General features: G+C 74.8%; 44 protein-coding genes (1 of these 44 cut by a window edge). 24 read left to right on the plus strand and 20 right to left on the minus strand.

Annotated elements, in window-relative coordinates; translation table 11 throughout:
* The first annotated feature begins 302 nt into the window (after positions 1–302).
* Positions 303–1,304 (plus strand): BadF/BadG/BcrA/BcrD ATPase family protein, encoded by a 1,002-nt coding sequence (locus ACFVVU_RS02560; protein WP_387787985.1) that lies wholly within the window; start codon positions 303–305, stop codon positions 1,302–1,304.
* Positions 1,305–1,383: 79 nt separating this feature from the next.
* On the plus strand, positions 1,384–2,202 hold the full coding sequence (locus tag ACFVVU_RS02565; protein WP_380689110.1) for a class I SAM-dependent methyltransferase: 819 nt from the start codon (positions 1,384–1,386) through the stop codon (positions 2,200–2,202).
* A gap of 15 nt (positions 2,203–2,217) precedes the next feature.
* On the opposite strand, the gene ACFVVU_RS02570 is transcribed toward ACFVVU_RS02565, so the two are convergent.
* Positions 2,218–3,033 carry an SAM-dependent methyltransferase gene (locus ACFVVU_RS02570; protein ID WP_380689112.1) on the minus strand — a complete coding sequence of 272 codons (816 nt, stop codon included), beginning with the start codon at positions 3,031–3,033 and terminating at the stop codon, positions 2,218–2,220.
* Positions 3,034–3,344: 311 nt separating this feature from the next.
* Here ACFVVU_RS02570 and ACFVVU_RS02575 point away from each other — a divergent pair, with 311 nt between their 5' ends.
* The 7 genes from ACFVVU_RS02575 to ACFVVU_RS02605 all read left to right on the plus strand — a co-directional run bounded on the left by ACFVVU_RS02575 (position 3,345) and on the right by ACFVVU_RS02605 (position 10,304).
* Positions 3,345–3,731 carry a PRC-barrel domain-containing protein gene (locus ACFVVU_RS02575; RefSeq protein WP_380689114.1) on the plus strand — a complete coding sequence of 129 codons (387 nt, stop codon included), beginning with the start codon at positions 3,345–3,347 and terminating at the stop codon, positions 3,729–3,731.
* Between the two features lie 107 nt (positions 3,732–3,838).
* Positions 3,839–4,105, plus strand: a complete 267-nt coding sequence (locus ACFVVU_RS02580; protein WP_355376282.1) for a metal-sensitive transcriptional regulator — start codon at positions 3,839–3,841, stop codon at positions 4,103–4,105.
* A 115-nt stretch (positions 4,106–4,220) separates the two neighbouring features.
* Complete coding sequence (locus ACFVVU_RS02585) at positions 4,221–5,561, plus strand: cryptochrome/photolyase family protein (RefSeq protein WP_387787987.1); 1,341 nt, start codon at positions 4,221–4,223, stop codon at positions 5,559–5,561.
* Positions 5,562–5,787: 226 nt separating this feature from the next.
* Positions 5,788–7,257, plus strand: coding sequence for an endonuclease/exonuclease/phosphatase family protein (locus tag ACFVVU_RS02590; RefSeq protein ID WP_387787989.1), 1,470 nt, complete (start codon positions 5,788–5,790; stop codon positions 7,255–7,257).
* Between the two features lie 14 nt (positions 7,258–7,271).
* Positions 7,272–9,272 carry a phosphocholine-specific phospholipase C gene (locus ACFVVU_RS02595; RefSeq protein ID WP_387787991.1) on the plus strand — a complete coding sequence of 667 codons (2,001 nt, stop codon included), beginning with the start codon at positions 7,272–7,274 and terminating at the stop codon, positions 9,270–9,272.
* 104 nt (positions 9,273–9,376) lie between these two features.
* Positions 9,377–9,850 carry a VOC family protein gene (locus tag ACFVVU_RS02600; RefSeq protein ID WP_387787993.1) on the plus strand — a complete coding sequence of 158 codons (474 nt, stop codon included), beginning with the start codon at positions 9,377–9,379 and terminating at the stop codon, positions 9,848–9,850.
* 4 nt (positions 9,851–9,854) lie between these two features.
* Positions 9,855–10,304 (plus strand): SRPBCC family protein, encoded by a 450-nt coding sequence (locus tag ACFVVU_RS02605; RefSeq protein ID WP_387787995.1) that lies wholly within the window; start codon positions 9,855–9,857, stop codon positions 10,302–10,304.
* A 30-nt stretch (positions 10,305–10,334) separates the two neighbouring features.
* On the opposite strand, the gene ACFVVU_RS02610 is transcribed toward ACFVVU_RS02605, so the two are convergent.
* The 7 genes from ACFVVU_RS02610 to ACFVVU_RS02640 form a co-directional block, all read right to left on the minus strand.
* Positions 10,335–11,591 (minus strand): aromatic acid exporter family protein, encoded by a 1,257-nt coding sequence (locus tag ACFVVU_RS02610; RefSeq protein WP_380683326.1) that lies wholly within the window; start codon positions 11,589–11,591, stop codon positions 10,335–10,337.
* A gap of 14 nt (positions 11,592–11,605) precedes the next feature.
* Positions 11,606–12,349, minus strand: coding sequence for a polyprenol monophosphomannose synthase (locus ACFVVU_RS02615; protein ID WP_380683327.1), 744 nt, complete (start codon positions 12,347–12,349; stop codon positions 11,606–11,608).
* A gap of 97 nt (positions 12,350–12,446) precedes the next feature.
* The gene (locus ACFVVU_RS02620; protein WP_380683328.1) at positions 12,447–12,713 is read right to left on the minus strand and encodes a GlsB/YeaQ/YmgE family stress response membrane protein; all 267 of its coding nucleotides are present in this window, start codon (positions 12,711–12,713) and stop codon (positions 12,447–12,449) included.
* Between the two features lie 113 nt (positions 12,714–12,826).
* Positions 12,827–14,026, minus strand: coding sequence for an ABC transporter ATP-binding protein (locus ACFVVU_RS02625; protein ID WP_380683329.1), 1,200 nt, complete (start codon positions 14,024–14,026; stop codon positions 12,827–12,829).
* A gap of 9 nt (positions 14,027–14,035) precedes the next feature.
* Positions 14,036–14,869: a carbohydrate ABC transporter permease gene (locus tag ACFVVU_RS02630; RefSeq protein ID WP_380683330.1), complete on the minus strand. Its 834-nt coding sequence runs from the start codon at positions 14,867–14,869 to the stop codon at positions 14,036–14,038.
* A complete protein-coding gene (locus ACFVVU_RS02635; RefSeq protein WP_380683331.1) occupies positions 14,866–15,786 on the minus strand; it encodes a carbohydrate ABC transporter permease in 921 nt (306 codons plus the stop codon). Before ACFVVU_RS02635 ends, ACFVVU_RS02630 begins: the two co-directional genes overlap by 4 nt.
* Positions 15,783–17,054 (minus strand): ABC transporter substrate-binding protein, encoded by a 1,272-nt coding sequence (locus ACFVVU_RS02640; RefSeq protein ID WP_387787997.1) that lies wholly within the window; start codon positions 17,052–17,054, stop codon positions 15,783–15,785. The genes ACFVVU_RS02635 and ACFVVU_RS02640 overlap by 4 nt, the downstream gene beginning before the upstream one ends.
* Positions 17,055–17,369: 315 nt before the next feature.
* Here ACFVVU_RS02640 and ACFVVU_RS02645 point away from each other — a divergent pair, with 315 nt between their 5' ends.
* Entirely contained in the window at positions 17,370–20,408 is a 3,039-nt protein-coding gene (locus ACFVVU_RS02645) for an AMP-binding protein (protein ID WP_387788292.1), read from the plus strand.
* 24 nt (positions 20,409–20,432) lie between these two features.
* Here ACFVVU_RS02645 and ACFVVU_RS02650 read toward each other — a convergent pair whose 3' ends face one another.
* Positions 20,433–21,344 (minus strand): NmrA family NAD(P)-binding protein, encoded by a 912-nt coding sequence (locus ACFVVU_RS02650; protein ID WP_387787998.1) that lies wholly within the window; start codon positions 21,342–21,344, stop codon positions 20,433–20,435.
* A gap of 108 nt (positions 21,345–21,452) precedes the next feature.
* On the opposite strand from ACFVVU_RS02650, the gene ACFVVU_RS02655 reads away from it, so the two are divergent.
* The 3 genes from ACFVVU_RS02655 to ACFVVU_RS02665 all read left to right on the plus strand — a co-directional run bounded on the left by ACFVVU_RS02655 (position 21,453) and on the right by ACFVVU_RS02665 (position 24,067).
* On the plus strand, positions 21,453–22,193 hold the full coding sequence (locus ACFVVU_RS02655; RefSeq protein ID WP_387788000.1) for a TetR/AcrR family transcriptional regulator: 741 nt from the start codon (positions 21,453–21,455) through the stop codon (positions 22,191–22,193).
* Between the two features lie 73 nt (positions 22,194–22,266).
* Positions 22,267–22,710: a DUF4259 domain-containing protein gene (locus ACFVVU_RS02660; protein ID WP_387788002.1), complete on the plus strand. Its 444-nt coding sequence runs from the start codon at positions 22,267–22,269 to the stop codon at positions 22,708–22,710.
* Positions 22,711–23,164: 454 nt separating this feature from the next.
* Positions 23,165–24,067: a zinc-binding dehydrogenase gene (locus ACFVVU_RS02665; RefSeq protein WP_387788004.1), complete on the plus strand. Its 903-nt coding sequence runs from the start codon at positions 23,165–23,167 to the stop codon at positions 24,065–24,067.
* Between the two features lie 9 nt (positions 24,068–24,076).
* On the opposite strand, the gene ACFVVU_RS02670 is transcribed toward ACFVVU_RS02665, so the two are convergent.
* Together ACFVVU_RS02670 and ACFVVU_RS02675 are read right to left on the minus strand one after the other, a co-directional pair.
* Positions 24,077–24,616 (minus strand): GNAT family N-acetyltransferase, encoded by a 540-nt coding sequence (locus ACFVVU_RS02670; protein WP_387788293.1) that lies wholly within the window; start codon positions 24,614–24,616, stop codon positions 24,077–24,079.
* Between the two features lie 101 nt (positions 24,617–24,717).
* On the minus strand, positions 24,718–25,365 hold the full coding sequence (locus ACFVVU_RS02675; RefSeq protein ID WP_387788005.1) for a TetR/AcrR family transcriptional regulator: 648 nt from the start codon (positions 25,363–25,365) through the stop codon (positions 24,718–24,720).
* A gap of 94 nt (positions 25,366–25,459) precedes the next feature.
* Here ACFVVU_RS02675 and ACFVVU_RS02680 point away from each other — a divergent pair, with 94 nt between their 5' ends.
* Complete coding sequence (locus tag ACFVVU_RS02680) at positions 25,460–26,083, plus strand: SRPBCC family protein (RefSeq protein ID WP_387788006.1); 624 nt, start codon at positions 25,460–25,462, stop codon at positions 26,081–26,083.
* Here the strand turns inward: ACFVVU_RS02680 and ACFVVU_RS02685 are convergent, their stop codons facing one another.
* The 3 genes from ACFVVU_RS02685 to ACFVVU_RS02695 all read right to left on the minus strand — a co-directional run bounded on the left by ACFVVU_RS02685 (position 26,084) and on the right by ACFVVU_RS02695 (position 38,160).
* Positions 26,084–29,263, minus strand: a complete 3,180-nt coding sequence (locus ACFVVU_RS02685; protein WP_387788007.1) for an amino acid adenylation domain-containing protein — start codon at positions 29,261–29,263, stop codon at positions 26,084–26,086.
* Positions 29,260–34,887 carry an amino acid adenylation domain-containing protein gene (locus ACFVVU_RS02690; protein WP_387788008.1) on the minus strand — a complete coding sequence of 1,876 codons (5,628 nt, stop codon included), beginning with the start codon at positions 34,885–34,887 and terminating at the stop codon, positions 29,260–29,262. The genes ACFVVU_RS02685 and ACFVVU_RS02690 overlap by 4 nt, the downstream gene beginning before the upstream one ends.
* Positions 34,888–35,046: 159 nt before the next feature.
* Positions 35,047–38,160: an amino acid adenylation domain-containing protein gene (locus tag ACFVVU_RS02695; RefSeq protein WP_387788009.1), complete on the minus strand. Its 3,114-nt coding sequence runs from the start codon at positions 38,158–38,160 to the stop codon at positions 35,047–35,049.
* Between the two features lie 577 nt (positions 38,161–38,737).
* Here ACFVVU_RS02695 and ACFVVU_RS02700 point away from each other — a divergent pair.
* The 5 genes from ACFVVU_RS02700 to ACFVVU_RS02720 all read left to right on the plus strand — a co-directional run bounded on the left by ACFVVU_RS02700 (position 38,738) and on the right by ACFVVU_RS02720 (position 45,924).
* Positions 38,738–41,860 (plus strand): phosphocholine-specific phospholipase C, encoded by a 3,123-nt coding sequence (locus ACFVVU_RS02700; RefSeq protein WP_387788010.1) that lies wholly within the window; start codon positions 38,738–38,740, stop codon positions 41,858–41,860.
* A 271-nt stretch (positions 41,861–42,131) separates the two neighbouring features.
* Positions 42,132–42,506 carry a hypothetical protein gene (locus tag ACFVVU_RS02705; RefSeq protein WP_355359033.1) on the plus strand — a complete coding sequence of 125 codons (375 nt, stop codon included), beginning with the start codon at positions 42,132–42,134 and terminating at the stop codon, positions 42,504–42,506.
* Between the two features lie 153 nt (positions 42,507–42,659).
* Positions 42,660–43,052, plus strand: a complete 393-nt coding sequence (locus ACFVVU_RS02710; RefSeq protein ID WP_380688556.1) for a hypothetical protein — start codon at positions 42,660–42,662, stop codon at positions 43,050–43,052.
* A gap of 60 nt (positions 43,053–43,112) precedes the next feature.
* On the plus strand, positions 43,113–45,335 hold the full coding sequence (locus ACFVVU_RS02715) for an MMPL family transporter (RefSeq protein ID WP_387788011.1): 2,223 nt from the start codon (positions 43,113–43,115) through the stop codon (positions 45,333–45,335).
* Between the two features lie 64 nt (positions 45,336–45,399).
* Positions 45,400–45,924 carry a MarR family winged helix-turn-helix transcriptional regulator gene (locus ACFVVU_RS02720; RefSeq protein WP_380688552.1) on the plus strand — a complete coding sequence of 175 codons (525 nt, stop codon included), beginning with the start codon at positions 45,400–45,402 and terminating at the stop codon, positions 45,922–45,924.
* Here the strand turns inward: ACFVVU_RS02720 and ACFVVU_RS02725 are convergent.
* Complete coding sequence (locus ACFVVU_RS02725; RefSeq protein ID WP_387788013.1) at positions 45,916–47,484, minus strand: SDR family oxidoreductase; 1,569 nt, start codon at positions 47,482–47,484, stop codon at positions 45,916–45,918. The two genes, ACFVVU_RS02720 and ACFVVU_RS02725, sit on opposite strands and share 9 nt — an antisense overlap.
* 589 nt (positions 47,485–48,073) lie before the next feature.
* Here ACFVVU_RS02725 and ACFVVU_RS02730 point away from each other — a divergent pair.
* From ACFVVU_RS02730 to ACFVVU_RS02740, 3 genes are all read left to right on the plus strand, one after another.
* Entirely contained in the window at positions 48,074–48,916 is an 843-nt protein-coding gene (locus ACFVVU_RS02730) for an alpha/beta fold hydrolase (RefSeq protein ID WP_387788014.1), read from the plus strand.
* Between the two features lie 328 nt (positions 48,917–49,244).
* Entirely contained in the window at positions 49,245–49,991 is a 747-nt protein-coding gene (locus tag ACFVVU_RS02735) for a CBS domain-containing protein (RefSeq protein WP_387788015.1), read from the plus strand.
* A gap of 161 nt (positions 49,992–50,152) precedes the next feature.
* Positions 50,153–50,842 carry a beta-glucanase gene (locus ACFVVU_RS02740; protein ID WP_387788017.1) on the plus strand — a complete coding sequence of 230 codons (690 nt, stop codon included), beginning with the start codon at positions 50,153–50,155 and terminating at the stop codon, positions 50,840–50,842.
* Between the two features lie 126 nt (positions 50,843–50,968).
* On the opposite strand, the gene ACFVVU_RS02745 is transcribed toward ACFVVU_RS02740, so the two are convergent.
* Positions 50,969–51,340, minus strand: a complete 372-nt coding sequence (locus ACFVVU_RS02745) for a hypothetical protein (RefSeq protein ID WP_380689017.1) — start codon at positions 51,338–51,340, stop codon at positions 50,969–50,971.
* 253 nt (positions 51,341–51,593) lie between these two features.
* Between ACFVVU_RS02745 and ACFVVU_RS02750 the strand changes: the two genes are divergently transcribed.
* Entirely contained in the window at positions 51,594–51,995 is a 402-nt protein-coding gene (locus ACFVVU_RS02750) for an SHOCT domain-containing protein (protein WP_387788019.1), read from the plus strand.
* Between the two features lie 123 nt (positions 51,996–52,118).
* Here ACFVVU_RS02750 and ACFVVU_RS02755 read toward each other — a convergent pair whose 3' ends face one another.
* Complete coding sequence (locus ACFVVU_RS02755) at positions 52,119–52,529, minus strand: organic hydroperoxide resistance protein (RefSeq protein WP_355359061.1); 411 nt, start codon at positions 52,527–52,529, stop codon at positions 52,119–52,121.
* Positions 52,530–52,663: 134 nt separating this feature from the next.
* On the opposite strand from ACFVVU_RS02755, the gene ACFVVU_RS02760 reads away from it, so the two are divergent.
* On the plus strand, positions 52,664–53,200 hold the full coding sequence (locus tag ACFVVU_RS02760) for a MarR family winged helix-turn-helix transcriptional regulator (RefSeq protein WP_387788021.1): 537 nt from the start codon (positions 52,664–52,666) through the stop codon (positions 53,198–53,200).
* Positions 53,201–53,239: 39 nt separating this feature from the next.
* On the opposite strand, the gene ACFVVU_RS02765 is transcribed toward ACFVVU_RS02760, so the two are convergent.
* From ACFVVU_RS02765 to ACFVVU_RS02775, 3 genes are all read right to left on the minus strand, one after another.
* Positions 53,240–55,282: a PIG-L family deacetylase gene (locus ACFVVU_RS02765; RefSeq protein ID WP_387788023.1), complete on the minus strand. Its 2,043-nt coding sequence runs from the start codon at positions 55,280–55,282 to the stop codon at positions 53,240–53,242.
* A 379-nt stretch (positions 55,283–55,661) separates the two neighbouring features.
* Positions 55,662–56,045 carry a VOC family protein gene (locus ACFVVU_RS02770; protein ID WP_387788024.1) on the minus strand — a complete coding sequence of 128 codons (384 nt, stop codon included), beginning with the start codon at positions 56,043–56,045 and terminating at the stop codon, positions 55,662–55,664.
* A gap of 119 nt (positions 56,046–56,164) precedes the next feature.
* On the minus strand, positions 56,165–57,347 hold the 3' portion of the coding sequence (locus ACFVVU_RS02775) for a methyltransferase (protein ID WP_387788026.1). Its footprint extends 11 nt past the window's final position; the window shows 1,183 of its 1,194 coding nt (coding positions 12–1,194); its start codon lies off the right edge, out of view; it ends in the stop codon at positions 56,165–56,167.

Genomic DNA, 57,347 nt, shown 5'->3' on the forward strand with positions numbered 1-57,347 from the left:
ACCGCGCCCGCCCCCCCACACCCCCCCCCCCCCCGCCCAACACCTCGCCCTCCCCGCCCCACCCGTCAAACCAACCCCGCCCGCGCCCCCCGCCAACCCCCCGCCAACGGCCCGCCCGGGGACGGGGACGGGGCGGGCGGGGGCCACGAACGGCCTCGCCCGCGACGAACTCCGGATGACGAACTCTGGGACGATGAGGTCCGTCGTCGACCTCGCGGCACGCGCGGCCGCGGGGTCCGGCCTGCTCCGGCGGAGTCCGCGGGACAGGCCCCGGCCGGACCGACCCGCCCTGGAGGCACATCGTGGAGCGGACACCGGGGGAGCGCTGGGTCGCCGGGGTCGACGTCGGCGGCTCCGGGATCCGGCTCGCGCTGGCGCCCGCCCGGTGGCCGGACGGGCTCGCGGGGGCACGGACGGCCGAGCTGGCCGCGCCCGCCCGGGTGTCGGCCGCGGCCGGCGGCCAGGACGCGCGGGCGCTGCTCGACCACCTGCTCCCCGCCCTCCGGGGCCTCGCCGGCGGGCTGCCGGACGGCGCCTGGATCGGGGCCGTCGCGGTGGGTGCCACCGGCATGGCCCTGCTCGGCCGTGACCTCGCCGCCCGCCTGCCCGGTCCGCTCGCCCGCGTCACCGGGGCCCGGCAGCTGGTGCTCGCCGGGGACGCGATCACCGCCCACGTGGGCGCGCTGGGCGCGGACGCCGGAGTGACGGTGGCCGGCGGCACGGGGCTGGTCGCCATCGGCTTCCACCCCGGATCCGGCTGGCGGCGCGCCGACGGCTGGGGCCAGCTGCTCGGCGACTGCGGCAGCGGCGGCTGGCTCGGCCGCGCCGGGCTGGAAGCCGCGCTGCGGGCGTACGACGGCCGCCCCGGCGGCTCGGCCCCGCTGCTGGCCGCCGCCGAACGCCGCTACGGCCCGGTGACCGACCTCCCGGCCGCCCTGCAACCGCGCCCCGACCGCGCCGCCCTGCTCGCCGCCTTCGCCCCGGACGTCGCCGCCGCGGCCGAGCAGGGCTGCCCGGTGGCCGCCGGACTGCTCCGCCGCGCCGGCGAGGAGATCGCGGCCACCGCGACCGCCGCCGCCGCGTCGGCCGGTCTCCCCGCCCCCGACCTCGCCCTGACCGGCGGCCTCTTCCGCCTCACCGCCCTGCACCGCGCCACCCTCGACGCCCTCGCCGCCCGCCTGCCCGCCGCCCGCCTCCGCACCCCCGACGGCCCGCCCCTGCTCGGCGCCCTCCGCCTCGCCGTCACCGCCCCCGACCTCCCCTGGCCCCTCCACCCACCGCTGCTCACCCTCCTTGCCACCTGAGGACACCACCCGACGGTCACCACCCGACGTCGGAAAAACGGCTTGAGCAGCGAGCCGGAGCCTGTCTAGCGTGGCGGGCATGGAGAAGATCACCGCCCCCGCCGACTGGCTCGCGGCCAACCGTGCCAGCTGGGACGGGCGCGTCCCGGTCCATGTCGCCAGCAACTTCTACGACGTGCCCGGCTTCGTCGCGGGCCGGGAAGCGCTGCGGGACTTCGAGCTCACCGAGGTCGGCGATGTGCGCGGGAAGTCCCTGCTGCACCTCCAGTGCCACTTCGGGCAGGACACGCTGTCCTGGGCCCGGCACGGGGCGACCGTCACCGGGCTGGACTTCTCCCGGCCGGCCGTGGAGGCCGCCACCGAGTTGGCCGCGCGGATCGGCGCCGACACCGCCCGCTTCGTCGTCTCCGACGTGCACGACGCCGTGGACGCACTCGACGGGCAGCGCTTCGACGTCGTCTACACCGGCCTGGGCGCGTTGAACTGGCTCCCGGACATCGAGCGCTGGGCACGGACGGCGGCGGCCCTGGTCGCCCCGGGGGGCTTCCTCTACCTCGTGGAGTTCCACCCCTTCGCCGACACCCTGGCCGAGGACGGCCGGACGGTGGAGCACGACTACTTCCACCGCGAGGCCATGGTCTGGGACGAGGCCAGTACCTACACCGACGGCGAGCTGCCGCCCACGGCGGCGAGTCTGACCGTCGAGTGGCAGCACGGCGTGGGCGAGGTCGTGAGCGCGCTCGCGGCGGAGGGCCTGCGGATCGAGTTCCTCCACGAGCACGACTTCACGCTGTACGCCCGCTTCCCGGTCCTGGAGCACGACCGGGTCTTCCGCTACCCGGACGGGCAGCCCGGCGTCCCGCTGATGTACTCGATCCGCGCGAGCAAGCCGGCGTAGCCCGCTCCACCGGTGTCACGGCTTGCGGGCCACCGCGCCGTACATGCTCACGCGGTCGGCGCCCTCGGGCAGGGCGCCGTCGGGGCGCCAGAGGGGGACGGTGACGACCCCGGGGTCGAGGACCTCCAGGCCGTCGAGGAAGGCGCGCACCTGGTCCCGGGTGCGGCCGACCAGGGGGGCGGTGGCCTTGCTGTAGACCCCCGTCACCCGGTCGCGGACCTCGGCGGGCAGGAAGTCCGCGGTTCCGTGCGACAGGATCAGGTGGCTGCCGGGCGCGAGCGCGTCCAGCAGGGTGCGCACCAGCTCGTAGGGTTCCTCCTCGTCCCGCACGAAGTGCAGGACGGCGGCGAGCACGAGGCCCGTCGGGCGGTCGAGGTCGAGCAGCTTCTCGGCCCGGGCGTCGGCCAGCAGCTCGACGGGCGAACGGAGGTCGGCCTGGATGACGGTGGTGCGGCCGACGGCGCTGCCGCCCATCAGGGCGCGGGCGTGGGCGAGCACGATCGGGTCGTTGTCCACGTAGAGGACCCGGACGCCGGGATCGACCGCCTGGGCGATCTCATGGGTGTTGCCCGCGGTGGGGATGCCGGTTCCGATGTCGAGGAACTGGTCGATGCCGAGGCCGGCCACACAGCGCACCGCCCGGGTGAGGAAGCCCCGGTTGGCGCGCGCGGTGGACCGGAACTCGGGGTTGGCCGACAGGGCGCGCTCGGCGGCCTCGCGGTCGGCCGGGAAGTTGTCCTTCCCGCCCAGGTAGTAGTCGTACATCCGGGCGGGGTGCGGGATCTCCGGACGGAGATCGGCGGGGACGCCCGGCTCGCCCTGCTCCCACATCTCTTCGTAACTCACCACTGCCGCCCCGTCTCCGCTTCGGTGATCCGATGGTCCGTCGGCGGACAGCGTAGGTGTTCGAGTGGACTCCCGTGCGCCGTTGGCCGGTTCACCCCCGGTTGTGCGGAATGGGACGGTTGCCGCCGCTCGCCCGTCACGGCGGGGCCCGGGGACGGCCGCGTGCCCGCGCGTTCACCCGATCGGGCGAGCGGCGGCCCGGCGGGCGGTCTCGGCGCTCCCGGCGGACGATGGGAGTGTCCGGGGCTCTGCCCAACCGAGGTGCCGCCGCCGTGGGGCGGCTACGGGAGGTCGCCATGGCCGTCGCCGAGATCGTTCCGGCCGACATCAGGGAGTGGCGGGGTCAGGCCGTCCTCGACCAGAAGGGGCACAAGATCGGCAAGCTGGAGTCCGTCTACGTCGAGACCGCCAGCGACGAGCCGTACTTCGCGACCGTGACGGTGGGGCCGGCCGTCTCGGTCGGGCTGAACGTCAACAGCAAGCTGGTCTTCGTGCCGCTGGACGGGGCCGTGCTGGGCCCGGGGTACGTCAAGGTGGCGTTCGCGCGGGCGCTGGTCAAGGCGGCGCCGTCGATCGGCGTCGACGACGTGCTGCCCGCCGAGGCCGAGCCGGAGGTGTTCGCGCACTACGGCCTCGACTACGCCACCGGTACGGGCGGGGAACGGCGGCTGGCCCGCCGCTGAGCGCCCCGCCCGCCCGGTCGCCCGCCCCCGCCGTCGACCACCGGGGCAGTGATACCCCACGGGGTACACTGGACAGCCGGTAGTCGACAGCGGAAGGCGGTCCTGAGATGCAGGTGGACGAGGAAGCCGTCGGTGCGGTCCTGAACCGGCTCCGGCGTGCCCAGGGGCAGCTGGCCGGCGTGATCGCCATGATCGAGGCCGGCCGGGACTGCAAGGACGTGGTGACCCAGCTGGCCGCCGTCTCCCGGGCCCTCGACCGGGCCGGCTTCAAGATCGTGGCGAGCGGCATGCGCCAGTGCATGGCGGGCGCCGACGCCGACGCGCCGCCGATGAGCGAGGCCGAGCTGGAGAAGCTCTTCCTGGCCCTGGCCTGAGCCCGGGCTTCGGACCCCGTACCCCCGGCGGGGGCGCGTGCCGCTACGGCGCGCGCCCCCGCCGTTTGCGTGCCGCACCCCGCGCGGGCCCCGGCCGTGCCAGGCTCGTCGCTCCATGACTCTCGCCATCGCCCTGCTCACCCAGGACCTCCGCCTGCACGACAACCCCGTGCTGCACGCCGCCCGCGCCGCCGCCGACGAGGTCGTCCCGCTCTTCGTCCTGGACCCGGAGATCGCCGCCACCGGCTTCGCCGCGCCCAACCGCGCGGCCTTCCTCGCCGGCTGCCTCGCCGACCTGGACGCCTCGCTGCGCCCGCTCGGCGGCCGGCTGGTGCTGCGCCGCGGACCCGCCGCCCCCGCCACCGCCCGGCTCGCGGCCGAACTGCACGCCGCCTCGGTGCACGTCGCCGCCGGCGTGAGCGCCTTCGCCCAGCGCCGCGAACAGGCGCTGCGCGCCGCGCTCGGCGACCGCCTGCACGTCCACGACGGCTCGCTCACCGCCGTCGTCCCCGGCGCGGTGACCCCCGCGGGCAAGGACCACTACGCCGTCTTCACCCCGTACTTCCGCGCCTGGTCGCAGGCGCCCCGCCGGACGGTCCACCGCCCGCCGGGGAGCCTGCGCACGCCGGACGGCATCGTGAGCGAGCCCGTCCCCACCGCGCGGCCGGACTCGCCCGCGCTCCCGCCGGGCGGCGAGCGGGCCGGCCGGCGGCTCTGGCGCGGCTACCAGCGCCACGACCTCGACCGCTACGCCGACCTGCACGACGACCTCGCGGCCGACGCCACCTCGCGCCTCTCGCCGTACCTGCACTTCGGCTGCCTGTCCGCCACCGAGCTGGCGGCCGGGGCGCTGCGGCACGGCGGCGACGGTGCCGAGGCGTTCGTCCGCCAGCTGGTCTGGCGCGACTTCCACCACCAGGTGCTCGCCGCCCGCCCGCAGGCCGCCCGGCACGCCTACCGCGACCGGGGCGACCACTGGCTGCCGGAGGACGACGAGGAGTGCGCCGCCTGGCGCGCCGGGCGCACCGGCATCCCGCTGGTCGACGCCGGGATGCGCCAGCTCGCCCACGAGGGCTGGATGCACAACCGGGCCCGGCTGGTCACCGCCTCCTTCCTCACCAAGACCCTCTACCGGGACTGGCGGATCGGGGCGCGCCACTTCCTGCGGCTGCTGGTGGACGGGGACCTCGCCAACAACCAGCTCAACTGGCAGTGGGTGGCGGGCACCGGGACGGACACCCGGCCGAACCGGGTGCTCAACCCGCTGGCGCAGGCCGACCGGCTCGATCCGGACGGCGCCTACGTCCGGCGCTGGGTCCCGGAGCTGGCGCACGTCCCGGGGCGGGCGGTGCACCGGCCGTGGCTGCTGGACCGGCGCCCGGCCGGCTACCCGGACCCGCTGGTCGACCCGGCGGCGTTCTCCCGACGCCTGCGCGACGCCCGCGGCCTGGACTGATCCACGGCGCCCGGCTGCCCCGGCGCCACAGTTCCCGAACCTCCCGACATTGCGTCACGTTTCGTTCACGTCCCGGTCGCTGACCTTCGGATGAATGGGCCACGCCCCACAGTTGTACAGCCAACTGTCGATGGGGCTCCTCCTCCCAGCCTCCGTCAGCAGCCGCGGACGGCACCGGTCCGGTACCCCCCGACGGCCCGGTGCCCGAGCGGCGGACAGGACATCCGTGGCCACCGGCAGCACCCTGACCATCGCTCCGTCCAACCCGTCCACGCCGTCGAACAACCCCTTCGAGGGCGACCGCCTCACCTTCCACTGGACCACCGACGCCCCCGACCCCAAGAACTGGGTCGGCATCTACGACGGCGCCCGCCGGCCGGGCAACGGCGGCTCGCTGCTCTGGAAGTACACCCCGGGCACCGCCGGCGACGTCCAGCTCGACACCTCCGCGCTCACCGGCGGCCCGTACACCGCCTACCTGCTCGCCAAGGACGGCTACGGCATCCTCGCCAGTACCGAGCCCTTCACCTTCCGCCCCAAGCCCGCCGTGCTCCGCCCGCACGCCGTCGTCGACGCCTTCACCGCCACCCCGGTGGCCCCGGGCGGGGCCGTCACCGTCAAGCTCGGCGGCCTCTGGTCGCGCCCCGCCGGCAACCCGGCCGGCGGCGCGGCCTTCCGCAAGGTCTCCGGCCCGGGCTGGCTGACGGTTGCCGCCGACGGCACCGTCACCGGCACCGCGCCGGCCGGCAAGGCGCCGCGCACCCCGGAGGTGCTGCTCGTCGGGGTCAAGGACACCACCGGCGCCACCGACACCCTCACCGTGCTGCTCCCGGTCGCCGATCCGGCCGCCGCGCCGCGCCTCAAGGTGGCGAGCTGGAACCTCGCCGACGCGGGCTCCGCCTTCACCGACGCGGTCGAGAAGCAGCTGCGCGTCGTGCTGGCCCAGGGCCTGGACGTGCTGGCGCTCCAGGAGACGGCCGGCACGGCCGCGAGGACCCTCGCCGACGCCCTCGGCTGGTACGCCCACCAGAGCGCCGGCAGCGTCGGCATCCTCAGCCGCTACCCGCTGACCGCCGTCACCGCGCCGACGCCCGACCTGCCCGCCGCCGCGGCGAGCGTGCAACTGCCGGGCGGACGCGCCGTGCGCGTCTGGAGCGCGCACCTGGACGAGGCCGACTACGGCCCGTACGCCGCCCAGGACGGGCGCACCGCCGCGCAGATCACCGCCGCCGAGAACGCCTCCGTCCGCCTCCGGCAGGCCAGGGCGCTGGCCGCCGCCGTACAGGCCGACGCCGCCGCCGGCGTGCCGGTGGTCCTGGCCGGCGGGCTGTCCTCGCCGTCCCACCTGGACTGGACGGCCGCCACCGCCGCCGCGCACAGCGGCGTCGGGGCGCTCGACTGGCCGGTCACCGCGGTGCTCCAGGCCGCCGGGCTCACCGACACCTACCGCGAGGAGAACCGGGACCCGGCCAAGGCGCCGGGCACCACCTGGTCACCGGTCCGCAAGCAGCGCGCCGCCGGCAAGGCCGAGCCACAGGACCGGATCGACTACGTGCTCTACCGCGGCCGGCTGAAGCTGGTTGAGGCGCACACCCTGGTCGCCGACTGGCCGGCCACCGCCGCCGACCCGGCCGCCCTCGCCGCCAATCAGTGGCCCTCCGACACCGCCGCCGCGGTCGCCACCTTCCAGCTCTGAAAGGCCAGTTCGCGATGTCCGACCTTTCCCGCCGCACCTTCGTCGGCGCCACCGCGGCCGCCGGCGCCGCCGCCCTGACCGGCCTGCCCGCCGCCCCGGCCCAGGCCGCCCCCGCCTCCGCCCCGGCCCGGCTCACCGGCACCATCAAGGACGTCCGGCACGTCGTGGTGCTGATGCAGGAGAACCGCAGCTTCGACCACTACTTCGGCACCCTCGGCGGTGTGCGCGGCTTCGGCGACAAGCAGGCGTTGCAGTTCCCCGACGGCACCGACGTGTTCCGCCAGCCCGACCCGCGCCGCAGCGACGGCAACGTGATGCTGCCGTACCGGATGGACACCTCGAAGTACAACGCGCAGAACGCCGGCGGCCTGCCGCACGACTGGGCCACCGGCCACCAGGCCATCAACAACGGCGCGATGAACAAGTGGATCGCCGCCAAGGGCGAGCGCACCATGGGCTACTTCACCCGTGAGGACATCCCCTACCAGTACGCGCTGGCCGACGCTTTCACCCTCTGCGACGCCTACTTCACCTCGCTCGCCGGCCCGACCGACCCCAACCGGCTCTACCTGTGGACCGGGACCGCCGGCCCCGGCCGCGACGGTACCACCGGCCCCTGGATCGACAACACGCCGGTCACCGACAACCCCGTCGCCGACTGGACCACCTACGCCGAGCGCCTCCAGCAGGCCGGCGTGAGCTGGCGGGTCTACCACAACCCCAGCAAGGACGACCGCACCGGCGACTACGACGACAACGCGCTCTCCTACTTCAAGCAGTTCCACCACTTCCCCGAGGACGACCCGCGTTACCTCAACGCGATGACGAAGTTCGACCCGGCGGCCTTCGACGCGCACTGCAAGGACGGCACCCTGCCGACCGTCTCGTGGCTGGTCGCCCCCTACCTGTTCTCCGAGCACCCCGAGGCGGGCCCGGCGTACGGCGCGCACTGGGTCAACCAGGCCCTGCAGTCGCTGATGTCCAACCCGGACGTGTGGCGGCACACCGTCTTCCTGGTGATGTACGACGAGAACGACGGCTACTTCGACCACATGGTGCCGCCCACTCCCGAGCCGGGCACGCCCGAGGAGTTCACCCAGGGCCGCGCCATCGGCCTGGGCAACCGGGTGCCGCTCTGGGTCGTCTCGCCCTGGTCGCGCGGCGGCTGGGTCAACTCCCAGGTCTTCGACCACACCTCGGTGCTGCGCTTCATGGAGCAGGTGACCGGCGTCGCCGAGCCCAACATCTCCGCCTGGCGCCGCGCCGTCTGCGGCGACCTCACCAGCTGCTTCGACTTCGCTGCGCCCGACCACTCGATCCCGCAACTCCCCGACACCAACGCCCTGATGGCCAGGGCCGACGCCGGGACGAAGCTGCCGGGCGTGCAACTCCCGGCCGTCGGCGCCCAGTCGATGCCGGTCCAGGAGCGCGGCGAGCGCCCGCACCGCCATCTGCCGTACCAGCCCTGGGCCGAGGCCGAGGTGGACCGGCGCACCGGCCGGGTCACCTGCACGATGAGCAACGACGGCGCCGTCGCCTTCCCGTACACCGTCTACCCGAACATCGCGTTGCCGTTCGCCGGCACGCCCTTCACGGTGGCGCCGGGCGCCTCGGCGACGTACGTCTGGGAGGCCGCGGCGACCAACGGCCGCTACGACTTCACCGTGCACGGCCCGGACGGCTTCGTCCGCCGCTTCGCCGGCACCGTGATCCGCGACGGCGCGGGCAGCGCGAGCGTCCCGGAGGGCCAGAACGACGTCGGCATCCCGATCGTGACCGCCGACCTCGCCAAGTCCGGCCAGCTCACCCTCCAGCTGGTCAACGACGGCATGACCGACGTCTGCTTCTCCGTCGCGCCGAACGACTTCGCGGGCACCGCGCAGACCGTCTGGGTGCGGCCCGGCAAGCAGACGAACCTCACCTGGCCGCTGGACAGGCAGGGCCGCTACGACGTGCTGGTCACCGCCGCCACCGGCCAGCGCTTCACCCGCCGTTACGCGGGCTGGGTGCACTGAGCCACCGGCGCCCCCGGCCCGCGCCGCGGCCCGGGGGCGCCGAACCGGTGACCCCCGGCCGTGGCGCGGCCGCCCGGCCCGGGCCCGCCGCTACCGTCGGCTCCATGCAGCAGATCACCCCATGCCTCTGGTACGACGACCAGGCCGAGGAGGCCGCCCGCTACTACACCTCGGTCGTCCCGAACTCGCGGATCACCGGCGTCACCCACTACACCGAGGCGGGCCCCGGCACGCCCGGCACGGTGGTGACCGTCGCCTTCGAACTCGACGGCCGCCCCTTCGTCGCCCTCAACGGTGGCCCGGTCTTCCCGTTCACCGAGGCCGTCTCGCTCCAGGTGCAGTGCGACGACCAGGCGGAGGTGGACCGGCTCTGGGCGGCGCTGCTGGAGGGCGGCGGCCAGGAGAGCCAGTGCGGCTGGCTCAAGGACCGCTGGGGCCTCTCCTGGCAGATCACCCCGCGCATCCTGATCGACCTGATCGCCGACCCGGACCGGGAGAAGGCCGCCCGGGTGACCCGGGCCATGCTGACCATGCGCAGGATCGACATCCGGCAGCTGCTCGACGCGGCCGAGGGGTGAGCGCATGGCCGTCCCCGCCTACCGCCACGTCTCCTACCTTCTCGCCACCCCGCAACGGGTCTGGCACGCGCTCACCAATCCGGACGAGTCCGGCCTCTACTGGGGCCACCGCAACGTCTCCACCTGGCAGCCGGGCGCCCGCTGGGAGCACCAGCGCGCGGACGGCTCCGGCGTCGCCGACGCCTTCGGCACGGTGGAGGTGGCCGAGCGGCCGAACCGCCTGGTCACCACCTGGTCCGGCCCCGGGCAGGAGCGGGTGAGCGGGCCCTCCCGGGTGACCTTCGAGCTGCGCTCCCACCGGGACCTCACCCGGCTGACCGTCACCCACGACAACCTGGCCGACGAGGCCGAGCGCGCCGACGCCGAGGCGGGCTGGTCGGCGGTGCTGTCCAATCTGAAGACCTACCTGGAGACCGGCCACCCGCTCCCGCAGGACCCCTGGTCGATGCCCTGAGGCCTCGCGCTCCCGCCCGGAGGCCCCGCCTCAGCCCCGCCCGGCCCGCTTGCGCCGGCGCCGCGCCCGGCCGAACCCCGGACGGTCGCCGCGCACCCACCGGCGCAGCCGGCCGAGCCGGGAGAACCGCTCCCGGCTCGCCACCGACGCCCGGTCCAGCTCCTCCATCAGCCGCCGGGAGCGGTGCTCCAGGTCCAGCTCGTCGAGGATCCGGTCGACCTCGGTCAGCAGCGAGCCGAGCAGGTGCCAGGCGTCCGGGTCCGCCCGCACCTGCTCCAGCAGCAGCCGGGCGACGTTCTCCCGGCTCGCCCAGGCGGCGGCCAGTTCGGAGTTGAGCCGCTCCTCGGCCTCCTCGGCGTTCAGGCTGACCTGGGTGGTCACCAGCACGGCGAAGCTCACCAGCGCGCCGCCGACGTGCGCGAACAGCTCCTCCATCGCCACCGCCAGCGCCGGGGAGACCAGCGGCTCGCCGGGCGCGCGGCGCTTGGCGAGGTCGGTCAGCGAGCGCGAGATGACCCGGATCACCACGACGCAGATCTCCAGGGTGTCCAGCCCGGTGCGCAGCACCAGCCGGGAGAGCAGCCCCTCGCTGACCCGCAGGTTGAACCGCAGGCTGTCCTCCGCCTGCCGCAGCGCCGCGTCGACGTCCGCGATCGCCTGGTCGAGCCGGCGGGCCTCGTGCAGCCGCTCGGCGGCGTCCGCGACCGGGGTCGGCCGGCCGAGCTGGTCGGAGAGGTCGAGCAGCAGGTGCCGGGCCCGGCGCGAGAGGTCCTCGATCGACTCGCCCGCGGTGTCCACCCAGACCGGTGGCGCGAAGACCAGGTTGAACAGCAGGCCGACGCCCGCGCCGATCAGCGTCTCCAGCACCCGGTCCCAGGCCCGGGAGGTCACCTGGGTGACGCCGAGGATCAGCATCGCGCTGATCGCGACCTCCTGGACGAACTCGTCCACCCGGACGAACCGGCCGATCACCAGCGAGGCCAGGATGATCAGCCCGAGGCTCCACCAGGAGAGCCCGACCACCGTGCTGAAGCCGATCGCGATCAGCACGCCGACCACCACCGAGTTCACCCGGCGGATGCTGGTGGTGAGCGTGGAGTAGACGGTGACCTGGACGACCAGCAGCGCGGTGAGCGGCGCGGTCAGCGGGGCCGGCTCGCTGCTGAGCCAGGTCGCCACCACGTAGGAGAGCGTGGCGGCGACGGTCGCCCGGGCGGTCTGCACGGCGAAGGGCTCGCGGGCGGCGCGCCGCACCAGTGCGGCGGCCCGGTCGGGCGCCAGGACCACGCGGCCCTCCTTCCCTACGGCTTGTCGCGGCGCCCCTCGCGCAGCAGCTTCCACGGTGCGAGCGCCGACTCCACCTGTACCCCGAGGCTCATCTTGGACGCGCCCTCGACCCGCTCCTCGAAGCGGATCGGCACCTCCTTGATGGTGAGCCCCTGCCGCACCACCCGGTGGTTCAGCTCGACCTGGAAGGAGTACCCGTTGCTCTGCACCGACGGCAGGTCGATCGCCCGCAGGGTCTGCGCGCGCCAGGCCTTGTAGCCGGCGGTGGCGTCCCGCACGCCGAGGCCGAGGATGGTGTTCACGTAGAGGTTGGCCCAGGCGGAGAGCGCCTTGCGGTGCCACGGCCACTCCTCGGCCGTCGATCCGCCCGGCACGTACCGGGAGCCGAGCACCACCGCGGTGTCGTCGGCCAGCAGGGTCGTCACCATCAGCGGCAGCACGGAGGCCGGGTGGGAGAGGTCGGCGTCCATCTGCACGACCACGTCCGCGCCCTCCTCCAGGGCCCTGGTCATGCCGGCCACGTAGGCGCGGCCGAGGCCGTCCTTCTCGGTGCGGTGCAGCACCCGGATCCGGCCGCCGGACTCGGCGGCCAGCTTGTCGGCGACCTCGCCGGTGCCGTCGGGGGAGTTGTCGTCGACCACCAGCAGGTGCAGGTTCGGCAGGTCGAGGTCGGCCAGCAGTCCGGCGAGGACGGGAAGGTTCTCCCGCTCGTTGTAGGTGGGCACGACCACAACGACCTTCGGGGAGGCCTCAACCATCGTCTGTTCCCTCGCGAGTTCGGCGGCACCGCGGCCGGTCCGCGGTACGGCCGTGCGAGTCTAGCCGCGCCGTCGCGGACGCCGTCGCGCCGGACCGTCATCTGGTCCGGCGGGTGCTCCAGGCGGGGGCGACGACCGCGACCAGGGCGACGGCGAAGCCGAGCTGGAGCAGATGGCGGATCCAGTCGATCCCGGACGTGTTCCGCACGCCGATCCATCCGGAGACCGCGTTGCCCAGCCAGGCCCCGGCGGCGCCGAGCAGCATGGTCAGCCACCACGGAATGGCCTGCGGGCCGCGCAGGATGAGCTTGGCGATCACGCCGAGCACGAAGCCGATGAGCAGAATCCACAGGAGCTGGAACATCGCATTCCACCTTTCGAGGCGCGTTCCCCCATGATCGCCCGAACCGTCCGGCACGGCACGTCCAGCGGGGGAGCGGGGTCGGTCGCGCCCCCGCCTGCCCCTTCCCGCGTGGTCTAACCGTCCGTTTCCCGCTCCTCACCCGGCTCGCCGCTGAGCGCCGCCCCGGTGTCCGGATCGAAGACGTGCAACCGCTCGGTGTCGATCCACAGCTCCAGCGGGGCGCCCTCGGCCGCCCGGGTGGTGGTGCCGATCCGGGCGACCACCTCCCGGCCCGGCGCGCCCGCGCCCGCCTCCGCCTGCCGCGCGCCGATCTCCTCCAGACCGCCGCCGGAGACCGCGTCGCCCTCCACGGTGAAGTGCGCGTAGACGTCCGAGCCGACCGATTCGAGCACCTCGACCCCGACCGTGACGGTCGTGCCGCCGACCGGGTGCTCCAGCAGCGCGGCGTCCTCGAAGTGCTCCGGGCGGATGCCGACCACCACCTCGCGCGGCGCGTTCGCGGCCGTCAGCCGCCGGCGCAGCCGGTCACCCAGCGGCAGGTCGCCGAGCGCGGTGCGCAGCGCGCCGTCCTCCAGCCGGCCGTGCAGCAGGTTCATGCCGGGCGAGCCGATGAACCCGGCGACGAACAGGTTGGCCGGCCGGTCGTACAGGCGCTGGGGCGGGCCGACCTGCTGGACCACACCGGCCCGCAGCACCACCACCCGGTCGCCGAGCGTCATCGCCTCCACCTGGTCGTGGGTGACGTAGACGGTGGTGGTGCCCAGGCGCCGCTGCAGCCGGGAGATCTGGGTGCGCATCTGCACCCGCAGCTTGGCGTCCAGGTTGGACAGCGGCTCGTCCATCAGGAACGCCTTGGGGTCGCGGACGATCGCCCGGCCCATCGCGACGCGCTGGCGCTGGCCGCCGGACAGGTTGGCGGGCCGGCGGTCCAGGTGCTCGGTGAGGTCGAGGATCCGGGCGGCCTCCTCCACCTTGGCGGCGACCACCGCCTTGTCGGTCTTCGCCAGACGCAGGGCGAAGCCCATGTTCTGACGGACCGTCATATGCGGGTAGAGCGCGTAGCTCTGGAACACCATCGCGATGTCCCGGTCCTTGGGCGCCCGGTCGTTGACCACCTGCCCGCCGATCCGCAGGGTGCCGCCGGTGATGTCCTCCAGCCCCGCGATCATGTTCAGGGTGGTGGACTTCCCGCAGCCCGAGGGGCCGACCAGGATGACGAACTCGCCGTCGGCGACGGTCAGATCGAGGTCGTGGACGGCCACCGAGCCGTCCGGGTAGCGCTTGCTGATGCCGTCGAGGACGATCTCCGCCATCGGTCCGCGTCATCCCTTCACTGCGCCGGCGGTCAGACCGGCCACGATGCGGCGTTGGAAGAAGAGCACGAACAGCACGATCGGCACCGTGATCACCACGGCCGCGGCGGCGATCGAGCCGGTCGGCTGCTGGAACTGGGAACTGCCGGTGAAGAAGGCGATCGCGGCCGGCACGGTGCGCGCGGCGTCCGTGGAGGTCAGCGAGATCGCGAAGAGGAAGTCGTTCCAGCAGAAGATGAAGACCAGGATGGCGGTGGTGAACACACCCGGAGCCGCCAGCGGCGCGATCACCAGCCGGAACGCCTGGGCGGGCGTGGCGCCGTCCACCTTGGCGGCCTTCTCCAGCTCCCACGGGATCTCCCGGAAGAACGCCGACAGCGTGTAGATCGCCAGCGGCAGCGAGAAGGTCATGTACGGGATGATCAGCCCCACCCAGGTGTCGAAGATCCCCAGCACCCGCTCGATCTCGAACAGCGGCGAGACCAGCGAGATCGGCGGGAACATCGCGATCAGCAGCGACATCCCGATCAGCAGCCGCTTGCCGGGGAAGCGCAGCCGCGCCACCGCGTACGCCGCCATGGTGGCGAGCACCACCGCGATGGTGGTGGAGATCACCGCGATGCCGATCGAGTTGACCAGCGCCCGGGTGAACTCCGAGGTGCGGAAGATGCCGCGGTAGTTCTCCAGCGTCCAGACCCGCGGCACGAAGTTGCCGTCCGTCAGGGTGGACGGGTCCTTGAACGACAGCGCGGCGATCCACCAGACCGGGAACAGCGCGTACAGCACCACCACCAGGTTGACCACACCCCAGCCCGCCGCGGACCGGGCCCGCCGGGCGGTCACCGGTGCTCCGCCGAACCGCCGGGCGCGGCGGCGCCGAACACCTTGACGAAGACCAGGGCGATCGCCGCCACGCAGAGGAACACCAGCACCGAGATCGCCGAGCCGATGCCCAGGTTGAGCGCGGTGAACAGGTTGTCGTAGCCGAGGATCGAGACCGAGCCGGTGTTGTTGGCGCCACCGGTCAGCACGTAGATGTTGTCGAAGATCCGGAACGCGTCCAGGGTGCGGAACAGCAGCGCCACCAGGATGGCCGGCTTCATCAGCGGCAGGATCACCAGCCGCAGCCGCTGCCCGAAGCCGGCACCGTCGACCATCGCCGCCCGCACCGTCTCGGTGGGCACCAGCGCCAGGCCCGCCAGCAGGAGCAGGGCCATGAAGGGGGTGGTCTTCCACACCTCGGCCAGCACGATCAGGCCGATCGCCGGCCAGTGCTCGGTGAGTGGCGCGCTGTCCGCCGGCAGCAGCGCCGCCAGGTACCCGGTGCCGGGCGTCCAGGCGTACTGCCAGGAGTAGGCCGCCACCACGGTGACGATGCCGTACGGCACCAGCACCGCCGTGCGCACCAGGCCCCGCCCGACCATCGCCCGGTGCATCACCAGCGCCAGCGCCAGGCCCAGCACCAGCTCGGCCGCCACCGAGACGACGGTGATCACCACCGTCACCCAGAGCGCCTGCCACCAGTACGTCGAGGTCAGCACGGCGCCGTAGTTGGCGAAGCCGATGAACGCGGAGCGGTCCGGGAAGCGCAGGTCGTAGCGCTGGAAGGAGAGGTAGACGGCGTAACCGACCGGATAGGCCGTCACCAGCAGCATCACCAGCACGGCGGGGGCGCACAGCAGCCAGCCGAGCCGCCGCTCCTGCCGGGAGCCCTCGGAGAGCCGGCCGGCTCCCGCGGTCCTCGTCCTGGTCGCGGTCATGGAATCAACCCCTTCGAGCCGAGCGCGTCCCTGATCTGGCCGGAGAGGTCCGCCACCGTGCGTTCCGGATCCACCGACGACGGCGGCGAGAGGGCGTGCGCGACGGCGATCGAGACGTTCTGGTACGCGGGCGTCTGCGGCCGCACCGACGCGGAGTCGAGGGCCTTCAGCACGTCCGCCGCGAACGGGTAGCTCCGGGTGAGCTCGGCGTCGGTGTACAGGCTGCGCAGCGACGGCGGCAGGCCGCCCTTGAGCGCGTTGGTCAGCTGGTTCTCGCGGTTGCGCAGGCACAGGACGGCCTCCTGCGCGGCATCCGGGTGCCGCGAGTAGCCGCCCACCGCGAGGTCGATGCCGCCGATGGTCACCGTCGCCGGCCGCCCCGGGACGACCGACGGGTAGGGCGCCCAGCGGAAGTGCGGGAACAGCTCGGGCTTGTTCTCCTTCATCGACGGATAGACGAAGGGGTAGTTGAGCTCGAAGGCGGCGGTGCCGGACTCCATCGCCAGCCGGTTCTCGTCCTCCTTCTGGTTGGACAGCGAGGGGTCGGCGGCGGGGGAGACGGCCAGGTCCCGGATCGCCCGCGCGGCGGTGACGGCCGGCTCGCCCAGCGAGGGCGCCATGGCGTCGGGGGTGAGGATCGAGCCGCCGGCGCTGGTCACCAGGGTGTTGAACCAGACCGTCAGGCCCTCGTACTGCGCGCCCTGCACCTCGACGAAGTGCGGCTTGCCCTGCTCCGCCAGCCGCCGTGCGGCGGCGAGCATCTCGTCCCAGGTGGCGGGGGCGGTGGACACCAGGTCGTCGCGGTACCAGAGCAGTTGGGTGTTGGAGTTGTACGGGACGGCGTACAGCCGGTCCTTCCAGGTGGCGGTCCGCAGCGCGGCGGCCAGGGTGTCCGCGCTCGCCCGCTCGCGCAGCGCGCCGGTCCACTCGCGCACCCAGCCGGCCTCCGCGAACTCGGGCGTCCAGGTGACGTCCAGGCCCATGATGTCCACGCCGGTGTCGTGCGCGGCCAGCCGGCGCACCAGCTGCTGGCGCTGGCCGTCGGAGATGCGCGGCAGCTTGTTGTAGCGGATCGAGTAGCGCCCGCCGGAGTCGCGGCCGCAGTTGTCCGCGGCCTGCTGCAACGCGCCCGAGTCGTCGGGGAAGTTGTACCAGTCGAGGACGACCGCCCCGCCGCCCCCGGACCCCCCGCCGCTGCCGCAGCCGGCCAGCGCCCAGGCGAGCAGCAGCACCAGGGCGAGGGCGACCCGGTGGTTCGGTCTGGGCATCGCTACTCCCTCCGGTGGACCGGCCCGCGGCTGGCCCACGGTAGGCCGGGCGACCGCCGCCCGCGGCGACCCGCCGCCACGACACCCCCGGGACCGCCCGGGCGGGCTAGGGCAGCCTCCGTTCGACGAAGATCCGCCGGACCGCCGGACAGCTCTGGCGGGCGACGGCGCCGAGCCGCTACGGTCTGGACCAGCCACCCGTCCTGGCCTCTTCCGGGAGTCGTCATCAGCACCCGAACCACCGTCAGCGCCGCGCCCGCCACCGCCGTTTCGGCCACCGCCGTCCCGGAGCCCGCCGCGCTCACCCTGCCCGACCTGCTCGACGACCGGGCGCGGCGGCACCCCGACCGGCCCGCGCTGCTCGTCCCCGGCCGCCCCCCGCTCGACTACCGGACCTGGCGCGAGCGCGCGGTGCGCGCCGCCCACGGCCTCGCCCGGGCCGGCGTCCGGCCGGGGGAGCGGGTGCTGCTGCTCTTCCCCAACCGGGCCTGGGACGACTACGCGGTGGCCTTCCTGGCCGCGCACTACGCCGGCGCGGCGGGTGTCGTCGTCCGCGAGGACCTGAGCGCCGAGGACACCGCCCGGCTGGCCGGCGACAGCGCGGCGGCCCTCGCCGTCGCCCACTCGGCCGAGGACGAGCGCGCCTCCGCCGCCGGCCTGCGCACGCTGCGGCCGGCCGACCTGGAGACGGACGGCGACGGCGACGGGGAACCGCCGCACCGCCCCGGCCCCGGCGACCTCGCCCAGGTCATCGGCACCTCCGGCACCACCGGCGCGCCCAAGGGCGTGCACGCCGCCCACGCCAGCCTCACCGCCGGCCAGAAGCTCGACCCGCGCCCGCGCCCCTACGCCCACTCCGCGCACGCGCTGCACGCCTTCCCGATCGGCACCAACGCCGCCCAGGTGGTCCTGGTCAACGCCCTGGTCGCCGCGCCCGCGACGATCTGCCTGCCGCGCTTCGACGCCGAGGAGTTCGGCCGGACCGTCGCCGAGCACCGGGTCGGCACCGTCTTCCTGGTCCCGTCGATGGCCGTCGAACTCCTCAACTCGGGCGTCGCCACCCGGCACGACCTCGGCAGCGTCCTGCTGATCAGCTCCTCCGCCGCCGCGCTGCCCGCCCCCGTCGCCACCGCCCTGCGCACGGCCCTGCCGACCGCGACCCTGGTCAACACCTACACCTCCGCCGAGGCGTCCCCCGCCCAGATATCCGCAGTCGTCGACGCCCGCCGCCCCGGCTCGGTCGGCCGCCCCGCCAACCCCGGCGACCTGCGGCTGCTCGGCGAGGACGGCCGGCCCGTCGAGCCGGGCGCCGTCGGCGAGGTCTGGCTGCGCCAGCCCGGCCCGCCGCGCGGCTACACGGCCGGCGCCGCCGCCTCGGCCGCCGTCTTCCGGGACGGCTGGGTGCGGATGGGCGACCTCGGCCGGCTCGACGCCGACGGCTACCTCCACCTGGTCGACCGGGAGAGCGACGTCATCAAGTCCGGTGCCCTCAAGGTCTCCACGCTGCGCATCGAGGACGTCCTGCACGCCCACCCGCGCGTCGCCGACGCCGCCGCGCTCGGCCTGCCGCACCCCGTGATGGGCGCCGTGCCGGTGGCCGCCGTGGTGCCCGCCGCCGACGGCCTGGACCTCGACGAACTGCGGCTCTTCCTCGCCGAACGGCTCGGCCGGGCCGAACTGCCGGTCCGCATCCTGCTCACCGACCGGCTGCCCCGCAACCCCAGCGGCAAGGTCGTCAAGCACGAACTGCGCGCCCGCTTCGAGGAACCGGCCCCGGCCGCCGTCGGCACTCCGCCCGCCACCGAGCACGAACGCGCCCTCGCCGCCGTCTGGCGCCGGATCCTCGGCCGGCCCGTGGACGCCGTGGAGGAGGAGTTCTTCGCCCTCGGCGGCGACTCCTTCCGCGCCGTCCAGCTGGCCGCCGCCGTGTCCGCCGAGTTCGGCGTCACCGCCACTACCGCCCTGGTCTTCGAACGCCCCTCGCTGCGCGCCCAGGCCGCCTGGCTCGCCGCCGCCCCGAAGAACGCCGACGCCCTGCTCCCGGTGGACGACGTCGACCTCTCCCCGTTCCTGCGCGAACTGCGCGCCCAGCCGCACGACATCCCGCTCACCTCCCAGCAGGAGAACTTCCTGCGCTGGATGGCCGAGGCCGAGGGCCGCAACGTCGGCTCGGTCGCCGTCATGTTCCGCGTCACCGAGGCACTGAACCCCGGCCTGCTGACCGAGGCCCTGTACGAGGCGGTGCGTCGCCACCCGGCGCTGCGCACCCGGTTCGTGCCGGTGCCGGGCGCCGTACCGGGGGTCCGGCGCGCCGTCGTCGACGCCGAGCCGGAGGTCGAGGCCATCCTGGTCGACGCCCCCGGCGAGAGCGACGACGAGGTGTCGGCCCGGCTGATCGCGGTGCGCGACCGGCTCACCGACGTCGGCGAGGGCCCGATGACCGGCCTGGCCGTGGTCAGCCGGGCGCCCGACGACCACGCCGTGCTGCTCGCCGTGCACCACATCGTCGGTGACGGCTGGTCGGTCGGCGTCCTGCTGCGCGACCTCGGCGTCATCTACTCGGCGCTGCGCCGCGGCCGTCCCGCGCCCCCGCCGCGCCCGATGCCGACGCTCGGTGAGCTGGTCGCCGGCGCCAACGCCCACTGGCCGGTCTCCCGGGCCCACTTCGCCCGGACCCTGGCCGGCGCGCCCGAGGCCGTGCACCCGTTCCCCGGCCGCGCCGACACCGAGACGGTGCTCAGCGCCGCCCACCGCCTCACCGTCCCTGCCGCCCGGGCCGCCGCACTGCGCGAGCGGGCCGCCGAGGCCGGGGCGACCCCCTTCCAGGCGCTCGCCACCGTCTGGCTCGGCCTGCTGGCGGAGCGCAGCGGCCAGGACGACCTCGTGCTGATGACCCCCGTACCCGGCCGCACCACCCCCGAGGCCGAACAGGCCGTCGGCTGCTTCGTCCAGTCCCTGCTGCTGCGGGTCGACGCCTCCGGTGCCCCCGGCTTCGCCGAACTCCTCGCCCGGGTCCGGGACACCGCCACCGCGGCGCTGGACCACCAGCTCTACCCGTTCGCGGAGTTCAGCCCGCTGGCGCCGTTCGCCGCCTGGCTGCGCTACGAGAGCTGGAACGCCCCCGCCCAGCTCCCCGGCCTCGCCTGCACGGCCTGGGAGGTCCCGCGCAGCGCCACCGTCCCCTACCCCCTGCCCGGCGGCGACCGGCACGTGCCCGAACTCGCCGCCACCGAGCAGCCCGACGGGTCGCTGGTCTGCTGGCTGCGCTACAACGAGCACGCCTTCACCCCGGCCGCGGTCGAGTCGCTGGCCGCCGCGCTGGAGGCCCGCATCACCGACGCCGCCGGCGGCTGAGCGCGCCCGGCCGCGCGCCCGCCGCTACGGGGTACCGAGCAGGCGGGCGCGCAGGGCGGCGGCGCCGGTCTCGGCGAGCCAGTCCGCCAGGGTGCGCAGCCCGGGGTGGATGACGCGCAGTGCCTCGATGTCGGCGTGCCAGCGGTGTCCGGCGGCCCACTGCCGCCGGACCTCCGCGAACTCCGGGTTCAGCGCGGTCGCCTGCTCGTGGGTGGCGTACTCGTAGCGCACCGGGATGCCGGTCGCGGAGCTGATCAAGGCGGCGGCCTCGACCGGGGTGAGGTCGTCGCCGGCCAGCTCCAGGGTCCGTCCGGCGAACCGCTCCGGCTGCTCGAAGGCCAGGGCCGCGAACTCGGCGATGTCCTCCAGGGCGATGACCTGAAGGGGGTCGTGCGGGGTGAACAGGTGCCGGTGGACGCCGTCGACGATCCCGTCGAGGCCGACGCCGGTCCCGAAGTAGTTCGTCATGAACCGCACCGGACGCAGCACGGTCACCAGCGGGAACCGCTCGCGCAGGTACTGCTCGACGCGCCGTTTCCCGGGGGCCGCGAACGCCGCGCCGGAGGTCGAGGCGACGCCGGTGAACACCACCTGCCGGATGCCGGCGGCCACCGCGGCGTCGGCCAGCGCCCGGCCGCGGGTGAACTCCAGTTCCTGGTCGATGCCCTTCGGCCCGTAGGCGACGGGCGGCACGGCGAACAGCGCGGTGGTGCCGGCCAGCGCGGGTTCGAGGCTCGACGGCTCGTCGAAGTCCGCGCGGACCAGCTCGGCCCCGGCGTCCGCGAGCGCCACGGCGGCGGGCGCGGACGGGTCCCGGACCAGCGCGCGCACCGCCCGGCCGCCGGCCAGCAGCCGCCGTGCCGTCGCGGCGCCCTGCTTGCCGGTGGCGCCGGTCACGGCGACGGTGGCCCAGGCGGTGTCGGGTTCGGTGGTCATGTTGTCCTCCGTGTTTCTCGGGGCCCGGTGGGGAACCGGAGCGATCGGCCCGAGGTATCTGGAATACTCCAACCCGGTTGGCTCGGGAGGGGCAAGGGGTTTCGTGACATGACCGCAGTGATCGGCGGTGGCGACCGGGTGGATGCCCGCCGCAACCGGGCCAAGGTGCTGTCCGCCGCCGGCGAGGCGTTCGCCGAACAGGGGCTCGACGTCCCGCTGGGCGAGATCGCCCGCCGGGCGGGTGTCGGCGCCGGCACCGTGTACCGGCACTTCCCGAGCAAGCAGGCGCTGCTGGAGGCGGTGTTCGTCCAGCACCTGAACGACCTGGTCGCCTCCGGCGAGCGGCGGATGGCCCGCTTCGCGCCCACCGAGGCGTTCTTCGGGTTCCTCCTCGACGTCGTGGAGACGTCCCACCGGCGCGGGCCCATGTGCGATGTCGTGGCCTCCGACGCGAGCTGGCCGCGACCGGTGCTCACGGCTTCGGTGCTGAGGTTCCGCCAGGTGCTGGCGGCACTGCTGGAGGCGGCGCAGCGGGTCGGCGGCGTCCGCGCCGACATCGGCCCCGAGGACGTCGTCGCGCTCACCCTCGGGTGCGTCTCGATGCTCACCGCGCGCCGTGATCGAGCGGCCGGCCACAGGCTCGTCCGGCTGACCCTGGACGGGTTGCGGCCTTCCGCTCCTGTCACGGAAGTGCGCGGCTTTCGTGACGGCCTCGGTGGCCACGGGGCCACGGTCGCGTCCTGCGAGGAGTGCGGGGCCGCGATCGCCGTCCGGCCCACCGGCCGCCCGGTGCGCTACTGCGGCGCCACCTGCCGCCAGCGGGCCCGCCGCCGACGCCTCGCGGGCTGACCTGCGTGCATCCCGTGTGCCCGATTGTCAGTGGCCGGTGCGAGGATGCCGTCACCGACTTGAGGAGATCACCATGGGTACCTGGGACATCGGCCACTTCGACAACGACACCGCCGCCGACTTCTCCGGCACGCTGGACGAAACGCCCCTGGCCGAACGAGTGGCCGTGGTCCGCCGCGTCCTGACGCTCGCCGCCGACACCGGGGCCGAGGACTACCTGGACGTCGACGAGGCGGTGGAGGCCGTCGCCGCCGCGGCCCTCGTCGCCTCCCAGTGCCCCGGCGGCGAGCCCGTCACCACCAGCTACGGCCCCGACGAGCCCCTCCCGGTCTTCCCCACCGATCTGCGCCCGCTCGCCGCCGAGGCACTGGACCGCGTACTCGCCGAGGAGTCCGAACTCGCCGAGCTGTGGGACGAGAGCGAGGAGGGCCCCGCCTGGCGCCGCACCGTCAAGGACCTCCGCGCCGTCCTGGCGCCCGAGCCGGAGCCCGCCGGGGAGGCGCTGTTCGACGTCTGACCCCCAGGGGAGCGTTCGCGGCCGATCTCGGGGTGATCACCGATGACCGCCGACGGTTGTGGGCAGCAGAGTCGGTGCCGTCGACCAACCCCGCCCGACCCCGTCGAGGAACACCCTGACGCGTGTCCGTCGCGTCGACCGTCCAGCCGATCCGGCGCGACGCCTGACGACGCGGCGCCTTGGAGCTGGTGGCACCTGATCTGTCGAACCGGATGCCTGAGGGCCTCCCCGATCGCCGTCAGCTCGTCGTCGAAGGTGCGATTCATCGGGGGTCTCGCATGGCTGGGGGAGTGATCGTAGGGCCGGACGCAGCCTTGACCTCAAGTCGGGTTGATCTTGCAGGCTCGCAGTGTTCGCACTGACACACGAGCAGGGGGTAGGCAGCATGCGCGCCGTACAGGTACACCGTTTCGGAGGGCCCGAGGAACTGGTCCTCGGGGAGGTGCCGGATCCGGTGGCGGGACCGGGGCAGGTCGTGGTGGCGGTGGAGGTGGCCGGGCTGACGTTCATCGAGACGCAGATCAGGCGTGGCACCGATCCCTGGCACGAGCCGCCGGCGTTGCCGTACGTGCCGGGCGGCTTGGTCGCCGGCCGTGTGGACGTGGTCGGTCCCGGGGTGGACCAGGCCTGGGCGGGGCGGCGGGTCCTCGCGTGGACCGGGGAGACCGGCGGCTTCGCCGAGCGGGCGGTGGCCTCGGTCGAGGCGCTCTTCCCGGCTCCGGACGGCCTGGGCCTGCCCGAGGCGGTGGCGCTCTACAGCGACGGCAGCACGGCGCAGGGGCTGGTCGAATACGCCCGGATCCGCCCTGGGGACTGGGTCCTGGTGGAAGCCGCGGCGGGCGGGGTGGGCAGCCTCCTCGTTCAACTCGCCCGCGCCGCCGGCGCCCGGGTGATCGGCGCTGCCGGAAGCACGCGGAAGCTCGACGTCGTCCGCGAGCTGGGTGCCGACGCCGCAGTCGACTACCGCGCACCCGACTGGACGGGCGAAGTGCGCGCCCTCACCGCCGGCGCCGGCGCGGACGTGGTGTTCGACGGGGTCGGCGGCGACATCGGCCGGGCGGCGTTCGGGGTGACGGCGCGGGGCGGCCGCTTCTCCGTGCACGGCGCCGCGAGCGGAGCGGCCACCTCCATCGATCCGGCGGTCGCGCGCCGCGCGGGCGTGGAGGTCATCGGCATCGACCAGCTCTTCGGCTTCGGCGCCCACGTCAACCGCTGGGCCCGCGAGATCATGGCTGAAGCGGCGGCAGGTCGGGTCCGGCCCCTCATCGGCCAGACCTTCCCGCTGGACCGCGCCGCCGACGCCCACGCCGCCATCGAGCAACGCACCGCCCTCGGCAAGACCTTGGTGCTGGTGTGAGGACCTGAGCTACCCGGTTACCGCCGAAGGTCCGGTGAACTCCGTGGCGAGGGCGTCCATCACCACCTCGTCACAGACCTGCCCGAGCCAGTACCCGGCCTCCCGCAGCGCCCCGACCGTCCGGAACCCCGCCTTCTCGTAGGTGCGGACGGCCGGCCGGTTGGGCGCCAGCACCTTCAGCCAGACCATCCGCAGATTGGTGATGTGGAACGCGTAGTCCAGCACCAGCCGCGTCGCCGCCGTCCCCAGCCCCCGCCCCCGCGCCTCCGGGGCCATCATCACCACGTACTCGGCCGTCCGGACGGCGGGATCCGGCAACAGCGTGGCGACGCCGACCGGCACGGCGTCGGCGTCGCCCGTGAGCTCGTAGACGGTGAACCGGATGTTGTCACCGCGTAGTTGCCGAGCCATCCCCTCCGTACGGGCCTCCAGCGACTCCGGCTGCTGCCGCCCGTACCCGACCAGTGAGGCCGGATGCTGCTCCCACCGCCAGTACGTCTCGACGAGATCGGCACGATAGGGCCCGAGGCCGCAGCCGCCGTCGCGGATCCAGATGATCGGGTCGGTCTCGGTGGTGATGGCGGCCTCCAGGCATGAGAAGACTGTCCGGCTCACCGGCAGCCGTGCCGTTCTCACTCTGCACCGACCCGTCAGGGGAGCAGGGCGGCGAGTTCGGCGTCGAAGAGGGTCTCGGGGTCGAACTGCAGGCCGGTGAAGTGGCCGGCGAGTTCCAGGGACAGGACGCCGTGGAGGCGGGTCCAGAGGGTGAGGAAGAGGGCGAGCGCCTCGGGTGGCGCGGGGTGGTCGGCGGCCCAGGTGCGGTGGTCGGCGAGGTGGGTGCCGAGGGGGGAGGCGGGGGCGGCCGGGGGGAGGGCGGCGGTGCAGGCGTCCAGGAGGGTGGTGGCGATCTCCCGGGAGATCGCGGTGGTGTCCTCGGGCGCCTGGTAGCCGGGGACCGGGGTGCCGTAGACCAGCAGGTAGCGCTGGGGGTCGGCGAGGGCCCAGGTGCGCAGGGCGTGGGCGAGGCCGGCCAGGTCGGCGCCGTCGGCGGCGGCCGCCGCGAAGGTGTCCGCGAGGCTGCGGTAGGCCTCGCGGACGAGTTCGGTGATCAGCTCGTCGCGGTTGGCGAAGTAGCGGTAGAGGGCGGGGCCGCTCAGGCCCATCTGCTTGGCGATGGCGTTGAGGGAGAGCGCGGAGGCGCCCGCCGTGGCGATCTGTTCCCAGGCGCGTTCCATGACCTCGGCGCGGACCTGGGTGCGGTAGCGCTCGCGGGGGGTGGTGGGGTCGCTCTTCGCCATGGGTTAGAACCTATCACGGAAGCTATTGACTGTCCGGGCAAGAAGAGGTTAGAACTTGTCACGGAAGTGATTGGTTCTAGAGGGAGGACATGTCATGACGGGAATCCGAGCCGCCGCGATCACGGTCCCGCTGGTCGTCGGGATCCTCGCCGGCGCCGCCGTGCCGGCCGGGGCGCAGCCCGCGAAGGGGCTCACCTGCCGGGGCGCGGGCGTCGACCAGGCCGCGCAGGTGCGGTACCGGACGGAGGCGGTGATCGACGCGCCGCTGGAGGTGATCTGGAAGCTCCAGACGGACGTGGACCGCTGGCCGTCCTGGCAGCAGCCCGTCACGAGCGCCGAGCGCCTCGACCACGGCCGCTTCCGGGCCGGGTCGGCGTTCCACTGGACGACGCCGGTGCCGCCCGGGACCGGGATCCCGGCGACCAGCCTGGACATCACGTCGACCGTGCGACAGCTCAAGGAGGGCGCCTGCATCCGCTGGACCGGGCCGGCGGTCGGCGAGGGCGTGCACATCGACGGCGTGCACGTCTGGAACTTCAGCAGGGTCAAGGGCGGTGTGAGGGTCAGCACCGAGGAGACCCACACCGGGCCGCAGGTGGACGCCGACGTGCCGGTGGCGACCGCGATCCTCAAGGCGGGCCTGGACGGCTGGCTGGCCGACCTCAGGGCCGCCGCCGGGGCGCAGGCGTCCGGGTGGACGCCCGCGCCCCGGTCGTGATCAGCCGTCGAGGCGGTCGGCGGCCTCGTCCTCGCTCAGGGCCTCGATCTCCGCGATGAGCAGTTCCTCGACGCGGGCCGCGAGCGCGGCGGCCGTGGACAGCTCGAACGCGTCGCGGATCGGGACGTCCAGGCCGACGCCCGCCCGGATCCGGGCCACCACCCGGGTGACCAGCAGCGAGTCCCCGCCGAGTTCGAAGAAGTCGTCGAGGGCCCCCACCCGCGGCACCCCCAGGACCTCCTGCCACAGCTGGGCGACCAACTGCTCGGCGTCGGTCCGCGGGGCCACGTACGGGCGTGCGGACGCCTGGTCCGGTTCGGGCAGGGCCGCCGTGTCCAGCTTCCCGTTGAGGGTCAGCGGGAGGGTGTCGAGCAGGACGACCGTGTCCGGGACGAGGTAGGCCGGCAGCCGTACGGCGAGGTGCTCGCGCAGGGCGGCCGGGTCGGGCTCGGCGCCGGGCGCCGGGACGGCGTACGCCACCAGGCGGCGCCCGCCGAGCACGACGGCGGCGGCCCGCAGCACGTCCGGACGGCCGGTCAGGGCCGCCTCGATCTCGGCCGGTTCGATCCGGTAGCCGCGCAGCTTGACCTGCTCGTCGGTGCGGCCGAGATAGTCGAGGCTCCCGTCGGTGCGCCAGCGGGCGCGGTCGCCGGTGCGGTACATCGTCCCGCCGGCGAACGGGTCCGCCGTGAACGCCGCCGCAGTGAGGTCGGGGCGCCCCAGGTAGCCGCGGGCCAGGCCGGCTCCGCCGATGTACAGCTCGCCCTCCGAGCCGCGCGGCAGCAGGGCGCCGCGCTCGTCCAGCACGTACAGCCGCACGCCCGGCAGCGGGCGGCCCAGCGGCGGGCGGCGCCCGGCGTCCGGGGCGCCGAGGTCGGCGGCGGTGACGATGACGGTGGCCTCGGTCGGACCGTAGGTGTTGACCAGCCGGACGGTGTCGCCGTGCCGGTCCCGCCAGCGGGTGACGGCGTCGGCGCGGACCTCGGAGCCGCCGAGCACCACCAGCCGCAGGCTGGCGGGCCACGGGGTGCGCTCGTCGTGCGAGACCAACTCCTCCCAGTAGGCGGTCGGCAGGTCGAGCACGGTGACGGCCGGGCCGTGCGGGCCGCGCAGCAGCTCCGGCAGGGTGCGGCCGCCGCCGGGCAGCAGCACCACGCGGGCGCCGGAGGCGAGGGCGGGCCACAGCTCCTCGGCGTGGGTGTCGAAGCCGATCGAGGCGAACTGGACGATCCGGTCGCCGGGCGCGAGGCGGTAGCCGTCCGGGCCGGCCATCCAGTCGACGCGGGCGGCCAGCGCGGCGTGGTCGACGGCCACCGCCTTGGGGGTGCCGGTGGAGCCGGAGGTGTAGAGCACGTAGGCGAGATCCGCCCGGTCCTCGGACTCCACGGGGTCGGCGCCGGGCACGACCCGAAGACCCTCGCCCTCCTCGTCCGTCAGCAGCAGGACGGCGCCGGACTCGCGGACCATCAGGCGCCGCCGCTCCTCCGGGTGGGCCGGGTCGAGCGGCAGGTAGCCGGCGCCGGCCTTCCAGATCGCCAGCAGGGCCGTCACCAGCTCGAACGAGGGCGCCAGCCGGACCGCCACCAGCTGTCCGGCGACCGGGCCGAGCCGTTCGGCCAGTTCGCCGGAGCGGCGGTCGAGTTCGGCGTAGGAGAGCACCTCGCCCTCGCACTCCAGGGCCGGCGCGTCCGGGGTGGCGGCGGCCCGCTCGGCGAAGCGGGCGAGTACGGGGCGGGCGGCGGAAGCGGCCACGGGACCCGCGCCCAGGGCGAGCAGCTCGGCGCGCTCCTCGGCCCCGATCAGCCACTCGCCGTGCAGCGGCACCTCGACGTCCTCCACGGCGGCGGCCAGCAGCGCCCGGCAGCGGGTGCCGAGCGCGGTCACCGTCGCCGGGTCGAGGACCTCCCGGTCGAAGCAGAAGGAGAGCGTCAGACCGCCGTCCGGGGTGCGCCAGCTGTCCAGCAGCAGATCGGTCTTGGCGCGTTCGAAGCCGGAGTCCATGGAGGCCGTCCGTACCCCGGCGGGCAGCGGCGCGCCGCCGTCCTCGCCGGACAGGTCGTACTGGCTCTGGTGGACGAACACCGCCTGGTAGAGCGGCGCCGCGCCGGCCTCGGCGGGCAGGTCCAGGTGGACGGCGAGCCGCTCCAGCGGGACGTCCTGGTGGCTCAGGGCGCCCAGGGTGGCGGTGCGGACGCGGTGCAGCACGGTGCGGAAGCCGGGCTCGCCGGTGAGGTCGGCGCGCAGCACGCCGGTGCGGGCGAAGTAGCCGACCAGCGCCTCCTGCGCCGCCTCCGTGCGGCCGGCGAGCGGGGTGCCGACCACGAAGTCGGTGCTGCCGGTCCAGCGGGCCAGTACGCACTGGTAGGCGGCGAGCAGCACCATGAACGGGGTGCAGCGCTCGCGCCGGGCCAGCGCGTCCAGCGCGGCCGTCAGCTGCGGGTCCAGCGCCACCGTGGCGAAGCCCGCCGGGTGCCGGGGCTCGGCCGGGCGGGGGTGGTCCAGCGGCAGCCGCAGCCGGCCGGTGCCGGCCAGCTTCTCCGCCCAGTAGCGGAAGGCCGCCTCGGCGCCGCCCGCCGCCGCGCGCTCCTGCTCGGCGCGCGCGACGTCGCCGTAGCGCAGGGCGAGCGGCGCCAGCTCGGCCGGCGCCTCGCCGAGCGCCTCACGGTACAGCGCGAGCAGCTCGCGCCAGAGGACCTTGAACGACCAGCCGTCCGAGACGATGTGGTGGACGACCAGCGCGAACGCGTGCTCCTGCGGCCCGGCGGAGACCAGGACGGCGCGCAGCGGCGGGCGTCCGGCGAGGTCGAAGGGCGCGTTGACGGCCGGGCGGCAGGCCTCGGTGAAGTCCTGCTCGGCGGCGCCGGGGGCGAGCGCGAACTGCTCCAGCGGGACGGGCGCGGGCGGTTCGACCAGCTGGACGGGCGCCTCGCCGTCCAGGGCGAAGCGGGTGCGCAGCGGTTCGTGCCGGGCCGTCAGCCGCTCCAGCGCGGTGCGCAGCGCGGCGACGTCCAGCGGGCCGCTCCACCGGCGGCACAGGTACATGTTGAAGCCGGCGTCGGCGGGGTGCAGCTGCTGCAGGAACCAGAGCCGGCGCTGTTCCTCGGTGAGCGGGTGGACGGCCTCGGCGGGGCGGGCGGCGCCGGCGGTCCGGTCGGTGCTGCTGGGGTCGGTGGTGGTCATCGGACGGCGGCCTCGGTTCCGGTACGGCGCGCGGATGCGGCGGGTTCGGCGGGTTCGGCGGAGAGCGTCTCGGCGCGGGTCTCGGACGGGGGGACGGCCCCGGTGCGGGCGGCGAGGGCGGCCAGGCCCACCAGGTCGTCGGGCTCGGCGTCGGGGACGTCGCGGTCGAAGTGGCGCAGCGCCGGGACGGCCAGGCAGACGGCCACCAGCAGCGCCATGGCGAGGCCGAACAGCAGGTAGAGCAGGCCGATGCCGCGGCCCTCACCGGTGCCGATCAGCCGGCCGACGGTGCCGGCCAGCGCGCCGTCCTCGTCGATCAGCGGCTGGACCAGGCGCGGCCCGAGGGGCGCGACGAGCGCGAAACCGACCGGAAGGGTGGACCAGGCGACCATGGTGTTGACCGCGATCACCCGGCCGTGGAAGCGCAGCGGCACCTTGGTCTGCACGATCGTCGCGTAGACGCCGTTGACCAGTCCGAGCCCGTACGCCATGCCGAAGGCGCCGAGCGCCACCGGCCAGACGCTCGGGCGCAGGCCGGTCACCAGGCAGGCGGTAGCCAGACCGAGGGTGGCGAACAGCACGCCGCGCAGCCGCAGCCGGCGCGGACCGCCCCAGACCAGCAGGGTCAGACCGCTCAGCACGGCGCCGAGTCCGGCCGCGACCGAGACCCAGCCCGCGGCCGCGAGCGGGGCGAAGGAGAGCACCAGCGGGGTGGTGAGCAGGAACAGCGGCGACAGGAAGATGTTGAGCACCGCGAAGAACAGCAGCATCGCCCGGAAGTGCCGGCTGCCGAGCGCCCGCCGGAAGCCGGCCCGGATCTCGGCGGTGACGCTCTCGCGCCGCTTGGCGGCCATCACGTCGGGGAAGCGCACCGCCAGCGTGACACCGGTGGCGATCACATAGCTGGCGACGTCCATCACGAGGATGCCGCCGAGGCCGAGCGCGGAGAGCAGACCGACCGCGAACAGCGGGACCAGGAACTGGGCGAGGCCGAAGGCCATCTGGACGACGCCGTTGGCCCGGCCGAGGAAGCGCTTCGGGACGAGCTGGGGCACGGCCGAGTTCCAGGCCAGCCGCTGGAAGGTCAGCGCCGTCGACAGCACCGCGATCAGCACGTAGGCGTGCCAGACCTCCAGTGAGTCGGTGAGGTACAGCAGCAGCATCACCGCCTGGGTCAGGCCCGCCGCGACGTCGCCGTAGAGCATGATCCGGCGCCGGTCGCCGCGGTCCACCAGGGCGCCCGCGAGCGGCGCGGTGAGGATGCCGGGGACGAGGCCGCAGGCGGCCAGCAGGCCGAACTGGGCGAGCGAACCGGTGGTCAGGTAGATCCACACCGGCAGGGCGAACTCGGTGAGCGCCGAGCCGATCATCGAGATCTGCTGGCCGGCCGCGACGCCGAGGAAGCGGCGCATGGTCGGCCGCACCGTCCGGGCCGCCGCCGAAGCGGCCTCGGTGGCGTCCCCGTCCCGGGACCGGGAGAGCCCGGCCAGCCACCAGGTGGCGCCCTCGGTGCGCCCGTGCCGCTCCTCCTCGCCGTCCGCCACCGAGCGGTGCACGGTGGTGAGGATCTCGGCCAGCTCGGCGGCCCGGTACTTGAGGTAGAAGTGGCCCGCCTCGTCGAGCACCACCACGCCGGTGGTGTCGCTGAGCCGGTGCCATTCGCGGTACCGCTCCTCGTAGAACTCGGTGGCCGGGTCCTGGGAGCCGCAGACCGCGTACACCGGGGCGGCGATCCGGCCGTCCTCGCTCTCGAACAGCCGGGTGAAGTACTGCTCGGCCTCCCGGGTGCCGGTCCGCCGGTTGGCGACCATCAGCCGCAGCTGCTCGGTGCCGACCTCGTCGGTCTCCAGGCCCGCCGCCGCCAGGGCGTTGATCATGCCCTGGTCGCTGCGGAGCCTGTCGGCGGTGCGGGCCCACCACTCGCCGACGGCGGCGCCGCGCCCGCGCGGACGGGCGAACGGGAAGATGCCGCCGAGGTGGATCGCGTCGATCTCGCGGCCCGCGGCCTCGACCCGCCGGGCGATCTCGACGGCCAGCCGGACGCCGACGCCGCAGTGGCCGTACAGCACGATCCGGCCCTCGACGTTGTCCAGGATCTCCTGGGCGCAGCCGGCCGCGACCTCGTCGACGTCCATCGCCTCCTCGCCCAGCTCGTGGCCGGGGACGGCGAGCGAGTGCAGGGCCCAGTCGGCGGGCATGGCGTCGGCGAGCGGCTTGTAGATGAGCGCGCTGCCGCCGCCGTACGGGGCGCACACCAGGCTCGCGCCGACCTTGCGGCCGGGCGGGGTGAGCAGGTGCAGCAGGCTGCGCGGGCCCCGGTCGGCGTGCGGGTCGCTGACCAGCGCGGCCAGCCGGCGCACGGTGGGGTACTTGAAGAGGTCCATCACCCCGACGGGGGTGGGGAGTTCGGGGTAGGCGCGGCGCAGCTTGGCGACCACCTGGGTGGCCAGCAGGGAGTGCCCGCCGAGTTCGAAGAAGTCGTCCAGGGCGCCGACCCGGGGCACGCCCAGCAGCTCCGCCCACAGGGTGGCGACGAACTCCTCGGCCTCGCCCTCGGGTTCGACGAACTCGCCGCTCGCGGCGGGCTCCTCGGGCTCGGGCAGGTTGCGCCGGTCGACCTTGCCGTGGGCCAGCAGCGGCAGCCGCTCCAGTACCACGAAGCGGGCCGGGACCATGTAGTCGGGCAGCACTTCGCCGAGGGCCTCGCGCAGCTCGGCCGCGGCCGGGGCGAGGCCGCCGCCGGGGTGCTCCAGGTAGGCGACCAGGGTCTGCCGCAGCCCCTCGCCGCGGGTCATCACGACGGCCTGGGTGATGCCGGGCAGGGCGGTCAGGGCGGCCTCGACCTCGCCGGGCTCGACCCGGTAGCCGCGCACCTTGATCTGGTCGTCGGCCCGGCCCAGGTAGTCGAGCGTGCCGTCGGTGCGCCAGCGGGCCAGGTCGCCGGTGCGGTAGAGCCGGTCGCCGGGCGCGCCGAACGGGTCGTCGAGGAAGCGCTCGGCGGTCAGGTCGGGGCGGCCCAGGTAGCCGCGGGCCAGCCGGTCGCCGCCGAGGTACAGCTCACCGGTGACGCCGGGCGGCACCGGCTGCATCGCCTCGTCGAGGACGTGGCAGCGGGCCCCGGCCAGCGGGGTGCCGATCGGGGTGCTGCCGGGGCCGGCGGCCCCGGCGGTGACCTCGTGCACGGTCACGCCGACGGTGGCCTCGGTGGGGCCGTAGTGGTTGAAGACCGCGCACCGGCCGAGGGCGGCGAGTTCGGCGGCCCACGGCCAGGCCGAGGCCTCGCCGCCGAGCACCAGCGCCCGGCGCGGCAGCAGCCGCTCCATCGGGGCGTCAGAACCGAGCGCGGCCAGGTGCGAGGGCGTCATCTTGAGGTAGTCGAGCTGCAACTCCTCGATGCGATCGGCCAGTTCGGCGCCGGCGATGCGGCGCGGCAGGAGATGGACCCGGCCGCCGGTGCTCAGCGCCAGGTAGAGCATGGTGATGCTGAAGTCGAAGGAGAGCGACTGCAGCAGCCCGTAGCCGGCGCCCGGTTCGATCCGCAGCCGTTCGCGCACCCCGGTCAGGTAGTTGAGGATCTGCCGGTGCTGGACGGCGACGCCCTTGGGCGCGCCGGTGGAGCCGGAGGTGTAGATCACGTAGGCCAGCTGCTCGGGGCCCGAGACCTCCTCCAGCGGCTCGGGGTCGCGCTGCGCAGGGTCGGTGTCCAGCAGCAGCGTGGCGCCCGTGTAGCCGGGGAAGCGCTCGTGCAGCGCCGAGTCGGTGAGCAGTACCCGCACGTCGGCGTCGGCGACCAGGTGGGCGAGGCGGGCGGGCGGCTGCTCCGGGTCCAGCGGCAGGTAGGCGCCGCCCGCCTTCAGCACGCCGACCAGGGCGACGGCCAGTTCGGGCGACTGCTCCAGGCAGACCGCGACCCGGTCGTCCGGCCCGACGCCGAGCGCCCGCAGCCGCCGGGCCAGGCCGGTGGCGCGCTCGTCCAGTTCGCGGTAGTCGACGGTGCGGCCCTCGAACTCCAGGGCGGGGCGGTCCGGGTGGGCGCGCGCGGTGTCGGCGAGCAGGGCGGTGAGGGTGCGCGGGCCGTCGGCCGGGTCGGGCAGCGCCGGTCCGGCGGCCCACCGCTCCAGGACGTCCCGCCGCTCGCCGGGGGTGAGCAGCGGCAGCCGGGAGACCGGCCGCTCCGGGTCGGCCACCGCCGCCGAGACCAGCAGCTCGAAGCGCTCGACCAGCTGCCGCACGGTGGCGGCGTCGAACAGGTCGGTGCGGTAGGTGAGCAGGCCGTACAGGCCGCCGTCGGACTTCTCCCGCAGGTAGAAGGCGAGGTCGGTGCGGGTGGTGGCGGCCTCGTGCCCGAAGCTCTCGGCGGCCGGCGCGCCGGGGGAGCCGTCCGGGCCGGCGGAGGTGGTGGTGCTGCGGTCGCCGTAGTTCTGGAAGGCGAAGCTGACCTGGAAGACGGCGGAGCGGCTGACGTCGCGCTCGATGTCCAGATCGGCGACCATCTGCTCGAACGGCACCTCCTGGTGGGTGTACGCGTCGAGCGTCGTGCCGCGCACCCGGCGCAGCAGCTCGGTGAAGGCGGGGTCGCCCTCCAGCCGGGCCCGGATCGGCAGCATGTTGACGAACAGGCCGACCACGCCCTCCAGTTCGCGGTGCAGGCGGCCGGCGACGGCCGAGCCGATCGCGAAGTCCCGCTGTCCGGCGTGCCGGCCGAGCAGGGTCTGCAGCGCGGCCATCAGCACCATGTACCCGGAGGCGTTCGCGGAGCGCGCCAGGGCGGCGACGCCCCGGCCGAGTTCGGGGCTCCAGTGGAACTCGGTGGCGGCGCCCTCGAAGGTCAGCACCGGCGGCCGGGGGCGGTCGGTGGGCAGTTCCAGGGCGGGGACGTCGCGCAGTTCCTCGCGCCAGTGCGCGCGGGAGGCGGCCAGCGCCTCACCGGCCAGCCGCTCCCGCTGCCAGTGCGCGTAGTCGCCGAACTGCACCGGCAGATCGGGCAGTCGGTCGGGCGTTCCGTGAGCGTGCCGGGCGTACAGCGCGTCGAGCTCGCGGTGCAGCAGGTCGAGCGACCAGCCGTCGCTGACGATGTGGTGCATGACCAGGGCGAGCACGTGCTCGTCGGGGGCGGTGCGCACCAGCAGGGCGCGCAGAAGCGGGCCGTCGGCCAGGTCGAAGGGCTCCGCGACCCGCTCGCCGAGCTCCCGGGCGGCGCGGTCGGCCGGGTCGGGGTCGGCGGAGGCGTCGACGAACTCGGCGGTGCACGGGGCCGGTTCGGCGATCCGGACCAGCGCGGTGCCGTCGGGCGTGGCGGGGAAGGTCATCCGCAGCGCCTCGTGCCGGGCGAGCAGCGCGGTGAGGGCGGCGTCCAGCGCGGTGCGGTCGAGCGGACCGCGCAGCCGGCGGGCCGGGGCGAGCGTCCAGGCGGTGGAGCCGGGGGCGAACTGGTCCATGAACCAGAGCCGTTCCTGGCCGCTGGAGAGCGGTACCCCGGTGCCCGGGGGCCGGGCGGGGACGGTGCTCGCGGGGGCGGGTCCGGTGGCGTCCGCGGAGCCGGCCGCGGCGGCGCGCAGCCGCTGGGCCAGCAGCGCACGCTTGGTCGCGGACAGCCCGGTGGCGGGGTCCTGGAGGTCGGTCATCGGGTGTTCCATTCGGCGCACGTCGGGGCGGTGGGCGTCGGGCCGTCGGGCGGGGTCGCCGCGTGGCCGGGCCACCGCGGGGGGAGGGGAGGCGAGGGCGCAGGGAGGGAGACGGGGAGCGGCTGCCGGGCGGCGCGGGGGGACCGCGCCGCCCGGGGGTCAGCGGAGTTCGCGGACGGCCGCGGCGATGCCGACCGGGGTCGGGGTGGCGAAGAAGACGTCGAAGTCCAGCTCGACGCCGAGCAGGTCGCGGATCCTGGCGGTGATCTGGATGATCGTCAGGGAGTGCCCGCCGAGCTCGAAGAGGTCCTCCTCGGGCCCGAGGTCGGGCAGCCGCAGCACCTCGGACCAGATCCCGAGGACGGCGGTGAGCACCTCGTCCCGGTCCTGGGCGTCGTCCGGCGCGGCGGCGGCCTCGACCGGGATCGGGGGGACGGGCAGCGCGCGCCGGTCCAGCTTGCCGTTGGGCGTCAGCGGCAGCCGGTCGAGCACCAGGAAGCGCTGCGGGACGGCGGCGCCGGGCAGCGAATGCTGGAGGAAGGCCCGCAGCTCGGCGGGGGCGGGGGCGCCGCTCCCGGCGGCCGGGACGAGGTATCCGGCGACGAACGGCTCCTCGCCGTCCTCCTCCCGGTGCACCGCGGCGGCGGCCTCGGCGACGGCCGGGTGGGTCAGCAGCGCGGACTCGATCTCGCCGAGCTCGATCCGGTGGCCGCGGATCTTGACCTGGTCGTCGAGCCGGCCGAGGAACTCCAGTTCGCCCTCGGGGCTCCAGGCGACCAGGTCGCCGGTGCGGTAGAGGCGCTCGCCGGGCGCGCCGAACGGGTCGTCGACGAAGCGTTCGGCGGTCAGCTCGGGCCGGCCCAGGTAGCCCTCGGCGAGCCCGTCGCCGCCCAGGTACAGCTCGCCCGGCACCCCGACAGGCAGCGGGCGGCGCCGGGCGTCCAGGACGTAGGCGCGGGTGTTGGTGATCGGGCGGCCGATCCGGACGGCCTCGGGTGCGGCCGGGAGTTCGGCGCAGGTGGACCAGATGGTGGTCTCGGTCGGCCCGTAGACGTTGAGCAGCCGCTCGGTGCCGGACCGCAGCTGCCGGGCCAGCGGCAGCGGCAGGGCCTCGCCGCCCACCAGGCCGGTCAGCCCGGCGGGCAGCGGCCCGGCACCGAGCAGGACCCGCCAGCCCGAGGGGGTGGCCTGGACGTGGGTGACGCCCTCGCGCTCGACCAGGGCGCGCAGCCCCGGCCCGTCCACGGCCAGGCCGTCCGGGGCCAGCACCAGCCGTCCGCCGGTGGTCAGCGGCAGCAGCAGTTCGAGGGCGGAGATGTCGAAGGAGAGCGAGGTGAGGCCGAGCCAGACGTCGCGGGGGCCGGAGCCCAGCCGCTCGGCGAAGGCGGCGAGCAGGTTGACCAGCGCCCGGTGGCCGATCTCCACGCCCTTGGGGCGGCCGGTGGAGCCGGAGGTGTAGAGCACGTAGGCGAGCCGACCGGGGGCGGCGCCGGTCGGCGCGGGGGTGTCCGCCGGCTCCGGGAGGCGGAGCACCGCCGGGGCGGCGGCGGCCACCTCGGGCGCCGGCTCGCGGTCGGCCAGCAGCAGGGCGGCGCCCGAGTCGGCGAGTACGAAGGCCAGCCGCTCGGCCGGGTAGCCGGGGTCCAGCGGCAGGTAGCCGGCGCCGACGGTGTGTACGGCGAGCAGTGCGGCCGGCAGGTCGGCGGTGCGGGCGAGGTGCAGGCCGACGAGGTCGCCCCGGCCGACGCCGGCCGCGGTGAGCGCGCCGGCCAGCCGCTCGGCGCGCCGCAGCAGTTCGCGGTAGGTCAGCCGCTGCTCGCCGGCGACCACGGCGAGGGCGTCCGGGGCGGTGGCGGCCTGCTCCCGGACCAGGTCGAGCACGGTCCGCTCGGCCGGGTGGGGGCGGGCGGTGTCGTTCCAGGCGGTGGTGACGAGGCGCTGCTCGGCCGCGTCGAGCAGCGGCAGGTCGCCCAGGGCCGTGCCGGGCCCGGCGGTGGCGGCGGCGAGCAGGGTGGCGAGGTGGCCGGCGATCCGCCGGGCGGCGGCCGGGGCGAGGACGGCCGGGTCGTACTGGAGGGAGAAGTCGATCGCGTCCGCGTCCTCGACGGCCTGCAGGTGCAGGGTGTTGCGGGAGGCGTGGTGGAAGACCGTCCAGTCGACGCGGGTGCTGCTGCCCGGGAAGTCCGGGGCGGACGTGGTGCGGCGGCGGTAGCCGAAGGAGACCGGGGCGAGTCCGGCCCGCGGGGTGAGCCCGGGCACGGCGGTGCCGAACGGGACGCCGCGGTGGGCCGCGACCAGCCGGACCTCGGCGCGCACGGCCCGGGCGTACTCGGCGAACGGGGTCCGCTCGTCGGCGCCGTCCGGTGCGTACACGGGCAGCTCGTTGACGAACAGGCCGATCGCCTCGTGCCGGCCGGGGCGGCGGGTGGAGAACGGGACGGCGACCGGTACGGCCTCGCCGCCGTAGCGGCGCAGCAGGCCGTGCAGGGCGGCGAGCAGGAACTCGAAGACGGTGACCCCGGCCTCCCGGGCGGCGTCCGCGAGGGCGTCCCGGCCCGGGCCGTCGAGCCGCCAGTCGACGGCCTCGCCGGGGCCGGCGTCGGTGGTGGCCCGCGGGCCGCCGGGCAGCACCGGGTCGGTGGCGGCGGCCCAGCGGGGGCCGTGGAACGCGGCGGCCGACGCGGCGAGGGCGGCGTCGAGCACCGGCGGGGCGCTGTCGGCGACGGCCGCGGCGGGCGCCGTGCCCGCGAGCGCGGCGGCGTACCCGGCGGCCAGGTCGGCGGCGAGCACGTCCTTGGAGTTCCCGTCGAAGACCGCGTGGTGGGCGACCACCAGCAGGTCGGCGCCGCCGTCCGGCCGCTGGTGCAGGGCGAACCGGGCGAGCGGTCCGGTGGCCAGGTCGAAGGGGAGGGCGAGTTCCTCGGCGAGCCGCTTGGCGAGTGCCTCGCCGCTGTCGGCGGCGGTGTCGAGGACGGTGAGCTCCGGCGTCCGGGCGGCGGGTATCAGGTGGACCACTCCGTCCCGCTCCACCAGGGCCGATCCGAGCGCCGGGTGCCGGGCGGCGGTCGCGGTGACGGCGCGGGCCAGGGCCCCGGTGTCGATCCGGTCGAAGGTGAGGCGCAGCGCGAGGTGGAAGACCTCGGGTACGTGGGTGAGTCTGCTGGTCAGCCAGATCCCGTGCTGGGCGGGGGAGGCGGGCCCGGCGGCGTCCGTGGTTCTCGCCGGTTCCCCGGCGGCGGTGGCGGGGTCGGGCCGGTTGGGGGACTCGGACATGCTGTGCTCGATTCGGGAGTCGGATACGGAGCTGCGGGGCACCCGTCCGAGCGGTGGCCGTGGCGGCGCGGACGCGGCACGGCGCGGTCGGACGGCGCGACTGCCGAAGGGCGGCCGGTCCGCCCCGCGGACCGGTCGGCAGGACGCCGGGGTCCGGCCGGACCCGACTCCCAGGATTTCCCCCCTGATGCGTCAGGCGGTTCGATCTTCTCCCCCGTTCGAAGATCATTGGCCTGGACCTGCCGAGAGATTTCCACAGACCCCATGCCTCGTCAAGGGTTGTCCACGACCTGGCCGGTGACCGCCGACGGTTCGTCAACTACCTTTTGTTTCCGGCATTCCCGGGAATTTGAAGGGGTGCTGTCAAAGGGTCTGCGACAGGCGCTCCGGCGGATGCGGTGGCGGGTGCCGCCGGGGGAGGGCGATGCGGGTCAAGTTGTCTGTACAGCTCTGGGTTCACTGTCCGTCACTGGCGCGCCATCGAACCCGCCGCTCCCGTCCATCTGGGGCCCGTACACATAACGGGTCTGGACCAAAGCGTCCGACCACCCCCGCTTTGTACAAGGAGCCACCCCCGATGAGTCCGAAGCCCGAACTGTCGCGCCGCACCCTGCTCGGCGGCGCGGCGGCGGCCGCCGTGCTGTCCGCCCTGCCGCTCAGCGTGCGCGAGGCGCTCGCCGCCCCGGCCCGCCCCGGCCGGCTGGCGGACATCCAGCACGTCGTGGTGTTCATGCAGGAGAACCGCGCCTTCGACCACTACTTCGGCACCCAGGCCGGCGTCCGCGGCTTCGGCGACCGCACGGCGGTGCGCGGCGTCAACGGGCGGTCGATCTTCCACCAGCCCGACCCCGGCCGCAAGGAGGGCTACCTGCTGCCCTTCGCGATGAACGCCGCCCACACCAACGCCTACCAGCAGGGCGCCCCCGCGTTCGGCTTCGTCGACTCGATGAAGGCCTGGAACGACGGCCTCGCCGACGGCTCGGTCACCCGCCGCTCCGGCGGCTGGCTCGGCCAGGGCTACTACGAGAGCGCCGACATGCCCTTCTACCACGCGCTCGCCTCGGTGTTCACCACCTGTGACGCCTACTACGCGTCGGTGCAGTGCAACACCAACACCAACCGCGACCACCTCATGACGGGCACCAGCGGCGGCACCGTCCGGGACACCCCGGTCACCGACAACACCGAGATCCCCGGCGGCTACGAGTGGACCACCTACGCCGAGCGCCTGGAGAAGGCCGGCGTCAGCTGGCGGACCTACCAGGCGCTGGACAACTTCGACGACAACGCGCTCGCCTGGTTCACCCCCTTCATCAAGGCCAAGCCCGGTGAGCCGCTCCACGAGCGCGGCATGCGCGCCGTCGGCGACCCGGCCAAGAAGGACGACCCCTTCGCCATGGGCGACGCCCTGGTCGAGGCCTTCGCCGCCGACGTCCAGGCCGACACCCTGCCGCAGGTCTCCTGGATCGTCGCCCCCGCCGCGCTCTCCGAGCACGCCAACTACGCGCCGCCGAACGGCGAGCACCTCACCGCCCGGCTGCTGGCGGCGCTCGCGGCCAAGCCCGAGGTGTGGCAGAAGACCGTCTTCATCCTCAACTACGACGAGCACGGCGGTTTCATGGACCACCAGCTGCCGCCCGTCCCGCCGCTGGCCACCGGCCGCGGCAAGTCCACCGTCCCGGTCGACGGCGAGGTCGTCGTCCGGGTGAGCAAGGGCGGCTCCACCTACCACCGGGTGGTCGGCCAGGACGGCAGGTACCGGGTCAGGGCCGCCGACGGCTCGCTCACCTGGTCCGACACCCTGCCCGCCGGCGAGACCCTGGTCTCCGGCCCCTACCCGATGGGTCTGGGCGTGCGGGTGCCGATGGTCGTCGTCTCGCCGTGGACCCGCGGCGGCGTCGTCGACTCCACCGTCTACGACCACACCTCGGTGCTGCGCTTCCTGGAGCAGCGCTTCGGCGTCCAGGAGCCCAACATCAGCCCCTGGCGGCGCTCGGTCTGCGGCGACCTCACCAACGTCTTCGACTTCTCCGGCCGCGACCCGCGCTGGCCCGCGCTGCCGGACACCAGCGGCAACCGGCAGAAGGTCACCGACACCGGCAAGCTGCCCGCGCCGACCGTGCCCAGCCCGCAGGTCTTCCCGCAGCAGGAGCGCGGCACCCGGGCCGCCCGCCCGGCGCCGTACAACCTGATCGTCAAGCCGCGCCTCAAGGGCGACCAGCTGACGATCGACTTCATCAACCAGGGCAAGCAGGGCGCCGTCCTCGCGGTCCACCCGGAGCCCGGCACCCCGCCGCGCCACTACACCGTCGGCGCCAAGTCCCGGCTCTCCGACGTCTGGACGGTCGGCCAGGACGGCTACGACCTGCGGGTGCACGGCCCCAACGGCGCGCTCTGGCACCTGCGCGGCACCGTCGACGCGCCCTACGAGATCTCGCTCTCCGAGGAGCACGACGGCAAGGTGCTGGAGGTGGACGTGATCAACCGCTCGCGCACCGCCCAGACCTTCCTGGTCGGCGACCTCGCCTACGGCGACGGCCTGCGCGAGGTCCGGGTCGCGGCCGGCGACGACCGGACCGTCAACGTCAAGGTCGGCCCCGAGGGCTGGTACGACGTCGCCGTGGGCGTGCGCGGCGAGCTGGGCTTCCGCCGCCGGATCGCCGGCCGCTTCCCCTGGGACGGCGAGCACCTGCTCACCGACCCGGCGATGGGCCTGGCCGACCCGCTGGCCGTGGACGTCGCGCTCAAGGCCGCCTCCACCACTATCGACGAGGCGATCCTGCTGCCCGGCCGCCCGGCCCGGGTCACCGCCCGCTTCACTGCCACCACCGCGCTGACCGCGCTGGAGGCGCAGCCGGTCGTCCCGGCCGGCTGGACGGTCGCCGCCGTCACCGCCGCGCCGACCGCGCTCGCCGCGGGGGCCGCCGCCACCGCCGAGTGGGACGTCACCCCGCCCGCCCAGCTGCCGGACGGTGCCACCCACCGCGTGCTGGTCACCGCCCGGGCGCAGGCCGGCGACCGCTTCGCCGTCGCCGACGGCGAGCTCGCCGCCCGCACCGCGCCGGTGATGGCCGGCCACCTGCTCGGCGAGGACTTCGAGTCGCTGGCCGGTGCGCTCCAGCCGGTCGGCGGTGTCCTCGGCTGGACGCCGCAGGCGCCGCAGGGCTGGTCGGTGGTCAACGCGCCGGGCATGCCGCAGGGCACCACCCGCCTCCAGGGCTGGACCTTCCACACCAAGCGCGAGTGGTCCAGCCCGGCCGGCCAGGACCGCGGCAACTTCACCCGGGGCCTGGGCATCCTGGCCGTCGCCGACCCGGACGACTGGGACGACACCGGCTCGCCGTCCAAGAAGGGCGTGTTCGACTCGACCCTGGTCTCGCCCGCCGTGCCCGTCCCGGCCGGCGCCACCACCCTGCACCTGGGCTTCGACTCGCACTACCGGCAGGAGGCCCCGCAGAAGGCCGCCGTCACCGCGGTGTTCGACAACGGCGCCGAGACCCGCCTGGTGTTCTACAGCTCCGACGCGACCGGCAACGACAACGCCGGCAAGGACGTCCAGAACACCTTCGTCGCCAAGCAGTTCGCCGTCCCGGCGGGCGCGCGCAGCGTGACGCTGAAGTTCCGGATGTACGACGCCGGGAACAACTGGTTCTGGGCCGTCGACCACATCCGTCTGGACGTCAGGCCGATCACCGGCTGACGACCCGCCGCTCCGCCCGGCCCGTCCGGCCCGTCCACGCCCCGTTCCCCGGGGCGCGGACGGGCCTCCGGGCGTCCGACTCCTGGCAGATCAAGCGCGTCTCCCGGTGCGGCATATGCCGGGAACAAGTGTGTCGGCGCACTGTCAACGGGTGCGAATGCGACGCGTAAGGCGGCGTACCGGACCGGAAAGTCACTGTCCGTGTCCATGTTCCCGCCGGTAGGAATGGGGACCGGCGCGGAGAGCCCGCGCCGTGGAGAGGAGCCGCTCCGTGTCCCGTCTTCGTGCCGCCGCCCTGGCCATCGGCTGCGCCGCCGCCGCGCTGACCCTGACCACGACCACCGCGACCCTCGCGCACGCCGCCCCCGGCGACACCCAGAACGTCTGCGCCAGCCAGCTCACCCCGACCGGCTGGGTCGACGTCCAGTGGTGGAACGACATCAGCTGCTCGTCGACCTTCAGCCCGAACAAGAAGCAGATCAAGCAGATCGCCGGTCTGCCGATCGGCACCACGCTCACCGTCTGTTCGTCGACCTACCAGCCGGCCGGCTGGGTGCAGCTCTCCTCGTTCTACAACAGCAGCTGCAACTACTCGGCCGTCCCGAGCCTCAACAACAACGCCTGGCAGATCAAGCGCGTCTCCTGACGCCCCGGGTACCCCGCGGGCAGCCGCCGACGGCCCACCGGTCCCGCACCGGTGGGCCGTCGGCGTGTCGCGGGCCGGACGGCGCCAGACTGGGCCCGGTCCCCGACCCGCCGCCGTCGACCCGTCCCCGACCCGCCCCGGAGGTCCGCCGTCATGCACTCGCCCCTGCTGCGCCTCACCGGCGCCGCCACCGCCGTCTACGGACTCGCCGTCGCCCGCCGGCCCGCGCTGCTCGCCCGCCCCTCCGGCCTCACCGCCCCCGACGGCTCGGTGCCCGCCCCGGTCGCCGCCTGCCTGCGCCCGCTCGCCCTGCGCGACGCCGCCTGCGGCCTCGCCATGGCCCTCGCCCCGAACGACGCCGCGCTGCGCACCGCCACCGCCGTCCGGATCGCCTCCGACCTCGGCGACGCCGCGCTGCTCGCCACCGCCCTCCCCGCCCGGCGGCACCGGGTGATGGCGGTCGCCGTCTCGGTCGGCTGGGGCGCGCTCTCGGTGGCCGGGCTCCTGGCGCGGCCCCGCGATCTCTCCACCCGTCAAGTCTCTTGACGGTCGAGAGATATGATCCGGGCTGTCCGCCACCCCGCCCCAGCCCGGAGGGCGCCCGCCATGCCCGCTGACCGTCCCGCCCCCGCCGCTCCACCGGCCTCCCCGTCGAATCCGTCGGCCTCGTCCGCTTCCCCTGCCTCGTCCGCTTCGTCCGCCCGGCGGCGCCGGGCCCGGCTGCTCGTCCCGCTCGCGCTGCTGGTCGTCTGGCTCGGCCTCGGCGGCGCCTTCGGCTCCTACGCGGGCCGGCTCGGCGAGGTCGCCACCAACGACCGGGCTGCCTTCCTGCCGCGCAGCGCCGAGTCCACCGAGGCCGCCCGGCTCGGCGCGGACTTCCGGGCCGGGAACGCCCTGCCGGTCATCCTGGTCTGGGAGAGCCGGACCGGCTCCGTCGACGACACCCGGCGCGCCGCCGCCGAGCAGGCCCTGCACGCCGCCGCCGCGCTGCCCGGCGCCACCGGACGCGTCTCGCCCGCCCTGCCCGCCGCCGACGGCCGCGCCCTGCAGGGCGTCGTCCAACTGCGCGCCGACCTCGGCCGGGAGACCGGCGACACCGTGCGCGCGGTCCGCGCCCTCGCCGAAGGCGTCCCCGACACCACCGTCGGCGTCGCCGGACCCGCCGCGATCCTCGCCGACCTCGGCGGTGCCTTCGCCGGTATCGACGGCCTGCTGCTCGGCGTGGCGCTCGGTGTCGTCCTGCTGATCCTGCTCGCCGTCTACCGCGCCGTGCTGCTGCCCCTGCTGGTCATCCTCGGCGCCGTCTTCGCCCTCGGCATCGCCTGCGCCCTGGTCTACCTGCTCGCCGACCACGGCCTGGTCACCGTCGACGGCCAGGTCCAGGGCCTGCTGTCGATCCTCGTCATCGGGGCCGCCACCGACTACGGCCTGCTACTCTGCGCCCGCTTCCGGGAGGAGCTTCACCTGCACGGCGACCGGTTCGCCGCGATGCGCACCGCCTGGCGGCAGTCCGTCGAACCGATCACCGCCTCCGGCGCCACCGTCGCGCTCGGCCTGCTCGTCCTGCTGCTCTCCGACCTGACCAACAACCGGGCGCTCGGCCCGGTCGGCGCCATCGGCATCGGCTGCGCGGTGCTCTCCGCGCTCACCTTCCTGCCCGCCGCCCTGGTGCTGGCCGGCCGCGCCGCCTACTGGCCCGCCCGGCCCACCGCCGACGGCCGGGCCCCCGTGCACGCGGTCTGGGGCCGGGTCGCGGCGCTGGTCGCCCGCCGCCCGCGCGCCCTGTGGGCGGCGAGCCTGGCCGTGCTGGCGGCGCTGGCCGCGCTCGCGCCCACTCTCGACGCCGGTGGCGTGCCGCAGAGCGAACTGTTCGTCAAGGCCCAGCCCTCGGCGGCCGGCCAGCGGATGCTCTCCGCGCACTTCCCCGGCGGCAGCGGCAACCCCGCCGTGGTGATCGCCGCCGCCGACCGCTCCGAGGCCGTCACCGCGGCGGTCGCCGCCGTCCCCGGGGTGGCAGGCGTGCGCGCCACCACCGCCGGGGCACCGGGCGGCGCGCCGCTGGTCGTCGACGGCCGGGTCCGGCTGGAGGCGACGCTCACCGACCCGGCCGACAGCGACGAGGCGATCGCCACCGTCCACCGGCTGCGGCAGGCCGTACACGCCGTCCCGGACGCGCACGCGCTGGTCGGCGGCTACACCGCCCAGCAGGAGGACACCCGGACCACCGCCGCGCGCGACCGCACCCTGATCACACCGGTGGTGCTGCTGTGCGTGCTCGCCGTGCTCGTCCTGCTGCTGCGCTCGCTGCTCGCACCGGTGCTGCTGGCTGCCACCGTCGCGCTCTCCTACCTGGCGACGCTCGGCGTGAGCGCGGTGGTCTTCCCGCACGTCTTCGGGTTCTCCGCCGTCGACCCGTCCGTGCCGCTGTACGGGTACGTGTTCCTGGTCGCGCTCGGGGTCGACTACAACATCTTCCTGATGACCCGGGTGCGCGAGGAGGCCCTGCGCTCCGGCACCCGGGAGGGGGTGCTGCGCGGGCTCACCGCCACCGGCGGGGTGATCACCTCGGCGGGCGTGGTGCTGGCCGCGACCTTCGCCGCGCTGGGCGTGATCCCGCTGGCCTTCCTCGCCCAGATCGCCTTCATCGTGGCGTTCGGGGTGCTGCTGGACACCCTGCTGGTGCGCTCGCTGCTGGTGCCCGCCCTGGTGCGGGACCTCGGTGACCGGGTCTGGTGGCCGGCCCGGACCGGGCGGGCGGTCGTCGCCCGCCCGGCGTTGTCGGAGCCGGATCCGGCTCCGGCGGGTGAACGCGTCGGCCCGGGGGTGTGAGCGCGGGCGACACCGTTAGGCTGAACGGGTTAGCCCGACGTCGCACGCAACCGGAGAACACGCCTTGGCGCACCAGGCGGAACAGGCGGAGCAGGGGGAACCGCGGGGATCCGGTACGCCGGAGCTCGGCCGTCTGCTGCAGGACCTCGCCTCCGAGATGAACCTGCTCGGCCACGGCTTCGCCGCCGCGAGCGGTCTGCACACCACCGACGTCCAGGCCCTGCTCGCGATCATGCGTGCCGGTCCGACACCGCACGGCGCCCAGGACGGCCCCGCCGAGCCGCCGCCGGGGATCACCCCCGGGCGGCTCGGCGAGGAGCTGGGCCTCTCCTCGGGCGCGGTCACCGCGGTGCTGGACCGCCTGGAGCGCGCCGGGCACGTCCGCCGCACCCGGGACGCGGCCGACCGGCGGCTGGTCCTGGTGCACTACCTCCCCGGCGCCGGCCGGATGGCGGCCGAGTGGTTCGCGCCGGTCGCCCGCCGCACCGAGACGGTCCGCGCCGAGTTCACGCCCGGCGAACTCGCCGCCGTGGCCCGCTTCCTGGACCGGATGACCGGCGAGCTGGAGGAACTGCGCCACTCACGCTGAGCCGTCCGCGGGGACGCCGCCCGGTCCGCCGCCCGGTCCGCGTGCCGCTCCGCCGCCCGGTCCGCGTGCCGCCTGCTCGGTGATCCGCCGGGCCATCCCGCCGAACACCACGGCGTGGAACGGCGCCACCGCCCACCAGTACGCGTGCCCGGCCAGTCCGCGCGGGTGGAACAGCGCCCGCTGCCGGTAGCGGGCGCCGCCCGCGCCGTCCGGGGCGACCGTGAGCTCCAGCCAGGCCGGGCCGGGCAGCCGCATCTCCGCGCGCAGCCGCAGCAGCCGCCCCGGTTCGATCTCCTCCACCCGCCAGAAGTCCAGCGACTCGCCGACCCGCAGCCGCGCCGGGTCCCGCCGCCCCCGGCGCAGCCCCACACCGCCGACCAGCCGGTCGACCCAGCCGCGCACGGCCCAGCCGAGCGGGAAGGAGTACCACCCGTTCTCGCCGCCGATCCCCTCCACCACCCGCCACAGCGCCGTCGGATCGGTGTCCACCCGCAGCTCCCGGACGTCCTGGTAGAGACTGCCGCCGGCCCAGTCCGGGTCGGTGGGCAGTGGGTCGCTCGGGGCGCCGGGAAGCGAGGCGGAGGACCACCGGGTGGCGACGTCGGCGTCCCGGATCCTCCGCAGCGCGAGCCCGACCGCCGCGTCGAAGCCGATGCCGCCGCCCGGTGGCTCCGGCAGGTAGCGGTCGAGGTCGTGCTCGCCGCGCACCACCTCGTACCGCAGCGATTCCACCAGCGGCCGGGCGAGCGACCCCGGCACCGGCGTCACCAGGCCGACCCAGAGACTGGAGAGCCGAGGGGTGAGGACCGGGACGGCGAGGATCAGCCGGCGCGGCAGCCCGGCCACCGCCGCGTAGCGCTCCATCATCCGCCGGTACGTCAGCACCTCCGGCCCGCCGATGTCGAAGGCGCGGTTCACCTCGGACGGCAGGCCGGCGGCCCCGACCAGCAGCCGCAGCACGTCCCGTACGGCGATCGGCTGGATCCGGGTGTCCACCCAGCGCGGGGTCACCATCACCGGCAGGCGCTCGGTGAGGTACCGGAGCATCTCGAAGGAGGCCGACCCCGAACCGATGATCACCGCGGCCCGCAGCTCCGCGGTCGGCACGCCGCTGTCCCGCAGCACCCGGCCGACCTCGACCCGTGAGCGCAGGTGCGGGGAGAGCCGCCCGGCCGGAACCCCGGCGGGGGCGAGTCCGCCCAGGTAGACGATCCGGCGCACCCCGGCCCGGGCCGCCGCCCGTCCGAACGCCGCGGCGGCGGCCCGGTCGGTGGCCTCGAACCCGGGTCCGGTCCCGAGGGCGTGCACCAGGTAGTAGGCGACGTCGATCCCGGCGAAGGCGCCGTCCAGGCTCTCCGGGCGGGTGACGTCCCCGGCGGCGGCCTCCACCCGCTCGCGCCACGGGTGGTCCCGCAGCCGGTCCGGATCCCGGACCAGGCACCGGACGCCGTACCCGGCCGCCAGCAGCTCCGGTACCAGTCGGCCGCCGATGTAGCCGGTGGCCCCGGTGACCAGGCAGCGCAGCGGACGGGGAGGGAGGGGGTCTGCGGCATCGGTCACGGCGGCTCCCGGAAGGCGGTCGGCCATCGCCACGATGATCGCCGCCCCCGACCGCACCCGCACCCGCAGCGGCGCGGCCGGCCGCGCCGCTGCGGGTGCGGCCCGTTGTCACAAGCCGGGATGCCGTCCGGTCACAAGGGGTGACCAGCCGCTCCGCCGCCAGGGGCCCGAGGTAAGGCCTACGGACGGCAAGGAGATCTACAACCAGAAGACCCAGCCCAACGTCAAGAACATCCACCCGTGGTTCACATCGGCACGGTCGGGTAGCCCGCCCCTGCTCATCGGGGCCCGGCCGGGGCCTCATCGGTCAGCGGGTCGTCCCGGGCAACCGGGACGACCCACTGACCGGCACCGCCGCCGCTTGATGTCCACCGCCGTTCCGGCCTCGGCGGAAGCGCTCCGGTTCCCTCTGCCGGGACCGGTACCCGGCTACCGGCTGCGCAGCGCGTCGGCAGCGATCCGGGCGGCCGTGCCGATGGCGGCGTCGGCCGCCGACCGGCCGTCGGTCCGGGCACCGCGCGGGTGCGCCGGAGCGTACGATCGGCGCCGACCGTTCCGCACCTGACCTACGACGTGATCCGGTGAGCCGATGACCACAGTCAACGCCAAGGGGATCACCCTGGGCATCGAGTCGTTCGGCGACGACGACGCGCCGCTCGTCCTGCTCGCGGGCGGCACGACGATGCTCTCCTGGCCCGACGCGCTCTGCGAACGGCTCGCGGCCGGCGGGCGCCGTGCGGTGCGCTACGACCTGCGCGACAGCGGGGAGTCGACGGCGGCGGATCCGCAGGCGCCCGCCTACGCCCTGCGCGACCTCGCCGCCGACGCGGCGGCCCTCGTCGACGTACTCGGCGGGGGACCCGCGCACCTCGCGGGCATCGGCGTCGGCGGAATGGTCGCCCAGGTGGCCGTGCTCGACCACCCGGGCGCGTTCTCGGCGCTCACCCTGGTCGGCACCCGGCCGGTCGCCCCCGGCCCGACCGACGACGACCTCCCCGACCACGACCCGGCGACGATGAGCCGGCTGTTCGCGCGCCCGATGCCCGACTGGGCCGACCGCGAGGCGGTTTCCGCGTTTGCCGCCGCCGGCGCGGAGATCCGTGGCGACGACCCCGCCGCCGCACACGCCGTCGCCGCGCGCGTCTGGGACCGCACGCCCGGCACGACGCCCCCGGTCCACCTGGCCAACCAGCTGGGCCTGGTCTTCGCCAGGCTCGACTGCACACCCCGCTGGCGCGAGCGGCTGCCGGGGATCGCGGCGCCCACGCTCGTCGTCCACGGCCGCCGCGACCCGTTCTTCCCCGTCGGCAACGGCGAAGCACTCGCCCGCGAGATCCCCGGGGCACGGCTGCTCGTCCTCGACGAGGCCGCCACCGCGATCCCCGACACGGCGGTCGGCGAGGTCGCCGCGGCGATGCTCGCGCTCCGGTAGCCGACGGGCGGCCCCGGGCGGGTGACCGGGTGGGTCGGCAGGCGGGTCGGCAGGCCGGTGCAGCCCGGCGCAGGCCGGTGTCGCCCGTCCGGCGTAGTGGTGCCGTTCCGGGGGCGGGGCGCGGGCGGGGCGGTCCGGTGCCGTCCGGGTCTGAACGGCGTAGGGCGGGAGGGGTCCTTGGTCCCGTCGATTCAGCCCCTTGGCCCCTGGCGGATCGCCCGGTCGGGGGAGATGCTCGCTGGTACAGCCGATTGGACGACGGGGTCCGGTCGGACCGCGCCTTCGGACGAGGTGAACCGGCGTGCGGCATGCCACCGTCGAATCAGTCATGACCAGTCCCGTGGTCCAGGTCGCTCCCCAGACCGGCTTCCGGGAGATCGTCGCGCTCCTGGCCGAGTACGACATCACCGGGGTGCCGGTGGTGGACGGCGACGGCCGGCCGCTCGGCATAGTCTCGGAGGCCGACCTGCTGCTCACCCTGGCGGCCCAGGAGGACCCGGGGAGCCACATGCCGCCGCCGGACCTCCCCCGGACCGGCCCGGGCGGCGCGGTCACCGCCGCCGATCTGATGACCGGCCCGGCGGTCTGCACCACCCCGGAGGCCAGCGTGGTCGCGGCGGCCCGGCTGATGAGCCGGCACGGCCTGAAGCGGCTGCCGGTGCTGGACCAGGACGGCCGGGTGTTCGCCATGGTCAGCCGGGGCGACCTGCTGCGGGTCTTCCTGCGCGAGGACCGGGTGATCCGCCGGGAGATCGTGGAGGAGGTGCTCGGCCGGATCGAGGGTGTGAGCCCCGCCGAGGTGGGCGTCGAGGTCGACCAGGGGCGGGTGGTGCTCAGCGGCACGGTGCCCGAGCCGCACCTCGTCCCGATCGTGCTGAACCTCTGCCGCTCGGTCGACGGCGTGGTGTCGGTGACCGACCGGCTGAGCGCCGACATCTTCGGCGGCGTGGGCCCGGACGGCGGCTCCCCGGCCGCCTCCGACGATGGATTCGGTGAACTCGGCGGAATCGGTGGGTCGGGGGGCGTGGGCGGTGATGGCGCGCGCGGGAGCGACGCGCCTGCACCCATAGCCTGAACCCGCACGCCCGCGCATCGGGCCCGCTTCCGCGTCGTTCGACCGGACGCCCGGCTGGACCCGGAGTGTCCGGTTCGAATATCGCGCTGCGTACCGGGTATCTCACTCAGCGTGTGCGGCGGTAGCGGGCCGCCGCGCCGCCGGGTACCGGGGAGGCAGCCGTGGCCGTCGTGTTCGACGCGGACTTCACATCGACCAGCCAATGGGTCGCGGGGCGCAGCAGCGCCTACCCCCGGATGGGGCCGACCAATCGGGGCGACCACAAACTCGACTTCCTCAGCCGCGCCTACTGCCCCGACGGCCTGTTCACCGCCACCCGGCGGCACGGCGGGGACCTGTGGACGTGCAACCTGCTCACCACCGAGGGCAGCCCGGACGGCTTCCAGCTCCGCACCGGCGACACCCTGAGCGCGCAGGTCACCCTGCCCGTCGCGCTGGGCGCCTGGCCGGCGATCTGGACGTGGCGGGACGGCGGCAACGAGATCGACGTGTTCGAGTACCACCCCGACAACCCGGACCTGCTGGAGATCTCCAACCATGTCCGGGGCGGCTACCGCTACTGGCACGGGGCCGACGCCGGCATAGCCCCCGGGGCCAGCTTCGGCCTGCGGGCCGTCTTCGGCGCGTACTCGGTGGACTGGTTCGTCGACGACACCCTCATCCACGCCGACCGTCGCGGTGTCGGCTCCGACTGGCACGCCTACCTGATCGTCAACCTGTCGGTCGCGGACGGCACGTACCACGCCCGTCCGCCGGCCTACGGGCCGGACCGGTTCGGCTGGACCTGCCACAGCCTGCGGGTGGAGCGCGGCGGCCCGGGTGCGGGAGCGGGATCGCCGGGGCGGGCGTGACCGGGGGGCGTGCGGTGGTGGCCGGTGCTCGGGCGGTCGGTGTTCGGGCGGCCGGTGTTCGGGCGGTCGGTGTTCGGGCGGCCGGTGTTCGGGCGGTCAGTGTTCGGGCGGTCAGTGTTCGGGCGGTCAGTGTTCGGGCGGGAACATCGCCGTGATCAGGCCGCGCGGGCCCGAGCGCTGGAACCAGACCACCCGCCGGTACGGGCCGATGTGCGCGGGATACGTCACGTAGAGGTCGTTGCGCGGCGCGGACTCGTTGCCGGGCGAGAGCGCCGCGTCCACCGCGTTGGCGGCGATGGTCCGCAGCAGTGCGTGCGCGGTCGTCGCCGCGGCGTCGGGCGAGATGGCCAGCGCGGTGAGCTCGAACCAGAGCACCGTGGAGACGTAGCCGATGGCGGAGTGGCCGAGGGCGGCATGAGGGCGGTGGTCCTGGTAGCGGAGCAGCACCCCGGCCGCGACGAGGCGCTCACGGTCGTCGGCCGGCGGGTGGTGGTTCATGGGGCGAACGCTACCCGGCCCGGTGCGGGCGGGCCCGGGTCCGGGGGATTCCCGGATCGCCGGGCGGGCGCCGACGATGCTCGTCGGCGCTATCCGCGCCGTGCTCCCCGCCCCCGTCCCCGGGTCGCCGTCCCGGCTCCTCACGCCGTCCCGACGGGCGCGGGCGCACGATGGTGGTGAGGCGCCGATCGCCCCGGTGCGGGCCGGCCGTCACGGCCGCCACCCGCCCGGCCGGGGTGGTGAGGAGGTCGTGATGAGGTACTGGAACGGCCATGGCTACGGCCATGGGTTCGGCGGCTGGGGCCTGGGTCTGATGGCGCTGGGGCTGCTGCTGGTGGTGCTGGCGCTGGTGGCCGTCGCGGTGGTCCTGGTCCGGCAGTCGCGGGCGCCCGGGCCGCCGTCCAAGGGCGCTTGGGTCGCGGGCCCGCCGGGTCCGCCCGGTCCGCCGGCCGGGGCGCCGTCGGGGCCGTTGCCCGAGCAGGTTCTCGCGGAGCGGTTCGCGCGCGGTGAGATCGACGCCGAGGAGTACCGGCACCGCCTGGACGTGCTGCGTGAGACGGGCGGCGGGCCGACGCCCGGCGCGCCGCCGCCTGTTCCGCCCGCCCCGTCCGGCCCGCCTCCGCCGCCGCGTCCGCCCGAGGCGCCGGGCGGCTGACGCGACGGGGCCCGCCGCGCACCTGCGCGACGGGCCCCGTCGACCGCTCGGATGGTCCGGCTGCTCGACCCGCTCGATCGGTTCGATCTACGCGACGTGCGTGACCTGCGTGACCTGCGTGACCTACTCGACGACGAGCTCGACCGGGATGTTGCCGCGGGTGGCGCGGGAGTACGGGCACACCTCGTGGGCCTTCTTGACCAGCAGTTCGCCGGTCTCGCCCGCCAGCGCCTCCGGCAGCTCGACCCGCAGCACCACCGAGAGGCCGAAGCCCTCGCCGTCGCGGCCGATGGAGACCTCGGCGGTCACCGAGATGTCACCGGTGTCCACCTTCGACTGGCGGCCGACCAGGCTCAGCGCGCTGGCGAAACAGGCGGAGTAGCCGGCCGCGAACAGCTGCTCCGGGTTGGTGCCCTGACCGCTGCCGCCGAGGCCGGGCGGCATGGCCAGGGCGAGGTCGAGCTGCCCGTCGGAGCTGACCGCGCGGCCCTCCCGGCCGTTGGCGGTGGCGACTGCGGTGTAGAGCGCGTCCATGTCCGTTCCCTTCCGTCCTGCGGTTCGAAGTCTCGGTCCGGCGGTCCGGGCGGGCCGCCTGCCGGAGATAAGTAGAGCACGCAATTCAATTGCGCACAACTCAATAGTGCGTGCGTCCTCGCTACCATGGACCCATGACCGAGCCGACCGAGCCGACCGCGCTGTCCGACCTGCCTGACGTCCCCGAGCTCTCCGACCTCTCGGACCTGCCCGACGACGCCGATCTGCTCCGGCTGGACCGGCAGATCTGCTTTTCGCTGAACGCCGCCTCCCGTGCCTTCGGGGGCGTCTACCGGGTGCTGCTCAAGGACCTCGGCCTGACCTACCCGCAGTACCTGGTCATGCTCGTCCTCTGGGAGGACGGCGACCTGCCGGTCAAGCGGATCGGTGAGCGCCTGCGGCTCGACTCCGGCACCCTGTCCCCGCTGCTCAAGCGGCTGGAGGCGGCCGGCCTGGTGCGCCGCGAGCGCAGCCCCGAGGACGAGCGCTCGGTCACCGTCAGCCTCACCGACGAGGGCTCCGCCCTGCGGGAGCGCGCCGGTCTGGTGCCCCGGCGCCTGCTCGCCGCCACCGGTCTGCCCGTCGAGGAGCTCGCCGCCCTGCGGGCCCTGCTGGACCGGCTCACCCTCGCCCTCGACACCGCCGTCCCGGGGCTCGCCGCGGAGGACTGAGTCCGACCCGGGCGTCGGCGGCAGCGACCGCGGCCGGGCTCAGTTCCCCGCCGCTTGCCAGGGGTCGAAGGGGCTGTCGGCCCCCGGGCCGCTCTGCCGGGCGGTGCGCAGGACGGCGTCCGGCCCGAGCGCCAGGACGACGCGGTGGCCGACGGCGTCGAGTGCCACGGTCGGCGCGCCGACGATCAGCCGGCCGAGGTCGGACCACGACGCGGCGGAGCCCCGGTTGGCGGCCGGCTGCGAGGCCAGGCTGATCCCGCCGGCGGCGTTGCGGATGGCCACGGTCGTCCGGCCGTCGGTGCCGGTCACCGCGGCGACACCCTCCAGACCGGCCGGGCCGCCCAGCGACTCCGGTGTGGTGGTCCAGGAGCCGTTCGGCCGCACGTAGCGGGTGACGACCTGTCCGGTACCGGCCTGGTGGAAGAAGAGCCCCAGCCGGCCGTCCGCGGTGCGGCTCGTGGTGAGCGGTCCCGCCGGGGGCGGGCCGAGGAAGGCGGCGTCCCGGACGAAGGGGCCGCCGGGTGCCGACTGCCGCCAGTGCCCGATCCCGTCCCTGGTCGGCGCGAACAGCTCGACCCGGCCGTCGGTGGCGAGGGCGGCGGCCAGGCCGTCCCGCACCTGGGTGCCGCCGAGGTCGGTCCAGTCCGCGGGCCAGCCGCCGTCGGGCAGTTGGCCGAGCGCGCTGACGCCGCCGCCCGCGTTGCGGACGAAGACGGTCAGCCGCCCGTCTCCGCCGAGGACCGGGACGGGGCTGCCGATGAACCCCGGGGTGACGCGGTCGGGGTTGCCGAGCACCGTCCAGTCGCCCCAGCTGCCCGGGGCGGTCTGGGCGACGGTGACGATCCGGTCGTCGTCGAGCCGGACGCCGAACAGGTGGATCAGCCCGGCGGCGTCCCGCACCACGCCGAGCGCGGCCGCGAGGCCCTCGCCGCCGGGCACGGGCACCGGTCCGCTCCATGCGCCGCCCGGCCCGGACTCGCGCCAGGCCTGCACCCGGTTGTCGAGCACGGCGAAGGCGTTCAGCGTGCCGGTGCCGTCCTGCGCCGCCCATGCGGTGCCGTTCGACCAGCGCGGATACTGCCGGGACGGGAAGTCCGCGTAGAAATTCGCCTCGTCCGGATTCGGCTGGGGGTCGTACGCGCCGGAATATCCGCCGCCGGTTCCGGGGCGTTTCGGTCCCAGATAGGCGAGAAAGGTCTTCTTCTTCTCCTTCGCGGAACTGGCGGGAAGATTCGGCGGCTCCATGCGCACGTTGTAGTCGCGGTAGTTCCGGAGAATCACCCGGCCGTTTCCGTCCGGTCCGTGATAACCGAGTGCGGCCTTTCCGGCGAATCGCGCGGCGGCGATGTGGTCGGCGTGGTCGGCGGGATTGAGCGGATCGCGGCTGTAGCCGTACGGCACGCGCGGGTCCTGGGCGCGCAGCACGGTCGGGCGGAACCGTTCCATCAGCTCGGTCAGCGTGGCCACGAGCTCGTCGTGGGTGTAGTCCTGGTGCGCGTACGCGGGGTCGCACTCGCCGTCCGCAGGCAGGCTGCCGAGCGTGGACTGGTGGGACGGCCCTCCCGAGCCCTCGGTGAAGAGGGTGTCGAGGGTGGCCCGGTTGCCGCCGTCGGGGTAGTTCCCGTCGCCGCCCTCGTGCAGCCTGAGGAACACCAGCTTGATCTGCGGCGCCTGGTCCAGGGTGTCGAGCTGGACGGTCTTCCCGCCGGTCAGCCGTAGTGCGGTGGTGCTCCAGGTCGGCTCGGCCACCCCGGCCAGCCGTGCGTGCGCGGCCCGGGCGCCGGAGTTCCGGCTCTCGGAGTAGGCGCACGGGCTGCCGAGCGAGGTGCCCGGCGTCTCGCCGCCGGTCAGGTAGACGGTGACCGACGGCGCCGCGTACTGCCGGTTCAGGTCCGGGTTCATGAAGAGGATGTCGTCGTCCTGGTGCGCGACGATCTGCAGGAACGATTCGTCGCCCGATGCGGCGGATGCGACGGCCGCGGTTGCCGACTCGGTGAGGTCCTTCGGGGTGGCGCCGACCGGCGCCTGGGGCGCGCTCAGGGCTGCCACGAGCAGCGTGCCCACAATCTTCGGAAATCGCATCGAGCCCCCGCTCTCCTTGCCCCCGAGCAGGAGATCGGTGGTGTCGCCCGGTCGGTCCGGAACGGACTATCCCCAAGGCGATCGGCCGACGTCAAATCCCGGTCGGCGAACCCCGCCGATCGTCGGGGGTGCGGGCCGGACGCCTCGTGATGAATCCCACAGAGAACGGATGAAGTCGATCACTGCTCGCATAGCGCTCTGTATCGCTACAAACCGGACAATGGGCGGGCGGATCATTGGGGAGGAAATCCGGGTAGGGGCCGATTTCGGGTGACCGGGTCTGCCGCGGGCGGCCCGTGGGGGTCCAGGGGCGGCGGGCATGCCGACGCCCGGCCGGGATCGTCCCGGCCGGGCGTGCGAATGTCGGATCCGGCGGCCGTCAGCTGTTGGTCCGCTCGTTCAGGCAGAGGATGTTTCCCTCGCTGTCCTTGAACCAGGCGGCGCGCATGCCTTCGGCCTCCGCGACGCCGTTGACGGTCTTCAGTCCGGGTATGTCGTAGTCCTCGAATTCGACGCCCCTGCCGCGCAGCGCGGCCATCTCCGCGTCCAGATCGGGAACCTTGAAACTGGCCAGGGTGTGGGCGGCCTGGCCGCCGCTGGGTGTCTCGTAGATGCCGAACTCGGTGCCGCCGCATTCGAAGGTCAGGTCGCCCTCCGGGCCGGCGTCGGTGAGTTTGAGGCCGAGGGTGTCGGTGTAGAAGGACTTCGCCCGGGCCAGGTCGACGGCAGGGATGATCGCCACCAGGGGTGCGTCTCCAAGCATGCTGATCGCCTCCTCCCTCCAGCGTAGGTACGCCCCACTGGGCTCGGCCACGCAGGACGACCACCGGACGCCTCTTGGACGGCCGGTGTGGCTCGCTGTGCCCGGCGGACGACGGGGCGTCACACCGGGACGAGGCGCCACAGCGATGTCACCTCGGCGGCGCGGGCCGCACCGAGCGGATCGATGTCCCAGACGCCGGTGCGTCGGGTGGCCCCGGTCGCGCGGGGGTGCCGGGGGCGGATGTCGAGGCGGCCGGCGACGCGCAGACCGGCGGCGGCGAAGGCCGCGTGAAGGTCGGCGCGCGAACGCAGACCGAGGCGCTCGGCGAGGTCGGAGAGGATCAGCCAGCCTTCGCCGCCGCGCGCGAGGCGCTCCGCCAGCCCCCCGAGGAAGCAGTGCAGCATTCGGCCGCCGGAGTCGTAGACGCCCTGCTCCAGAACGGAGGTGGGCTCGGCCGGCAGCCACGGTGGATTGCAGACCACCAGACCGGCCCGCCTGCCGCCGGGCGGGTAGAGGTCGGTCCCGGCCGCTCGGATGCGGTGGGCCAGGCCCAGGCGGCGCGCGTTGTCGCGGGCGCAGAGCAGGGCTCGCGGATTCACGTCGGTGACCAGCACCCGTCCGGCCCCGCGTCGCGCCAGGACGGCGGCCAGTACTCCGGTGCCGGTGCCGAGGTCGAACACCGTCCCGCCGTCGAGCGCGGCGGCGGGAATCGGCGCCCGGGCCACCAGGTCGACGTACTCGCCGCGGACCGGGGCGAACACGCCGTAGCGCGGATGGACACGTGCACCGAGTGCGGGCACATGCACGCCCCGTTGGTGCCACTGCCACGCGCCGAGGACGCCGAGCAGTTCCCGGAGCGCGACCAGTCGCGGCCCGTCGGACGGTCCGTACGCCTCGCGGCAGGCCTGCCGGACGTCGGGTGCGCGGCGCAGCAGGAGGGCGTGGTCGGCCTCCAACCGCACCACGAGATGGCCGAGCAGACCCGCGGTCCGGGCGCGCTCACGCCTCTGTTCCCGGAACGCCTCACCCGGGGTGGTCGTGCCGGCGGCTCGTTGTGGGCGTGCCTCGCGTTCGGCCCGGCGGGCGAGGGCGGTGAGCAGCTGGCGGGCGCCGTGGTAGTCGCCCTGCCAGAGCACGGCGGCACCCTGGGAGATCAGCCGGTGGGCGGCGTCGGCCCGCAGCCGGTCGTCGGCGAGGACGACGCGGTCGGGTGGCGGCGCGCCGGTCTCGCTGTGCCAGCGGGTGGTCGAGGGATCAGCAGGAGTGAGGGCGGTGACGGTTGTACCGGCGTCGGTGCGGGTG

Source organism: Kitasatospora sp. NPDC057965 (genome assembly GCF_042887135.1).
GTDB lineage: Bacteria > Actinomycetota > Actinomycetes > Streptomycetales > Streptomycetaceae > Kitasatospora.

Bases quoted from the DNA above. Each gene is read 5' to 3' on its own strand.
- ACFVVU_RS02605 (WP_387787995.1), top strand. From the start codon at position 9,855: ATGGCCGTCCCCGCCTACCGCCACGTCTCCTACCTTCTCGCCACCCCG.
- ACFVVU_RS02570 (WP_380689112.1), bottom strand. From the start codon at position 3,033: ATGTGGGAGCAGGGCGAGCCGGGCGTCCCCGCCGATCTCCGTCCGGAG.
- ACFVVU_RS02585 (WP_387787987.1), top strand. From the start codon at position 4,221: ATGACTCTCGCCATCGCCCTGCTCACCCAGGACCTCCGCCTGCACGAC.
- ACFVVU_RS02755 (WP_355359061.1), bottom strand. From the start codon at position 52,529: ATGGACGCGCTCTACACCGCAGTCGCCACCGCCAACGGCCGGGAGGGC.
- ACFVVU_RS02765 (WP_387788023.1), bottom strand. From the start codon at position 55,282: ATGCGATTTCCGAAGATTGTGGGCACGCTGCTCGTGGCAGCCCTGAGC.
- ACFVVU_RS02615 (WP_380683327.1), bottom strand. From the start codon at position 12,349: ATGGTTGAGGCCTCCCCGAAGGTCGTTGTGGTCGTGCCCACCTACAAC.
- ACFVVU_RS02640 (WP_387787997.1), bottom strand. From the start codon at position 17,054: ATGCCCAGACCGAACCACCGGGTCGCCCTCGCCCTGGTGCTGCTGCTC.
- ACFVVU_RS02690 (WP_387788008.1), bottom strand. From the start codon at position 34,887: ATGACCGACCTCCAGGACCCCGCCACCGGGCTGTCCGCGACCAAGCGT.
- ACFVVU_RS02660 (WP_387788002.1), top strand. From the start codon at position 22,267: ATGGGTACCTGGGACATCGGCCACTTCGACAACGACACCGCCGCCGAC.
- ACFVVU_RS02715 (WP_387788011.1), top strand. From the start codon at position 43,113: ATGCCCGCTGACCGTCCCGCCCCCGCCGCTCCACCGGCCTCCCCGTCG.
- ACFVVU_RS02770 (WP_387788024.1), bottom strand. From the start codon at position 56,045: ATGCTTGGAGACGCACCCCTGGTGGCGATCATCCCTGCCGTCGACCTG.
- ACFVVU_RS02730 (WP_387788014.1), top strand. From the start codon at position 48,074: ATGACCACAGTCAACGCCAAGGGGATCACCCTGGGCATCGAGTCGTTC.
- ACFVVU_RS02695 (WP_387788009.1), bottom strand. From the start codon at position 38,160: ATGTCCGAGTCCCCCAACCGGCCCGACCCCGCCACCGCCGCCGGGGAA.
- ACFVVU_RS02760 (WP_387788021.1), top strand. From the start codon at position 52,664: ATGACCGAGCCGACCGAGCCGACCGCGCTGTCCGACCTGCCTGACGTC.
- ACFVVU_RS02575 (WP_380689114.1), top strand. From the start codon at position 3,345: ATGGCCGTCGCCGAGATCGTTCCGGCCGACATCAGGGAGTGGCGGGGT.
- ACFVVU_RS02710 (WP_380688556.1), top strand. From the start codon at position 42,660: ATGCACTCGCCCCTGCTGCGCCTCACCGGCGCCGCCACCGCCGTCTAC.
- ACFVVU_RS02675 (WP_387788005.1), bottom strand. From the start codon at position 25,365: ATGGCGAAGAGCGACCCCACCACCCCCCGCGAGCGCTACCGCACCCAG.
- ACFVVU_RS02635 (WP_380683331.1), bottom strand. From the start codon at position 15,786: ATGACCGCGACCAGGACGAGGACCGCGGGAGCCGGCCGGCTCTCCGAG.
- ACFVVU_RS02565 (WP_380689110.1), top strand. From the start codon at position 1,384: ATGGAGAAGATCACCGCCCCCGCCGACTGGCTCGCGGCCAACCGTGCC.
- ACFVVU_RS02625 (WP_380683329.1), bottom strand. From the start codon at position 14,026: ATGGCGGAGATCGTCCTCGACGGCATCAGCAAGCGCTACCCGGACGGC.
- ACFVVU_RS02680 (WP_387788006.1), top strand. From the start codon at position 25,460: ATGACGGGAATCCGAGCCGCCGCGATCACGGTCCCGCTGGTCGTCGGG.
- ACFVVU_RS02700 (WP_387788010.1), top strand. From the start codon at position 38,738: ATGAGTCCGAAGCCCGAACTGTCGCGCCGCACCCTGCTCGGCGGCGCG.
- ACFVVU_RS02685 (WP_387788007.1), bottom strand. From the start codon at position 29,263: ATGACCACCACCGACCCCAGCAGCACCGACCGGACCGCCGGCGCCGCC.
- ACFVVU_RS02620 (WP_380683328.1), bottom strand. From the start codon at position 12,713: ATGTTCCAGCTCCTGTGGATTCTGCTCATCGGCTTCGTGCTCGGCGTG.
- ACFVVU_RS02650 (WP_387787998.1), bottom strand. From the start codon at position 21,344: ATGACCACCGAACCCGACACCGCCTGGGCCACCGTCGCCGTGACCGGC.
- ACFVVU_RS02735 (WP_387788015.1), top strand. From the start codon at position 49,245: ATGACCAGTCCCGTGGTCCAGGTCGCTCCCCAGACCGGCTTCCGGGAG.
- ACFVVU_RS02580 (WP_355376282.1), top strand. From the start codon at position 3,839: ATGCAGGTGGACGAGGAAGCCGTCGGTGCGGTCCTGAACCGGCTCCGG.
- ACFVVU_RS02655 (WP_387788000.1), top strand. From the start codon at position 21,453: ATGACCGCAGTGATCGGCGGTGGCGACCGGGTGGATGCCCGCCGCAAC.
- ACFVVU_RS02600 (WP_387787993.1), top strand. From the start codon at position 9,377: ATGCAGCAGATCACCCCATGCCTCTGGTACGACGACCAGGCCGAGGAG.
- ACFVVU_RS02750 (WP_387788019.1), top strand. From the start codon at position 51,594: ATGAGGTACTGGAACGGCCATGGCTACGGCCATGGGTTCGGCGGCTGG.
- ACFVVU_RS02595 (WP_387787991.1), top strand. From the start codon at position 7,272: ATGTCCGACCTTTCCCGCCGCACCTTCGTCGGCGCCACCGCGGCCGCC.
- ACFVVU_RS02745 (WP_380689017.1), bottom strand. From the start codon at position 51,340: ATGAACCACCACCCGCCGGCCGACGACCGTGAGCGCCTCGTCGCGGCC.